The organism is Aeromonas sp. QDB03, from assembly GCF_027707985.1.
GTDB classification, from domain to species: domain Bacteria; phylum Pseudomonadota; class Gammaproteobacteria; order Enterobacterales; family Aeromonadaceae; genus Aeromonas; species Aeromonas hydrophila.
In genome coordinates this window covers 55,961-112,897 of sequence record NZ_JAPCJG010000002.1, presented here as the reverse complement: position 1 = coordinate 112,897, position 56,937 = coordinate 55,961, and the positions used below count along the sequence as shown (strand labels likewise).

General features: G+C 62.0%; 54 protein-coding genes (2 of these 54 only partly in view). 35 read left to right on the top strand and 19 right to left on the bottom strand.

Annotated elements, in window-relative coordinates:
* The 5 genes from gcvP to PG900_RS05265 form a co-directional block, all read left to right on the top strand.
* Nucleotides 1-1,341 carry the end of an aminomethyl-transferring glycine dehydrogenase gene (gene gcvP, locus PG900_RS05285; RefSeq protein WP_270801394.1) on the top strand. The gene continues 1,536 nt to the left of window position 1, outside the view, so the window shows 1,341 of its 2,877 coding nt (coding positions 1,537-2,877); its start codon lies beyond the left edge, outside the window; it ends in the stop codon at nt 1,339-1,341.
* Nucleotides 1,342-1,499: 158 nt separating this feature from the next.
* Complete coding sequence (locus PG900_RS05280; protein WP_017410234.1) at nt 1,500-1,850, top strand: ArsR/SmtB family transcription factor; 351 nt, start codon at nt 1,500-1,502, stop codon at nt 1,848-1,850.
* Between the two features lie 45 nt (nt 1,851-1,895).
* The gene (gene arsB / locus PG900_RS05275) at nt 1,896-2,972 is read left to right on the top strand and encodes an ACR3 family arsenite efflux transporter (protein WP_270801397.1); all 1,077 of its coding nucleotides are present in this window, start codon (nt 1,896-1,898) and stop codon (nt 2,970-2,972) included.
* Complete coding sequence (gene arsC, locus PG900_RS05270; RefSeq protein ID WP_270801400.1) at nt 2,969-3,400, top strand: glutaredoxin-dependent arsenate reductase; 432 nt, start codon at nt 2,969-2,971, stop codon at nt 3,398-3,400. The genes arsB and arsC overlap by 4 nt, the downstream gene beginning before the upstream one ends.
* A gap of 139 nt (nt 3,401-3,539) precedes the next feature.
* Nucleotides 3,540-4,289, top strand: coding sequence for a class I SAM-dependent methyltransferase (locus tag PG900_RS05265; protein ID WP_270801402.1), 750 nt, complete (start codon nt 3,540-3,542; stop codon nt 4,287-4,289).
* A 110-nt stretch (nt 4,290-4,399) separates the two neighbouring features.
* Here PG900_RS05265 and PG900_RS05260 read toward each other — a convergent pair whose 3' ends face one another.
* Entirely contained in the window at nt 4,400-4,645 is a 246-nt protein-coding gene (locus PG900_RS05260) for a hypothetical protein (protein ID WP_029301252.1), read from the bottom strand.
* A 166-nt stretch (nt 4,646-4,811) separates the two neighbouring features.
* On the opposite strand from PG900_RS05260, the gene PG900_RS05255 reads away from it, so the two are divergent.
* Complete coding sequence (locus PG900_RS05255) at nt 4,812-6,104, top strand: MFS transporter (protein WP_106552268.1); 1,293 nt, start codon at nt 4,812-4,814, stop codon at nt 6,102-6,104.
* A gap of 66 nt (nt 6,105-6,170) precedes the next feature.
* On the opposite strand, the gene ahpF is transcribed toward PG900_RS05255, so the two are convergent.
* From ahpF to PG900_RS05240, 3 genes are all read right to left on the bottom strand, one after another.
* Complete coding sequence (gene ahpF / locus PG900_RS05250) at nt 6,171-7,751, bottom strand: alkyl hydroperoxide reductase subunit F (RefSeq protein WP_270831032.1); 1,581 nt, start codon at nt 7,749-7,751, stop codon at nt 6,171-6,173.
* 93 nt (nt 7,752-7,844) lie between these two features.
* Nucleotides 7,845-8,411 (bottom strand): alkyl hydroperoxide reductase subunit C, encoded by a 567-nt coding sequence (ahpC, locus tag PG900_RS05245; protein ID WP_011705621.1) that lies wholly within the window; start codon nt 8,409-8,411, stop codon nt 7,845-7,847.
* A 658-nt stretch (nt 8,412-9,069) separates the two neighbouring features.
* Nucleotides 9,070-9,516 (bottom strand): CBS domain-containing protein, encoded by a 447-nt coding sequence (locus PG900_RS05240; RefSeq protein ID WP_270831031.1) that lies wholly within the window; start codon nt 9,514-9,516, stop codon nt 9,070-9,072.
* 212 nt (nt 9,517-9,728) lie between these two features.
* On the opposite strand from PG900_RS05240, the gene queA reads away from it, so the two are divergent.
* The 7 genes from queA to nlpI all read left to right on the top strand — a co-directional run bounded on the left by queA (nt 9,729) and on the right by nlpI (nt 16,724).
* Complete coding sequence (gene queA, locus PG900_RS05235) at nt 9,729-10,796, top strand: tRNA preQ1(34) S-adenosylmethionine ribosyltransferase-isomerase QueA (RefSeq protein WP_024944089.1); 1,068 nt, start codon at nt 9,729-9,731, stop codon at nt 10,794-10,796.
* Nucleotides 10,797-10,866: 70 nt separating this feature from the next.
* On the top strand, nt 10,867-12,003 hold the full coding sequence (gene tgt / locus PG900_RS05230) for a tRNA guanosine(34) transglycosylase Tgt (RefSeq protein WP_016350389.1): 1,137 nt from the start codon (nt 10,867-10,869) through the stop codon (nt 12,001-12,003).
* Nucleotides 12,004-12,053: 50 nt separating this feature from the next.
* Nucleotides 12,054-12,389, top strand: a complete 336-nt coding sequence (gene yajC / locus PG900_RS05225) for a preprotein translocase subunit YajC (RefSeq protein ID WP_011705624.1) — start codon at nt 12,054-12,056, stop codon at nt 12,387-12,389.
* Between the two features lie 18 nt (nt 12,390-12,407).
* Entirely contained in the window at nt 12,408-14,261 is a 1,854-nt protein-coding gene (gene secD, locus PG900_RS05220; protein ID WP_270831030.1) for a protein translocase subunit SecD, read from the top strand.
* 9 nt (nt 14,262-14,270) lie between these two features.
* Nucleotides 14,271-15,218 carry a protein translocase subunit SecF gene (gene secF / locus PG900_RS05215; RefSeq protein WP_011705626.1) on the top strand — a complete coding sequence of 316 codons (948 nt, stop codon included), beginning with the start codon at nt 14,271-14,273 and terminating at the stop codon, nt 15,216-15,218.
* 99 nt (nt 15,219-15,317) lie between these two features.
* The gene (locus PG900_RS05210; protein WP_259232231.1) at nt 15,318-15,686 is read left to right on the top strand and encodes a rhodanese-like domain-containing protein; all 369 of its coding nucleotides are present in this window, start codon (nt 15,318-15,320) and stop codon (nt 15,684-15,686) included.
* Between the two features lie 90 nt (nt 15,687-15,776).
* Entirely contained in the window at nt 15,777-16,724 is a 948-nt protein-coding gene (gene nlpI, locus PG900_RS05205) for a lipoprotein NlpI (protein ID WP_280940144.1), read from the top strand.
* Between the two features lie 117 nt (nt 16,725-16,841).
* Here the strand turns inward: nlpI and PG900_RS05200 are convergent, their stop codons facing one another.
* Nucleotides 16,842-17,714 (bottom strand): U32 family peptidase, encoded by an 873-nt coding sequence (locus tag PG900_RS05200; RefSeq protein WP_270831029.1) that lies wholly within the window; start codon nt 17,712-17,714, stop codon nt 16,842-16,844.
* 12 nt (nt 17,715-17,726) lie between these two features.
* Nucleotides 17,727-18,722 (bottom strand): ubiquinone anaerobic biosynthesis protein UbiU, encoded by a 996-nt coding sequence (gene ubiU / locus PG900_RS05195; RefSeq protein ID WP_017410222.1) that lies wholly within the window; start codon nt 18,720-18,722, stop codon nt 17,727-17,729.
* 190 nt (nt 18,723-18,912) lie between these two features.
* On the opposite strand from ubiU, the gene ubiT reads away from it, so the two are divergent.
* Nucleotides 18,913-19,452 (top strand): ubiquinone anaerobic biosynthesis accessory factor UbiT, encoded by a 540-nt coding sequence (gene ubiT / locus PG900_RS05190; RefSeq protein ID WP_011705631.1) that lies wholly within the window; start codon nt 18,913-18,915, stop codon nt 19,450-19,452.
* On the opposite strand, the gene PG900_RS05185 is transcribed toward ubiT, so the two are convergent.
* Complete coding sequence (locus tag PG900_RS05185) at nt 19,399-19,815, bottom strand: hypothetical protein (protein ID WP_045790120.1); 417 nt, start codon at nt 19,813-19,815, stop codon at nt 19,399-19,401. The two genes, ubiT and PG900_RS05185, sit on opposite strands and share 54 nt — an antisense overlap.
* 179 nt (nt 19,816-19,994) lie before the next feature.
* Here PG900_RS05185 and trmJ point away from each other — a divergent pair, with 179 nt between their 5' ends.
* The 20 genes from trmJ (at nt 19,995) to PG900_RS05085 (ending at nt 39,042) form a co-directional block, all read left to right on the top strand.
* On the top strand, nt 19,995-20,720 hold the full coding sequence (gene trmJ, locus PG900_RS05180) for a tRNA (cytosine(32)/uridine(32)-2'-O)-methyltransferase TrmJ (protein WP_270801423.1): 726 nt from the start codon (nt 19,995-19,997) through the stop codon (nt 20,718-20,720).
* A 93-nt stretch (nt 20,721-20,813) separates the two neighbouring features.
* Entirely contained in the window at nt 20,814-21,317 is a 504-nt protein-coding gene (gene iscR, locus PG900_RS05175; RefSeq protein WP_011705634.1) for a Fe-S cluster assembly transcriptional regulator IscR, read from the top strand.
* A gap of 57 nt (nt 21,318-21,374) precedes the next feature.
* The gene (locus PG900_RS05170) at nt 21,375-22,589 is read left to right on the top strand and encodes an IscS subfamily cysteine desulfurase (RefSeq protein WP_270801426.1); all 1,215 of its coding nucleotides are present in this window, start codon (nt 21,375-21,377) and stop codon (nt 22,587-22,589) included.
* 41 nt (nt 22,590-22,630) lie between these two features.
* On the top strand, nt 22,631-23,014 hold the full coding sequence (gene iscU, locus PG900_RS05165; RefSeq protein WP_005299770.1) for a Fe-S cluster assembly scaffold IscU: 384 nt from the start codon (nt 22,631-22,633) through the stop codon (nt 23,012-23,014).
* Between the two features lie 15 nt (nt 23,015-23,029).
* Nucleotides 23,030-23,353, top strand: a complete 324-nt coding sequence (iscA, locus tag PG900_RS05160) for an iron-sulfur cluster assembly protein IscA (RefSeq protein WP_270801429.1) — start codon at nt 23,030-23,032, stop codon at nt 23,351-23,353.
* A 122-nt stretch (nt 23,354-23,475) separates the two neighbouring features.
* Nucleotides 23,476-23,994 (top strand): co-chaperone HscB, encoded by a 519-nt coding sequence (gene hscB / locus PG900_RS05155; RefSeq protein WP_016350399.1) that lies wholly within the window; start codon nt 23,476-23,478, stop codon nt 23,992-23,994.
* A gap of 28 nt (nt 23,995-24,022) precedes the next feature.
* Nucleotides 24,023-25,870: a Fe-S protein assembly chaperone HscA gene (gene hscA / locus PG900_RS05150; protein WP_270801435.1), complete on the top strand. Its 1,848-nt coding sequence runs from the start codon at nt 24,023-24,025 to the stop codon at nt 25,868-25,870.
* 1 nt (nt 25,871) lies between these two features.
* Complete coding sequence (fdx, locus tag PG900_RS05145; RefSeq protein ID WP_005299781.1) at nt 25,872-26,210, top strand: ISC system 2Fe-2S type ferredoxin; 339 nt, start codon at nt 25,872-25,874, stop codon at nt 26,208-26,210.
* Nucleotides 26,211-26,367: 157 nt separating this feature from the next.
* Nucleotides 26,368-27,669 (top strand): aminopeptidase PepB, encoded by a 1,302-nt coding sequence (gene pepB, locus PG900_RS05140; protein WP_270801437.1) that lies wholly within the window; start codon nt 26,368-26,370, stop codon nt 27,667-27,669.
* A gap of 103 nt (nt 27,670-27,772) precedes the next feature.
* Nucleotides 27,773-29,056 carry an aminopeptidase PepB gene (pepB, locus tag PG900_RS05135; RefSeq protein ID WP_270831028.1) on the top strand — a complete coding sequence of 428 codons (1,284 nt, stop codon included), beginning with the start codon at nt 27,773-27,775 and terminating at the stop codon, nt 29,054-29,056.
* A gap of 269 nt (nt 29,057-29,325) precedes the next feature.
* A complete protein-coding gene (gene ndk / locus PG900_RS05130; protein ID WP_011705641.1) occupies nt 29,326-29,754 on the top strand; it encodes a nucleoside-diphosphate kinase in 429 nt (142 codons plus the stop codon).
* Between the two features lie 168 nt (nt 29,755-29,922).
* Nucleotides 29,923-31,026 (top strand): bifunctional tRNA (adenosine(37)-C2)-methyltransferase TrmG/ribosomal RNA large subunit methyltransferase RlmN, encoded by a 1,104-nt coding sequence (locus tag PG900_RS05125; protein ID WP_011705642.1) that lies wholly within the window; start codon nt 29,923-29,925, stop codon nt 31,024-31,026.
* A 12-nt stretch (nt 31,027-31,038) separates the two neighbouring features.
* A complete protein-coding gene (gene tapF / locus PG900_RS05120) occupies nt 31,039-31,830 on the top strand; it encodes a PilW family type IVa pilus biogenesis/stability lipoprotein TapF (protein ID WP_011705643.1) in 792 nt (263 codons plus the stop codon).
* Entirely contained in the window at nt 31,820-32,758 is a 939-nt protein-coding gene (locus PG900_RS05115) for a RodZ domain-containing protein (protein ID WP_270831027.1), read from the top strand. Before tapF ends, PG900_RS05115 begins: the two co-directional genes overlap by 11 nt.
* A 10-nt stretch (nt 32,759-32,768) precedes the next feature.
* The gene (gene ispG, locus PG900_RS05110) at nt 32,769-33,884 is read left to right on the top strand and encodes a flavodoxin-dependent (E)-4-hydroxy-3-methylbut-2-enyl-diphosphate synthase (RefSeq protein ID WP_016350405.1); all 1,116 of its coding nucleotides are present in this window, start codon (nt 32,769-32,771) and stop codon (nt 33,882-33,884) included.
* A gap of 138 nt (nt 33,885-34,022) precedes the next feature.
* Complete coding sequence (gene hisS / locus PG900_RS05105) at nt 34,023-35,300, top strand: histidine--tRNA ligase (RefSeq protein ID WP_270826994.1); 1,278 nt, start codon at nt 34,023-34,025, stop codon at nt 35,298-35,300.
* A 3-nt stretch (nt 35,301-35,303) separates the two neighbouring features.
* The gene (locus PG900_RS05100) at nt 35,304-35,954 is read left to right on the top strand and encodes a YfgM family protein (protein WP_016350407.1); all 651 of its coding nucleotides are present in this window, start codon (nt 35,304-35,306) and stop codon (nt 35,952-35,954) included.
* A complete protein-coding gene (gene bamB / locus PG900_RS05095; RefSeq protein ID WP_024944077.1) occupies nt 35,947-37,131 on the top strand; it encodes an outer membrane protein assembly factor BamB in 1,185 nt (394 codons plus the stop codon). Before PG900_RS05100 ends, bamB begins: the two co-directional genes overlap by 8 nt.
* Nucleotides 37,132-37,205: 74 nt before the next feature.
* Entirely contained in the window at nt 37,206-38,705 is a 1,500-nt protein-coding gene (der, locus tag PG900_RS05090) for a ribosome biogenesis GTPase Der (protein ID WP_011705649.1), read from the top strand.
* Between the two features lie 103 nt (nt 38,706-38,808).
* Complete coding sequence (locus PG900_RS05085; protein ID WP_270801450.1) at nt 38,809-39,042, top strand: zinc ribbon domain-containing protein; 234 nt, start codon at nt 38,809-38,811, stop codon at nt 39,040-39,042.
* A gap of 358 nt (nt 39,043-39,400) precedes the next feature.
* Here PG900_RS05085 and mltF read toward each other — a convergent pair whose 3' ends face one another.
* Nucleotides 39,401-40,891, bottom strand: coding sequence for a membrane-bound lytic murein transglycosylase MltF (gene mltF / locus PG900_RS05080; RefSeq protein ID WP_011705651.1), 1,491 nt, complete (start codon nt 40,889-40,891; stop codon nt 39,401-39,403).
* Between the two features lie 149 nt (nt 40,892-41,040).
* Here mltF and purL point away from each other — a divergent pair, with 149 nt between their 5' ends.
* Nucleotides 41,041-44,946, top strand: coding sequence for a phosphoribosylformylglycinamidine synthase (gene purL, locus PG900_RS05075; protein ID WP_270831026.1), 3,906 nt, complete (start codon nt 41,041-41,043; stop codon nt 44,944-44,946).
* 60 nt (nt 44,947-45,006) lie between these two features.
* On the opposite strand, the gene PG900_RS05070 is transcribed toward purL, so the two are convergent.
* The 11 genes from PG900_RS05070 to nuoG all read right to left on the bottom strand — a co-directional run.
* Nucleotides 45,007-46,533 (bottom strand): HD domain-containing phosphohydrolase, encoded by a 1,527-nt coding sequence (locus tag PG900_RS05070; RefSeq protein WP_270801456.1) that lies wholly within the window; start codon nt 46,531-46,533, stop codon nt 45,007-45,009.
* A 1-nt stretch (nt 46,534) separates the two neighbouring features.
* Entirely contained in the window at nt 46,535-47,983 is a 1,449-nt protein-coding gene (locus tag PG900_RS05065) for an HD domain-containing phosphohydrolase (RefSeq protein ID WP_270831025.1), read from the bottom strand.
* Entirely contained in the window at nt 47,980-49,110 is a 1,131-nt protein-coding gene (locus PG900_RS05060) for an FIST signal transduction protein (RefSeq protein ID WP_270801462.1), read from the bottom strand. The genes PG900_RS05065 and PG900_RS05060 overlap by 4 nt, the downstream gene beginning before the upstream one ends.
* A gap of 189 nt (nt 49,111-49,299) precedes the next feature.
* Nucleotides 49,300-50,763 carry an NADH-quinone oxidoreductase subunit NuoN gene (gene nuoN, locus PG900_RS05055; RefSeq protein WP_270801465.1) on the bottom strand — a complete coding sequence of 488 codons (1,464 nt, stop codon included), beginning with the start codon at nt 50,761-50,763 and terminating at the stop codon, nt 49,300-49,302.
* A gap of 61 nt (nt 50,764-50,824) precedes the next feature.
* Nucleotides 50,825-52,345 (bottom strand): NADH-quinone oxidoreductase subunit M, encoded by a 1,521-nt coding sequence (gene nuoM / locus PG900_RS05050; RefSeq protein ID WP_016350413.1) that lies wholly within the window; start codon nt 52,343-52,345, stop codon nt 50,825-50,827.
* Between the two features lie 78 nt (nt 52,346-52,423).
* Complete coding sequence (nuoL, locus tag PG900_RS05045; protein WP_270801468.1) at nt 52,424-54,271, bottom strand: NADH-quinone oxidoreductase subunit L; 1,848 nt, start codon at nt 54,269-54,271, stop codon at nt 52,424-52,426.
* Nucleotides 54,268-54,576: an NADH-quinone oxidoreductase subunit NuoK gene (gene nuoK / locus PG900_RS05040; RefSeq protein ID WP_005299823.1), complete on the bottom strand. Its 309-nt coding sequence runs from the start codon at nt 54,574-54,576 to the stop codon at nt 54,268-54,270. Before nuoK ends, nuoL begins: the two co-directional genes overlap by 4 nt.
* Nucleotides 54,576-55,124, bottom strand: coding sequence for an NADH-quinone oxidoreductase subunit J (nuoJ, locus tag PG900_RS05035; RefSeq protein WP_011705659.1), 549 nt, complete (start codon nt 55,122-55,124; stop codon nt 54,576-54,578). The genes nuoK and nuoJ overlap by 1 nt, the downstream gene beginning before the upstream one ends.
* A 10-nt stretch (nt 55,125-55,134) precedes the next feature.
* Nucleotides 55,135-55,677 carry an NADH-quinone oxidoreductase subunit NuoI gene (gene nuoI / locus PG900_RS05030; protein ID WP_011705660.1) on the bottom strand — a complete coding sequence of 181 codons (543 nt, stop codon included), beginning with the start codon at nt 55,675-55,677 and terminating at the stop codon, nt 55,135-55,137.
* A 128-nt stretch (nt 55,678-55,805) separates the two neighbouring features.
* Entirely contained in the window at nt 55,806-56,774 is a 969-nt protein-coding gene (gene nuoH, locus PG900_RS05025) for an NADH-quinone oxidoreductase subunit NuoH (RefSeq protein WP_011705661.1), read from the bottom strand.
* Nucleotides 56,771-56,937, bottom strand: partial view of an NADH-quinone oxidoreductase subunit NuoG gene (gene nuoG / locus PG900_RS05020; RefSeq protein WP_270831024.1) — the 3' end only. It continues 2,563 nt past the right edge of the window; the window shows 167 of its 2,730 coding nt (coding positions 2,564-2,730); its start codon lies beyond the right edge, outside the window; it ends in the stop codon at nt 56,771-56,773. Before nuoG ends, nuoH begins: the two co-directional genes overlap by 4 nt.

Sequence of the window (56,937 nt, the reverse complement as noted above, 5' to 3'; positions counted from 1 at the left end):
CTTAACGCCACCGCCGAGATGATCCCGGTGACCTGGCCCGAGTTTGGTAAGCTGCACCCGTTCGCCCCGCTGGCCCAGGCCAAAGGCTATCAGCTGCTGCTGGCCGACCTTGAAAACTGGCTGGTGAAGGTGACCGGTTACGATGCGGTCTGCATGCAGCCCAACTCCGGTGCCCAGGGCGAATACGCCGGCTTGCTCGCCATCAAGAAGTACCACGAGTCCCGTGGCGAGGGGCATCGCGACATCTGCCTCATTCCGGCGTCCGCGCACGGTACCAACCCGGCTTCCGCCCAGATGGCGGGCCTGCGGGTCATCGTCACTGCCTGTGACAAGTCGGGCAACGTGGACCTGGACGATCTGCGCGCCAAGGCCGCCGAGGCGGGGGATCAGCTCTCCTGTCTGATGGTGACCTATCCCTCCACCCACGGGGTGTACGAGGAGACCATCAAGGAGGTGTGCGACATCGTTCACCAGCACGGTGGCCAGGTCTATCTGGACGGTGCCAATATGAACGCGCAAGTCGGGTTGACTGCGCCGGGCTTTATCGGGGCGGACGTCTCTCACCTCAACCTGCACAAGACCTTCGCCATTCCTCACGGCGGTGGCGGCCCGGGCATGGGCCCCATCGGCGTGAAGAAGCATCTGGCGCCGTTCGTGGCCGGTCACGCCGTGGTCAAGACCGACAAGGAGAGCCGCAACAACGGCGCCGTGTCGGCGGCTCCGTTCGGCTCGGCCAGCATCCTGCCCATCAGCTGGATGTACATCGCCATGCTGGGAGACGAGGGGCTGAAGAAATCCACCCAGGTGGCCATCCTCAACGCCAACTACCTGGCCAAGAAGCTGGGTGAGTCCTTCCCCGTGCTCTACTCCGGGCGCAACGGTCGGGTAGCTCACGAGTGCATCCTGGATATCCGCCCGCTCAAAGAGGCGTCCGGCATCAGCGAGATGGACGTGGCCAAGCGGTTGATGGACTACGGTTTCCACGCACCGACCATGAGCTTCCCGGTAGCGGGCACCCTGATGGTCGAGCCGACCGAGTCGGAATCCAAGCGCGAGCTGGACCGCTTCGTCGAGGCCATGACCGCCATTCGCGCCGAGATTGCCAAGGTGCAGGACGGGCAGTGGAGCCTGACCGACAACCCGCTGGTCCATGCGCCGCACACCCAGGATGACGTGATGGACGCTGAGTGGTCCCGTGGCTACAGCCGCGCCGAGGCGGTATTCCCGTCGGAGGCCGTGCGCGCTGCCAAGCTGTGGCCGTCGGTCAACCGCATCGACGACGTCTACGGCGATCGCAACCTGTTCTGCTCCTGCATCCCGACCGAGGATTACGCCAAGTAAGGGCAGCGTTGCTTCGACCCGAACAGAGAGACCAAGGGCCTTGCATGTGCAAGGCCCTTTTTATTGGCGGGGACGATGGCGCTGAAATGGCGGGGGAGTTTGATCATTTCAATGTTTCTTGTATAGTTGAATTCATGCAAAGATAGACGGAGGTTTGCATGAACAAAGCGATCGCTACCAAGGTGTTTGAGTCCCTCGCATCCGGCATTCGTCTCGATGTGTGGCGCCTGCTGGTCAAGGCAGGTCTGGAAGGCATGGTGGCCGGCCAGCTTGCCAGCGAGCTCGACATCGCCCCGAATACCCTCTCGTTTCACCTCAAGGCCATGTTGCACGCGGGCCTGCTCTCGGTGGAGCAAGAGGGGCGTTTCTTGCGCTATCGCGCCAACATCCCCCTGATGCTGGATCTTATCGGTTACCTCACCGAGGAGTGCTGCGCCGGTCATCCAGAGGCCTGCGGGGTGGCAGGGGGCGAGTCCCTCTGTGCGCCTGCCTGTTGTGATAAAGAGTAAGGGCTCTGTCTGCCCGCCATTCGTTACCCTTCTGGGAGTCTTTTCATGAGTACCAATGCCTGCTGCGATCTGCCCGTCAGCAAAAAAATGCGTTTTCTAGACCGTAATCTGACCCTCTGGATCTTCGTCGCCATGGCCATCGGGGTTGGGATTGGCTATTTGTTTCCCCAGGTCTCCGAGTGGAATGAGGCGATGTCGGTCGGGACTACCAATATCCCTTTGGCCATTGGCCTTATCCTGATGATGTACCCGCCGCTGGCCAAGGTGAATTACGCCACCATGGGAACCATGACCCGGGATCGCCGCGCCATCACCCTCTCATTGGTGATGAACTGGCTGGTGGGCCCCATCTTGATGTTCGTCATCGCGCTGGTGTTTTTGCACGATCAGCCGGGCTATATGGTGGGGCTCATCTTGATAGGCCTGGCGCGCTGCATCGCCATGGTGCTGGTGTGGAACGATCTCGGCGGCGGCAGCAAGGAGTACGGCGCCGGCCTAGTGGCGCTCAACAGTGCATTCCAGATCCTCACCTACAGCCTGATGGCCTGGTTGTTCATTACCGTGCTGCCGCCGCTGTTTGGCCTGCAGGGCTTTGCGGTGGACATCACCATGCTGGATATCGCGCAAAGCGTGCTGATCTATCTGGGCATTCCCTTCCTGGCAGGGTTCTTGAGTCGTCACTATCTGGTCAAGGCGAAAGGGGAGAAGTGGTACACCGAGCGTTTTATTCCGGCAATTTCCCCCATCACGCTGATCGCCCTGCTGCTCACTATCGTGCTGATGTTCAGCCTCAAGGGGGAGATGATCGTCGAACTGCCCATGGATGTGCTGCGGGTCGCTGTACCCTTGGTGGTCTACTTCGTGCTGATGTTCTTCACCAGCTTCCTGGTTGGCAAGAAACTGGGCATCCCCTATGACAAGAATGCCTCCATCGCCTTTACCGCCACTGGCAACAACTTCGAGCTGGCCATCGCCGTCGCCATCGCGGTGTTCGGGCTGAGCTCGGATCAGGCCTTTGCCGGGGTGATCGGCCCGTTGGTGGAGGTGCCCGTACTGATCGCCCTGGTCAATGTCGCCCTGCGCATGAAGCGCTCTTATACCAACCCAGAGAACCCATCATGAATGACGCTCAAATCACCATCTACCACAACCCTGCCTGCGGCACTTCCCGCAATACGCTGGAGCTTATCCGCAACTCAGGCGTTGAGCCGACCGTCATCCACTATCTGGAGACACCGCCCAGTCGCGACACCCTGCTGGCCTTGACTGCCGCCATGGGGATGCCGGTACGCGACTTGCTGCGCCAGAACGTGCCCCCCTATGAGGCGCTGGGACTGGCCGAGAACAAGTTCAGCGACGATGAACTGGTCGATGCCATGCTGGCGCACCCCATTCTGATCAACCGGCCCATCGTGGTGACTCCGCTTGGCACCAAGCTGTGCCGCCCGTCAGAAGTGGTGCTGGATATTCTGCCGAGCCCCCAGCAAGGGGCCTTCAGCAAGGAAGATGGGGAGCAGGTGGTGGATGCACAAGGCAGGCGCATCGGCTGACCCGGCACTCAGGTGCGTGGCGATGATGTTGGATCGCCATGACGGGGCGATTGCCTTGCCGGTTGCGTTCGGGGCAGGATGAGGGGCGGGGCGATTGACTCGGCCCTGATCCCGCACAGATCCAGCACAAGGAGTGGCAATGGACAGTACCCAGCGATTCTCGACCCGGGTCGAGGCCTATGTGAAATATCGGCCAAGTTATCCTGCCGCCATGCTCGATTTTCTGACCAGCGAGTTGGCCATGGGGCCATCTGCCCGGGTGGCCGACATCGGGGCCGGCACCGGCATCCTGACTGCGCTGCTGGCCCCCCGGGTGGCGCGGGTCTGGGCGGTCGAGCCAAACGCGGATATGCGCGGGGCGGCCCGGCACCAGCTGCAGGCAGTGGCCAATATCGAATGGCGGGATGGCAGTGCCGAAGCCACCGGTCTGGCGGACAGGGCGGTGGATCTGGTGACGGTGGCGCAGGCGTTTCACTGGTTTGATCGCGCCGCCTTCAAGCAGGAGTGCCGGCGGCTGCTCAGACCCGGTGGCCGGGTTGCCCTCATCTGGAACGACCGGCTGACCGACACCCCATTTCTCAAGGCTTATGAGGCGGGGCTGCGCACCTATTCGGGGGACTACGAGGAGGTCAATCACCGCAATCTGGGTGAAGTGGATTTTCAGGCCTTCTTCGAGGGGGAGTACCGGCTCGATCGTTTCGCCAACCGCCAGCTGTTCGATCTCGACGGGGTGCTGGGGCGGCTCAACTCCTCTTCCTATGCCCCGGTGGCCGGCTCGCAAGCCCATGCCGAGCTGACGGCGCTGATCGCCCGGGAATTTGCCCGCCATGCGGTCGATGGCGTGATTGCCTTCAACTACGACACCTTGCTCTACAGCGGCCGGGTGTAGCGGCTGGGTGTAGCAGGGGCCCAGATAAACAGCGGGCCCTTGCCACCGGTGGCGAGGGCCCGCAAGGGCATGGCTGATCCTGTTCGCAGCGGTGGGCTGTGGTGCCTGCGCTAACTCTTGTTCAACCCCAGCATGGCCATCGCCTTGGCCAGGGTATCGACGGACTCCTGATGCTTGCCTGCCTTGTGCAGGACTTCCCCCTCGGCGCGCAGCTTCTTCACCTCGGCCAGCTTGTCGGCGCTGAGGGCGGGTTTGGCGGCGAGGGCATCATCGATCTTCTTCATGTCGGCGGGGCAGTGAAAGGCGAGGGCGCTGCCGGTAAAGAGCAGGCTGGCCAAAAGCAGGGCTGGTTTCATGTCGGCTGTCTCCACTGTGATGACCATGATGGGACGCTCCATCATGGGATACCCAGCAAGCATAGCCCGCAGTCCGCGCCCTGGCGGGGCGCTCGGGTTGAAGTGGGCGGGAAGCTGACGGTACCATGGTTGTTTTGCTCACGATTGAGCCAATCAGGGAGACCCCATGACACTCGCAAGGTTCCTCTCACCCCTGACCAGTCTGGTGATCTTCATTCTGGGCCACGGCATGTTCAACACCCTGCTGACAGTGCGCCTGTCTGCCGAGCAGGTATCGGCCCAGGCCATCGGCCTGGTATCGGCCGCCTACTTCGGCGGTCTGGTGCTGGGGGCCTTCGTCAATGCCCGCCTCATCATCCGGGTCGGTCACATCCGGGCCTATGCGGCCTACGCCTCCCTGCTCTGCTTTCTGTTTCTGCTGCACGGCATGGTGGTGGAGCCGCTGAGCTGGGCAGTGCTGCGGCTGGTGGGGGGCTTTGCCACCGGCGGTCTGTTCGTGGTGCTGGAGTCCTGGATGCTGGTCTCCAGCACGCCGGCCAACCGGGGCCGGCTGATGTCCCTCTACATGATCCTGCTCTACGGCTCCCTGGCCATGGGGCAGTTGCTGCTCAAGTGGGTGGATCCCATGGTGCTGACTCCGTTCGCCCTGTGCGCCATGGCGGCGACCCTGTCGGTGATCCCGCTGGCGGTTTCCCGGGTAGCGACCCCGGCCATGGTAGCGCCCCAGTCGGTCGGCGTGCTGGAGCTGGTGCGCCTCACCCCGGCGGGGATGGGCAGTAGCTTTACCTCTGGCCTCATCCTCGGGGCCATCTACGGCCTGCTGCCGCTCTATTTTACCGACAGCGGTTCGTCGCTCTCCAAGGTGGCGGACATGATGGCGCTGGTGATCCTGGGGGGCATGTGCCTGCAGTACCCCATCGGTCGTCTCTCCGATCGCTACGACAGGCGGCTGGTGATCCTGCTGCTCGGCGCCGTGCTGGCGCTGCTGGCCCTGTTGATGGTGCTGCTGCCCGCCGGCTGGCGCGAGCCGCTGATGGGTGGCCTGGTGTTCCTGCTGGGCGGCATGGCGTTCTCTATCTACCCCTTGAGCCTCAGCCACGCCTGCGACGAGCTGCGCCCGGATCAGGTGCTGGGGGCCAATCAGGGGTTGCTGCTCGCCTATAGCTTGGGCGCCATGACCGGGCCGTTGCTGGCGCCTTTTGTCATGGCGCAGTTCGGGCCAGAGGGGCTATTCGTCTACTTCGCTCTCTGTGGCCTGCTGCTGGCGGGGTATCTCGGCTGGCGCAAGCGGCAACGAGCGCCCATTCCGCTGGCCGATCACCAGGTGTTCATCCCGGTGCCGCCCAATACCCCCATGACGGCGGAGCTGGAGCCGAGAACGGATCTGGCTGGGGAGGCGGTACCCGCCAGCTATGCCATACCCGGATCGGAGGAGGGTCAGCAGACGAAGGCCGGCTGAGTCGCGGGTTAGTAGCAACAAAAAAAGCCGACTCACTGAGTCGGCTTTTTGTTTATCTGGTCGCTATCAGGCGGTGACGGCGTCAGCTTTGGTCGCTTCCGGCGCCGGATTGCGAATGAGGTAATCAAACGCCCCCAGTGCGGCGGTCGCCCCGGCGCCCATGGAGATGATGATCTGCTTGAACGGCACCGTGGTAGCGTCCCCTGCGGCGTAGACGCCGGGCAGGGAGGTGGCGCCCTTGGTGTCGATCTCGATCTCGCCAAAGCGGGTCAGGGCCACGTCGCTCCCTTTCAGGAACTCGGTGTTCGGCACCAGACCGATCTGGACGAAGATACCCGCCACCGCCAGATGCTTGATCTCGCCTGTGGTGCGATCTTCGTAATCCATGCCCACCACCTTGCTGCCATCACCGATCACTTCGGTAGTGCGGGCGCTCATGATGATGTCGATGTTGCCCATGGAGCGGGCTTTCTTCTGCAGCACCTCGTCGGCACGCAGGGTGTCGGCAAACTCCACCACGGTGACGTGTTCGACGATACCAGCCAAGTCGATGGCTGCTTCGATGCCGGAGTTACCGCCCCCGATCACCGCGACCCGCTTGCCCTTGAAGAAGGGGCCGTCACAGTGCGGGCAGTAGGCCACGCCCTTGGTGCGGTACTCGAGCTCGCCCGGCACGTTCAGGTCGCGCCAGCGTGCACCGGTCGCCAGGATCACGGCACGGCTCTTCAAGGTGGCACCAGAGGCGAGATCCACATTGACATAGCCATCCTTGCTGATGGCGGCGGCGCGCTGCTCGGTGATCACTTCCACGCCGTACTGCTTGACGTGCTGCTCCAGGCTTGCGGCCAGCTTGGGGCCTTCGGTGTAGGGCACGGAGATGAAGTTCTCGATACCGACGGTGTCCATCACCTGGCCACCGAAACGCTCGGCGACGATGGCGGTGCGAATGCCTTTGCGAGCGGCATAGATGGCGGCGGCTGCGCCAGCCGGGCCACCACCGACGACCAGTACGTCGTAAGGGGCTTTTGCGCTCAGCTCTTCAGCTTTGCGTTCTGCTGCGCCGGTGTCGAGCTTGGCGACGATCTCTTCCAGCGAGATACGGCCCTGGCTGAACGGCTGACCGTTCAGGTAGACATTCGGTACCGCCATGATCTGACGCTCGTTGACCTCGTCCTGGAACAGGGCACCGTCGATCATGGTGTGGGTGATGCCGGGATTCAGGGTCGCCATCAGGTTCAGCGCCTGCACCACATCCGGGCAGTTGTGGCAGGAGAGCGAAATGTAAGTCTCGAAATGGAACTCGCCCTTGAGGTTGCGGATCTGCTCCTGCACGGCCGCATCGGCCTTGGAGGGGTGACCGCCGCTTTGCAGCAGGGCAAGGACCAGGGAGGTGAATTCATGACCCATGGGGATGCCGGCAAAATGAACGCGCGGGGCCTGGCCCTTCGGCGCGACGCTCATGGAAGGCTTGCGAGCGGCAGTGCCATCTGTCATGGCAATCTTGGGGGACATCTCGGCGATCTCGCTGGCCAATGCCAGCAGTTCGGCGGATTTGTCGCTGTCGTTGCCGGACACGCTGATCTCGATGGGATTGACGATGTACTGCAGATAGGTGTTCAGCTGTTGTTTGAGGTTGGTATCCAACATCTTCGAATTCCTTCTTTTGATTGCGGGTCGGCGTTTTGTCAGGCCAGAAAGCAGACCGGCCCTTGAACGGGCCGGTCTTCAGAGCGGGGAGGCTTAGATTTTGCCTACCAGATCCAGGGACGGGGCCAGGGTGGCGTCGCCTTCTTTCCACTTGGCCGGGCACACTTCACCCGGGTGAGCGGCAACGTACTGGGCAGCCTTGACCTTGCGCAGCAGTTCCAGTGCGTCACGGCCGATACCGCCGGCGTTGATTTCAACGATCTGGATGATGCCTTGCGGGTCGATGACGAAGGTACCGCGGTCAGCCAGACCGGCTTCTTCGATCATCACGCCGAAGTTGCGGGTGATGGTGCCGGTCGGGTCGCCGATCATCGGGTACTGGATCTTCTGGATGGTGTCAGAAGTGTCGTGCCAGGCCTTGTGGGTGAAGTGGGTGTCGGTGGAGACGGAGTAGATCTCGACGCCCAGCTTCTGGAATTCGGCGTAGTTGTCGGCCAGGTCGCCCAGCTCGGTCGGGCAGACGAAGGTGAAGTCAGCCGGGTAGAAGAACACCACGGACCACTTGCCTTTCAGGTCAGCGTCAGACACCTGAACGAATTTGCCATTGTGGTAGGCGGTGGCGTTGAACGGCTTGATTTCAGTGTTGATGTAGGTAGACATGTATTTGCTCCTTGGTGATGTACATATGCCCGTCTGGGTTTGAAGAGTCGTGCCGGACGAGGCGTTTAACTTTCGATGGATTCATCATAGGGACTTTTCCTAATCGATCAAAGCCGCAATTTTGAATCACTTAAATCTACTTATTAGATAAACCATGGCTGCTGTACCTAACATGAATATCGCCGGCATGCCGGGATAACTCCTTGTCGAGATTCAACATCTGTGCACGGCTTCGGTTTTTCAAGGGGCAAGTGGCAGTCTGCCAACCGCAGAGAGGTGGGGTCTGCCACCTTGCAATATGCAGGCGCCAGTACGCACTGGGCGAGGGGAGGGGAAACGCGCAGATAAAAAAATCCCGGCGTCGTCGCAAGGACAAGGCCGGGTCATCAAACAAGGAATGGCTATATAAACAAAAGCTTTACAGCAAAGACTAACTACGGGGTGTGCAAACTTGCAGACATATGAGAGGAAGAGGACGGGTGCACAATCCCTCGTCTTCCGCTCGGCAACTATTGCATGACGGTCATGATAGTGTGATGCAGATCACAAAGCAAGGTTGTGGTGTAATTTTTCAATCAAAATGAAAGAGTTTCAGCTTTATTGCCGATCAAGTACGCTGAAAACGCTTTTATTGTAATTTTATTACATGAAATTCAGATCAAAAGTCGCCAGGTGGATCCTGCTCCTCCATCAGTTCCAGCAGGTTGATGGCGACGGCAATGAAGTCCGACTCGGTGACGATGCCGATCAACTTGCGCCCTTTGAGTACCGGCAGGCAGCCGTATCTGTGTCGTTGCAGGTAGAGCGCCGCCTCCTTGATGCCGGCATGGGGATCCACGCTGGCCACCTGGCGGGTCATGATCTCGTCGAGCTGCACGCTGTCGGTGAACTCCGCCTCCCGCTCCGGATTGATCAGCAGCAGTTTGGACTCGCGGGTGGCCAGGATGTCGGAGAGGGTAACCAGGCCCAGCAGATGATGCTGTTCGTCAACGATGGGGATGTGGCGGATCCGCTCCTGCTGCATCAGATCCATCGCCTGTTTGACGCTGTTTTCCGGACCCAGGGTGAAGGGGTGTTCAGTCATGATCTCGGATAGGGTCATCATGGTGGGCCTCCTTGTGTATCTGCTTTCACCCTAGCCCAGCCCCCCTCGGCAAAACATGATCAGGGTCAATACAAAACCTTAAAGGTTTTTTAACTGGCCCTGCTTCACATAATTGCTCGCTATCCCTTGTCTCCCTTGGGTTTTTGGTCTTTTGGGTTGCCTTGGAAGAAGGGGATAACTAGACTAGCCGCCGATTCCCCCCGAGGTGAAAGATGCAAGTATCCGATTTTCATTTTGATCTGCCAGACGAGCTGATTGCCCGCTATCCCATGACGGAACGTACCGCCAGTCGTCTGTTGCAGCTCGATGGTCAAACTGGCGCGCTGCGCCACGGTCAATTTGTGGATGTGCTGGACCAGCTCAACCCCGGCGATCTGCTGGTGTTCAACAACACCCGTGTCATTCCGGCGCGCATGTTTGGCCAGAAGGCCAGCGGCGGCAAGCTGGAGGTGCTGGTGGAGCGGATGCTGGACGAGCACAGCGTGCTGGCTCATGTGCGTTCTTCCAAATCGCCCAAGCCCGGTACCCGGCTCATTCTGGATGGCGGGGCCGACGGCGAGAAAGTCGAAGCCGAGATGCGCGCCCGTCACGATGCCCTGTTCGAGATCCACTTCCTCGACCCCCGCCCCGTGCTGGAGATCCTGGAAGCCATCGGCCACATGCCGCTGCCCCCTTATATCGACCGTCCCGATGAGGATGCCGACAAGGAGCGCTACCAGACCGTCTACAACCAGAAGCCGGGTGCCGTGGCGGCGCCGACTGCCGGCCTGCACTTCGACGAGCCGCTGCTCGAGAAGATCCGTGCCAAGGGGGTGGAAACGGCGTTCGTCACCCTGCACGTCGGGGCGGGCACCTTCCAGCCGGTGCGGGTGGACAAGATTGAAGATCACCACATGCACTCGGAGTATGCCGAGGTGCCGCAGGAGGTGGTGGACGCCATCGCCGCAACGCGCGCCCGCGGTGGCCGGGTGATTGCGGTGGGGACCACCTCGGTACGATCGCTCGAGAGCGCGGCCAAGGTGACCCTGGCGCAGGGCAAGCCGCTGGCGCCGTTCTTCAGCGACACCGACATCTTCATCTTCCCTGGTTACCAGTTCCAGGTGGTCGATGCCATGGTCACCAACTTCCATCTGCCGGAGTCGACCCTGATCATGCTGGTCAGCGCCTTTGCCGGCTACGACAACGTGATGGCGGCCTACCAGGCGGCCGTGGCGGAGCAGTACCGTTTCTTCAGCTACGGGGACGCCATGTTCGTCACCCGTTGCCGGGCGCAGGCATAAGCCGCGCCCTTTATACCGGGCCCTCGGGCCCCCTACTGTCAGACTGTTTCTCTGACGCAACGAGGTAGCAATGAAATTTGAACTGAAAACCACTGACGGCCGTGCCCGTCGCGGCCAGCTGGTATTCGAGCGCGGCACCGTGCAGACCCCGGCCTTTATGCCAGTCGGCACCTACGGCACCGTCAAGGGGATGACCCCGGAAGAGGTGCGTGAGACTGGCGCCCAGATCCTGCTTGGCAACACCTTCCACCTCTGGTTGCGGCCGGGGCAGGAAGTGATGCGCGCCCACGGCGATCTGCATGACTTCATGAACTGGCAGGGCCCGATCCTGACCGACTCGGGTGGTTTCCAGGTGTTCAGCCTGGGGCACATCCGCAAGATCACCGAAGCGGGGGTGCACTTCCGTCACCCCATCAATGGCGAGAAGATCTTCCTCGACCCCGAGAAATCCATGGAGATCCAGTACGATCTGGGTTCCGACATCGTGATGATCTTCGATGAGTGCACGCCGTACCCGGCCACTTACGAAGAGGCGCGCAAGTCCATGGAGATGTCCCTGCGCTGGGGCAAGCGTTCGCGCGACAAGTTCGATGCGCTCGGCAACAAGAACGCCCTGTTCGGCATCATCCAGGGTTCCGTGTACGAAGATCTGCGGGATGTGTCGCTGGAAGGTCTCTTGGAGATCGGCTTCGACGGTTACGCGGTCGGTGGTCTGGCGGTGGGTGAGCCGAAAGAGGACATGCATCGCATCCTCGAGCACGTCTGCCCGAAAATCCCGGCCGACAAGCCGCGCTACCTGATGGGCGTGGGCAAGCCGGAAGATCTGGTGGAAGGGGTGCGCCGCGGCATCGACATGTTCGACTGCGTGATGCCGACCCGCAACGCCCGCAACGGCCACCTGTTCACCACCGACGGGGTGGTCAAGATCCGCAACGCCAAATATCGCGAGGACACCAGCACCCTGGATGCCGACTGCGATTGCTACACCTGCAAGAACTACACCCGCAGTTATTTGTACCATCTGGACAAGTGCAACGAGATCCTCGGTGCCCGTCTGAACACCATTCACAACCTGCGTTATTACCAGCGTGTGATGCAGGGTTTGCGGGACGCGATCGAGCAGGGTAAATTAGACGACTTTGTAACTGAGTTTTACCGTCGGCAAGGGAAGCCCGTGCCTCCGTTAGCTGAAAATGACGTGAAATAACAACGATATATAAGCTAGTTTTCAAATCTACATCAATAAGAGGTTGTTAAATGAGCATTATCTCCAAGGCGTATGCAGAAGGCGCAGTTCCGGGTGCACAGGGTGGTGGCATGGAAATGATCATCATGCTGGCCGTATTCGGCCTCATCTTCTACTTCATGATCTATCGCCCCCAGGCCAAGCGCGCCAAAGATCACCGCAACCTGATGAGCTCCCTCTCTAAGGGTGACGAAGTCCTCACTTCCGGTGGCCTGGTTGGCAAAATCGCCAAAGTATCCGCCGACAGCGAATACCTCGTGCTGGCCCTGAACGATCAGACCCAGGTCACCATCAAACGTGACTTCGTCTCTGCCGTTCTGCCCAAGGGTTCTATCCAGTCCCTCTAATCTCCCGAGGAGCACAGCGTGTTAAATCGCTATCCGCTGTGGAAATACCTGATGGTGGTCGTGGTGATCGCCATCGGTTTTCTATATGCAGCCCCCAATCTTTACGGCGAAGACCCGGCCTTGCAGATCTCTGCCAGCCGGGGGGCCGAAGTCAAGCTGGACACCCTTGACCTGGTGAAAGAGACGCTCGATGCGGCTCAGATCCCGGTCAAGCATGCGGCGTTCGAGCACGGCTTCATCCTGGTTCGTTTCAAAAATACCGAAGAGCAGCTCAAGGCGCGCGACATCGTCGCCAACAAGCTGGGCGACAACTTCATTACCGCTCTCAACCTGGCCCCTTCCACGCCTGCCTGGCTCGAAGCCATCGGCGCCAACCCGCTCAAGCTGGGTCTGGACCTGCGCGGTGGTGTGCACTTCCTGATGGAAGTGGACATGGCCGAGGCGCTGACCAAGCAGCAAGAGCAGATGGTGCAGGATTTCCGCTCCGAGCTGCGTACCCAGAAGATCCGTTATTCCGGCGTGCGCCGGGCCGGTGATCAGGTACAGGTGCTGTTCCGTGACGAGGCCGATCAGGCCAAGGCCATCTCTCACCTGCGTCGTCAGAACCCTGATCTCACCTTCACCACCGAGCAGAAGGGGGACGAGTTTGTCCTGCTGGCCGGTCTGAGTGAAGCCAAGATCAAGGAAGTGAAGAAGTACGCCCTCGAGCAGAACATCACCATCATCCGCAACCGGGTGAACGAGCTGGGCGTGGCCGAGCCGCTGGTACAACAGCAGGGTGCCGAGCGCATCGTGGTGGAACTGCCCGGTATCCAGGACACCGCCCGTGCCAAGGAGATCCTGGGCGCGACCGCGACCCTGGAGTTCCACATGGTCGATGAGACTGCCGACATCCAGGCCGCGGCCGATGGTCGGGTGCCGCCGAGCTCCAAGGTCTACAACGATCGCAACGGACGTCCGGTGGTGCTGCAAAAGCGCATCATCCTGACCGGTGACCACATCGTGGGTGCCCAGTCCGGTTTCGACGAATACAGCCGTCCCCAGGTCAACATCAAGCTTGATGGCCAGGGTGGCAACAAGATGGCCAACTTTACCAAGGACAACGTTGGTAAGGGCATGGCTACCGTGTTCATCGAATACAAGCCGGTCGGTCAGCCGGGTCCGGACGGCAAGCGTAAGTTCCGCAAGCAGGAGGAGGTGATCAACGTCGCCACCATCCAGTCGCGTCTTGGCAGCCAGTTCCGCATCACCGGCATCGACAACGCCAACGAAGCCCACAACCTGGCGCTGCTGCTGCGTGCCGGTGCACTGATCGCCCCGATCCAGATCGTCGAAGAGCGCACCATAGGCCCGAGCCTGGGTCAGCAGAACATTGACAGCGGTATGGAAGCCATCGGCTGGGCCATGCTGGTGATCGTGCTGTTCATGGGGATCTACTACCGTGCGTTCGGCTGGGTGGCCAACATCGCCCTCACCATGAACCTGGTGCTGATTGTCGGTATCATGTCGATGATCCCGGGGGCCACCATGACCCTGCCGGGCATTGCCGGTATCGTCTTGACGCTGGGTATGGCGGTGGATGCCAACGTGCTGATCTACGAGCGTATTCGTGAAGAGATCCGCAACGGTCGTGGGGTACAGCAGGCCATTCATCTGGGCTTTGATCGGGCGTTCTCGACCATCGCCGACTCCAACGTCACCTCGCTCATCACCTGTGTGATCCTGTTCGGTATCGGTACCGGCGCCATCAAGGGCTTCGCCCTGACGCTGGGGATTGGTCTGAGTGCTTCCATGTTTACCGCCATCACGGTCTCCCGCTCCATCATCAACCTGGCCTGGGGTGGACGGCGCCTCGACAAGCTGCCGATCTAAGGAAGAGACATGTTTCAGATTCTACATTTTGAAAAGCCCATTCCCTTCATGCGCTATGCCAGGCCGGGTGTGGTCTTCTCTACCCTGCTGATGGTGATCTCCCTGTTCTTCCTGTTCGATCGGGGCCTGAACTGGGGTCTGGACTTCACCGGTGGTACCACCATCGAGGTGGGCTTCCAGCAGTCGGTGAGCCTGGACAAGGTGCACCAGGTGCTGGACGAGCAGAAGATTGAAGGGGCGACCCTGCAACACTTCGGCTCCAGCCGTGACGTACTGTTCCGCCTGACCCCGAAAGAGGGGGTCAAGGTGGAGCAGCAGGGCAACGAGGTGCTGGCGGCGGCCAAGCTGATCGATCCTGCGGCCGTGCTCAAGCGCGTCGAGTTCGTCGGCCCTTCGGTGGGTGACGAGCTGGCGACCGACGGTGCGCTGGCCATGCTGGCCTCCATCCTCTGTATCCTGATCTACGTGGCGGTGCGCTTCGAATGGCGTCTGGCCATGGGGGGGATTCTCTCCCTGGTGCACGACGTGGTGATCACCCTCGGCGTCTTTGCCTACTTCCAGTACGAGTTCGACCTGACCGTGCTGGCGGCATTGATGACCCTGGTGGGTTACTCCCTGAATGACACCATCGTAGTGTTCGACCGGTTGCGGGAGAACTTTCGCAAGGTGCGCAAGGGGGATACCGAGTACATCCTGGATCTCTCCATGACCGAGACCCTGAGCCGGACCATCATCACCTCGGGGTTGACCTTCGTGGTGGTGCTGGCGCTGCTGCTCAAGGGCGGTCCGCTGATCCACGGTTTCTCGGTGGCCATGGTGATCGGTGTCGCCTTCGGTACCTACTCCTCCATCTATGTGGCGAGCTCGTTCGCCATGTTCTTCGGGGTCAAGCGGGAGCACATGCTGCCGACCCAGGTGGAAAAAGAGGGCGCGGATCAGCAAGAGATCCTGCCGTAAATGACAAGGGCGCCGTGAGGCGCCCTTTCTCTTATCGTCCGGGTGAGTCATTATGACGGTTTCACCAACGGCTGTTGGCCAACAGGCAAGGAGCAAGCCATGCAACACAATCCCCGTTTTCTGGCACTGGTAGAGGCCATTCGTCCTCATGTACAGGAGACCGACGTGCACCAGATCAAACGCTGGCAGGATGAGGGGCGTACCTTTCACCTGGTCGACGTGCGGGAAGAGAGCGAGTGGGCCAAGGGCCATCTGCCGGGGGCGACCTACCTCGGTCGTGGCGTGATCGAGCGGGACATCGAGACCCGTTACCCGGATCCCGACACCGAGCTCTACCTCTATTGTGGTGGGGGATTTCGCTCCATTCTGGTGGCGGAGAACTTGCAGAAGATGGGCTACGGTCGGGTGGTCAGCGTCGATGGTGGCTTTCGGGGCTGGTGTGATGCCGGATACCCTGTCGAATCCTGATTTATTTGAGGGAGAGAGGCTCAGCCACATGACAAAGTGTCGGCTGACCTTTACCATATGCCGGGTCAAGCGTAAGCGTCGGAGTGTTCATTGAACGTCAGGAAAGGGATTGGATACCTCCTTGGTATCCTGTTGCTGCTCCCCATGTGGGGTTGCAGCAGTAGCAGTCAGGTTGAAGCGCCTCAAGTTCCCAAGCCGCAACCCGCTTCACTGGTATTGGCGACCCCCCTGCAGGTCTCTTACCAGAGCGAGTTGGCGTTGGCGCGACTCGGGCAGATGCTCAGCGAGATGGAATTGACCACGGAGCAACGGGCTGAACTGTTTTATGAGCGTGCTGTCGTGTTTGACCGGGTAGGCTTGCGCTCCCTGGCGCGGCTGGATTTCAACCGCGCCTTGCGGGAGAAGCCGGATTTTGCCGAAGCCTACAACTTCATCGGCGTCTACTTGGTGCAGCAGCAGAATTATGACGAAGCCTACGAGGCATTTGATTCCGCCCTCGAGCTGGCTCCCGATTATGACTATGCCTACCTGAACCGTGGCATTGCGCTCTATTACGGTAATCGTCCCGAGCTGGCCGCGGCCGATATGAAGCGCTTCTACGAGGCGCAGCCGGAAGATCCCTACCGGGTGATCTGGCTCTATCTGGCCGAACAGAAGCTCAATGCACCGGCCGCCATGAGCCGGATGCGCGAGCGGCTCAACAAGTACGATGATGATGCCTGGAACTGGGATCTGGTGCGCCTCTATACCGGCGAACTCAATGCCACCCAGTTGATGGGCAACGTGGTGAAAGGGGTGAAGGACAACCGGGAGCTCGCCGAGCGCCTGTGCGAAACCTACTTCTACCTCGGCAAGTTTGAACTGGCCAAGGGCAACCGCAAGGAAGCCATCAGCTACTTCAAGCTGGCGCTCGCCAACAACGTGTATGACTTCATCGAGCACAGATATGCCCTGCTCGAACTGGAGCTGATGGCGCGCAAACCCCTGCCGCCCGGTGCCCAGAGTGCCCAGGGCAAGAGCAGCAAGCAGGCATCCTGAGCTTGCCCTGTTGCCGGTTTGAATGATGTAGAAAAGGCCTCACTGCGAGGCCTTTTTGCTATCTGGGTGTCAGACGTGGCGATGTGATTCACCCCTTCTGATGGGTCTGCCGCCGGCTCACAGGGCCAGCATCATGCCGGGGATCTGGCGCCAGTAACCGTTGCAGTCCCGCTCCTGCTGCAGGGGCAGGGGAGCCTGGCCCTGCTGGTTGGCCTTGAAGCGGTCCAGCATCGTCAGGGTGTCCAACCCCTCGGGGGAGAGGCGCACCACATCCACCAGACCTTCCATCCCGGCCAGGTCGTTGCCCAGGTTGTAGCAGTAACCGGACTGGGTCTGGATGCCGTTGAGGTTGAACACCTTCTGCCCCTCGCGGCTGCTGGCGAGCCGGCCGGTGGGGTAGTCGATGCAGGCCAGTTCGCAGTTGTCCTTGGGCCGGTCGAGGGAGCGGGCGGTGAAGCAGCGCGCCGAGTAGGCGAGTGGCAGGTGGCCGTAGGCGAACACCTCCACCTCGAACTGCTGGCGGGCACTGCCCAGATCCTGATTGAGCTGTACCAGCCAGTCTCGTGACAGCTCCACCGGCATTACCCAGCGCTGCATCCCCTGTGTGAGCAGCATGCGCAGCACGTCGGCGTTGTAGGCGTTGATGGCGGGGCCGCAGACGAACGGCAGCCCGGCTTCGCTGGCAAGCTGGACCGCCCCCAGATCGTTGGCCTCGATCATCAGCTCGCCGTTGTCGACCAGCCGCTTGACCTCCTTGAGCTCGGAGGGGGCGGAGATGAGCGCCAGCGTGGAGAGCACCGCCTGCTTGCCCGAGCCGGCCACCTGACGGGCGAGGGCAATCCAGTCATCCACTTTCAGTTCGCGGCGCTTGCTGCAGACGGTTTCCCCCAGATAGACGATGTCGGCCTGGCTGGTGGCGGCCGCCTGATAGAAGCCCTGGGTGTCGGCCTTGGGCCAGTAGAAGAGCAGGGGGCCGAGAGAGAATTTCATGAACAGGGCTCCTTATTGCCACTGGCGATGATAGGCACCGAGGGTGGTCTGGCTCCCCTCGGAGACGCGGGCGAGCTGGGCATCCCACTCGGCCTTGACCTGATAGGCTTCCGGGTTGGCCTGATAGGCGTCGATGGCGGCGCGCCAGACCCGGGTGACCTGCTCCACATAGGCGGGACTGCGTTGGCGCCCCTCGATCTTGACCGACTGGATCCCGGTCTGGAACAGCTCGGGCAAGAGGCCAAGGGTGTTGAGGCTGGTGGGCTCCTCCAGCGCGTGGTAGGTCTGGCCATCCACCTCGAAGCGGCCCTTGCACAGGGTCGGGTAGCCGGCGTTTTCCCCCGGGCCGTAACGGTCGATCAGCACCTCGTTGAGGCGAGACTCGAGGCCGCTCGGGGTCTCCTCCCAGCGCACGAACTTGGCCGGTGAGCAGGCGCCGACGGTATTGGGGCTCTCACCGGTCATGTAGGAGGAGAGGTAGCAGCGCCCCTCCGCCATGATGCAGAGGCTGCCGAAGGCGAAGACCTCGAGGCCGACGTCGGTCTCGCGGGCCAGCTGCCTCACCTGATGCATGGAGAGGACCCGGGGCAACACCACCCGACCGACGTTGAAGTGCTGCTGGTAGAAGCGGATGGCGGCGGCGTTGGTGGCACTGGCCTGCACCGAGACGTGCAGCTCCAGATCCGGGTAACGGCGGCTGGCATAGTCGAGCACGGCGAGGTCGGCGATGATCAGGGCATCGGCCCCCAGTGCGGCGCCCTTGTCCACCGCCTGCTGCCAGCGGGCATCGGAGCCTGGGTGGGCGAAGGTGTTGATGGCGATATGGAGTTTGCGGCCATGCTGGTGCACATAGTCGACCGCTTTCTCCAGCTTGCTGTCGGTGAAGTTGAGCCCGGCGAAATGGCGGGCGTTGGTGTCATCCTTGAAGCCGATATAGACCGCATCGGCCCCGTTATCCACGGCTGTTTTCAGTGCCGGCAAACTGCCTGCCGGACAGAGTAATTCCATCGGGTACGCTCCGAGAGGGCAAAAAATGCAAAAGTGGCCCGATTGTATTCACCGGCGTCCTTCCACTTTTTGACCTGAGGCAGCTTTGTGTGGCTTTACCCTTCTTGAGGTAAGTGGGCACAAGTTTGATTTCCAACAGGATCATGGCTGCGGCCCTGTGCTTGAATGCGCAAAAAACTGGGAGTTTATCGTGTTTCAACAACTGCAACGTCGCCTGGTCGAACAGGCTCCCCGCATTCTGCGCCACCCTCTCAAACTGGTGCCATTTTCCTTGCAGCAGAACCTGATGGAGCGCCTGCTGGCCAGCGTGTTCAAAGAGGCCATCGCAGATGGCGACTTTGAATTTCTGGCGGGCAAGTGGCTCAAGGTCGAAGTCTCGGATCTGGAGCTCTGCTGGTTCATCAGCGAGCAAGATGGCAAGCTGGTGGTGGCTCGTCATTGCGAGCAGGCCGATGTCTGTTTCAGCGGCACCACCAACGACCTCATCCTGATCGCCGGTCGCAAGGAAGATCCCGACTCTCTCTTCTTCCAGCGCAAGCTGAAGATTGAAGGGAACACCGAGCTGGGGCTGGAGGTGAAAAACCTGATGGACAGCCTGGATCTGGACGGTTTGCCAAGCCTGGTGCGTTATCCCTTGCTGGATCTTGCCACCTTCATCGAGCGGGCGAAGGCGGGATCAGCGCAAGAGGCGCACTCTGCGCCGGCGGGTGGGGTTGCGCCTCAGCTGTGAGACCAGCCCATCGGCATGGTGGCGGTAGTGATTGCGGGCCCACAGGCAGCGACAGGCCCACAGGCAGGGCAGCAGAGCCAGCAGGGCGCCGGCGCTGGGAAGGCGCGAGAGCAGCAGACCCAGCGCCAGCCAGATGAACGGCTGGGCCTCGTAGAGCCACTCTGGCTGAAACCAGCGTTTGGTCGGAAAGATGACCAGATCGGTACGCCGATAGCTGGATCGCATCATCCAGACGGTGGCGCCAGCGACAAACAGCAAGGTGCCCGCCAGCCAGAGCAGCGGGGAGTGGCTGAGCAGGATGATGCCGACCGCCACCAGCAGATAGCAGACCGGCAACCTCTCATAAAGCCAGCGTGGGCACATGTTGCCTCCACTTTTCACCTTCCCATCCTTCAAGTCTAGCCAGTCAGCACACCCGCCTCATACCGCTTTGTTCTGCAAAACGGCGTCATTGTTGTGAATTGGTGCGCCATTTACGGTGCCAAAATAGCGATTGGCTATGTTACAATTGCACGCCATTTTTGACTGAAGATTGACTGGGCATGTTGGATCAGATTCGTATCGTGTTGGTAAACACTTCTCACACCGGCAACATGGGCTCTGCGGCGCGCGCCATGAAGACCATGGGCTTGAGCCAGATGGTGCTGGTTGATCCGCAAGCACAGCCCGATGACAACGCGTATGCGCTGGCCGCCGGTGCCAGCGATCTGCTGGCCAATGCCCGCATCGTGTCGACCCTGGATGAAGCCATTGCGGATTGTGGTTTGGTCATCGGTACCAGTGCCCGCTCCCGTACCCTGAGCTGGCCCATGCTCGACTCTCGCGAAGCGGGCGAGAAGCTGGTAACCGAGGGGATGCAGCATCCGGTGGCGCTGGTATTTGGCCGTGAACGCACCGGCCTGACCAATGACGAGCTGCAAAAGTGCCACTACCACGTGGCCATTCCGGCCAACCCAGAGTACAGCTCCCTCAACCTGGCCATGGCGGTGCAGACCCTCTGCTATGAGGTGCGAATGCACTGGTTGCAGCAGGAACAGGTCGGCGAGACCGACATGGCGGTGGGTTATCCCAGCGCCGAGCAGCTGGAAGGCTTCTATCAGCATCTGGAGCAGACGCTGCTCAAGACCGGCTTCATCGCCGATGATCACCCGGGACAGGTCATGAGCAAGCTGCGCCGCCTGTTCAATCGGGCTCGTCCGGAGGCGGTGGAACTCAATATCCTGCGCGGCATTCTGACCTCGGTACAAAAACCGAGACCGCAGGATTAAACCCGACTGGATTACTCAACCATATACTTGACTGATTTAGTCGGGTATGTGACCATATGCCCATATTGATTGGTTCGCAAAACGGTAAGGCATATGAGACTGACCTCAAAAGGACGTTACGCTGTGACTGCCATGCTCGACGTGGCGTTGCATGCAGAGCAGGGGCCCGTGCCCCTGGCTGATATTTCGGAGCGCCAGGGCATCTCCTTGTCCTATCTGGAGCAGCTGTTTGCCCGCCTGCGCAAGCATGGCCTGGTGAGCAGCGTGCGTGGCCCGGGCGGCGGTTATCGCCTCGGTCTGGCGCCGAATGCCATCTCGGTCGGTCAGGTGATCACCGCGGTCGACGAATCGGTGGATGCCACCAAGTGCCTCGGCAAGGGGGGCTGCCACGGCGGCACCCAGTGCCTCACTCACTCCCTGTGGCGTGACCTGAGCGAGCGGATCTCCAGCTTCCTGGGGGACATCACCCTGGCCGAGCTGGTTGATCAGGCCGATGTGCGCCGGATTGCCGGCAAGCAAGATGAACAAATGAAAACCGTGTTGTCCCTGGTAGATCGGGCAGAACGCGGCGATGTGAGCTTGAAAGTCCAACTATAAACAAACGTGCTTTCCACAGCTGGTCGATGTATGACCCTGGCTGTAACGGAGAAAAACATGAAACTGCCTATTTACCTTGATTATTCGGCAACCTGTCCGGTGGACCCGCGTGTCGCAGAAAAAATGATGCAGTGTCTCACCATGGATGGCCTGTTCGGCAATCCAGCTTCCCGTTCCCACCGCTTTGGCTGGCAAGCCGAAGAGGCGGTCGATCTGGCCCGTAATCAAGTGGCAGAGCTGATCGGTGCCGACCCGCGCGAGATCGTCTTCACCTCCGGTGCGACTGAATCCAACAACCTCGCCATCAAGGGCGTCGCCCATTTCTACGCCGGCAAGGGCAAGCACATCGTTACCTCCAAGACCGAACACAAGGCGGTACTGGATACCTGTCGCCAGCTGGAGCGCGAAGGCTATGAGGTAACCTACCTCGAGCCGATGCCCAATGGCCTGTTCACCCTGGAACAGATCGAAGGCGCCCTGCGTGATGACACCATCCTGGTCAGCATCATGCACGTCAACAACGAGATCGGCGTGGTGCAGAACATCGCCGCCATCGGCGAGTTGTGCCGCTCCCGCAAGATCTTGCTGCACGTGGATGCGGTACAGAGCGTGGGCAAGATCCCGGTCGACGTGGAAGCGCTCAAGGTTGACCTGCTCTCCATGTCCGCCCACAAGGTATACGGCCCGAAAGGCATTGGTGCCCTCTACGTGCGTCGCAAGCCGCGTGTGCGCCTGGAAGCCCAGATGCACGGTGGTGGCCATGAGCGCGGCATGCGTTCCGGCACCCTGCCGACTCACCAGATTGTCGGCATGGGCGAAGCCTTCCGCATCGCCAAGGAAGAGATGATGAGCGAAGGTCAGCGCATCATGGCCTTGCGTCAGCGTCTGTGGGACGGCATCAAGGATATCGAAGAGGTCTACATCAATGGTGACCTGGAACAGCGTGTGCCGGGCAACCTCAACGTCAGCTTCGCCTATGTGGAAGGGGAATCCCTCATCATGGCGCTGAAGGATCTGGCGGTCTCTTCCGGTTCTGCCTGTACCTCGGCCAGCCTGGAGCCCTCCTACGTGCTGCGTGCACTGGGCCTGAACGACGAGCTGGCGCACAGCTCCATCCGTTTCAGCATGGGCCGCTTTACCACCGAGGAAGAGATTGATTACGCAATCAAGCTTATCCGTGACTCCATCGGTCGTCTGCGCGAGATGTCTCCCCTGTGGGAGATGTACAAGGACGGCGTCGATCTGAACACGGTCGAATGGGCTCATCACTGATCCGCGGGATCGGTGTTTAACGGAATTAGCAGGAGTTAGATATGGCTTACAGTGAAAAAGTAATCGACCACTACGAGAACCCCCGTAACGTGGGCGGCTTCGACAAGAACGATCCCAGCATCGCCACCGGCATGGTCGGTGCACCGGCCTGTGGTGACGTGATGAAGCTGCAGCTGAAGATCAGCGACGACGGCATCATCGAAGATGCCAAGTTCAAGACCTACGGTTGTGGTTCCGCCATCGCCTCCAGCTCCCTGGTGACCGAGTGGGTCAAGGGCAAGACCCTGGATGAAGCGGCCGGTATCAAGAACACCGATATCGCCGAAGAGCTGGCGCTGCCACCGGTGAAGATTCACTGCTCCATTCTGGCCGAGGATGCCATCAAGGCCGCCATCGCCGATTACAAGCAGAAGAAAGGTCTCTAAGGTCAGGAGCGCAGTATGGCCATTACCATGACAGATGCCGCAGCGGCACGGGTTTCCTCGTTTCTGACCAACCGGGGCAAGGGCATCGGCCTGCGCCTCGGCGTCAAGACCACCGGCTGCTCGGGTCTTGCCTATGTGCTCGAGTTCGTCGATGAGCTGGCAGATGAAGATCAGGTATTCGAGCAGGGCGGGGTCAAGATCATCGTCGATGCCAAGAGTCTGATCCACCTGGATGGCACCGAACTGGATTTCGTCAAGGAGGGCCTCAACGAGGGCTTCCAGTTCAACAACCCCAACGCCAAGGGCGAGTGTGGTTGCGGCGAAAGCTTCAGTGTCTGAGATGTGTGCAACACATGATCGCTTGTCCGTTGAACTGGTCGGCCACGGCCGGTTCAACCATGCCGCTTCGCCCACCTGAGCGCGAGCGGCATGGGGGCAGCATCAGTGTCTAAGAGGTCTGCATGAATTATTTCGAGCTGTTTGGGCTGGTTGAAGGCTTCGAGCTCGATACCCGTCAGCTGGCAGAGACCTACCGCCAGCTGCAAACCCAGTTTCATCCCGATCGTTTTGCCACCGCCCCCGAGCGGGAGCAGCTGGCTGCGGTGCAACGTGCCGCCCAGATCAACGATGCCTTCACTACCCTCAAGGCGCCCCTGCGCCGAGCCGAGTACCTGCTCTCCCTGCGTGGCACCGAACTTCGTGGCGAGCAACAGACGTTGCAAGATACCGCGTTTCTGATGCAGCAACTGGAGTGGCGCGAGCGGCTGGCCGACCTGAAAGGGGAGACTGACCCTGAGCGTGCCATCAAGGATTTTCGCCAGGAGATCAGGCATGATCACCAGTTGTTGATGCAGCAGCTGACCCAGGCCCTCGCCACAGGTGAGGATCCGCGAGCGGCTGATTGTGTTCGCAAACTCAAGTTTGTCGACAAGCTCCTCGAGGAGCTGGAACGATTCGAAGACTCGCTGTTCGAGTCTTGATCCTTTAACGCTGGAAGTTTGATTACCCATGGCATTACTGCAAATCGCCGAGCCCGGCCAGAGCGCCGCACCTCATCAGCACAAACGTGCCGTTGGCATCGATCTTGGCACCACCAACTCGCTGGTCGCCGCCGTGCGCAGCGGTCAGGCCGATACCCTCTGCGACGAGCAGGGGCGTGATCTGCTGCCCTCCGTCGTGCATTACCAGGCTGACACCATCCGGGTCGGCGTCGATGCCAAGCGCGAGGCCGCCCTCGACCCGCACAACACCATCGTTTCCGCCAAGCGGATGATGGGCAAGGCGCTGGTTGACATCGATACCCGCCAGCAACCCTATCAATTCGTGGCGGCCGACAACGGCATGCCACAGTTACAGACCCGTCAAGGGCTGGTCAACCCGGTTCAGGTCTCGGCCGAGATCCTCAAGAAACTGGCCGAGCGGGGCGCTGCCGCCCTCGGTGGCGATCTCGACGGCGTGGTCATCACAGTGCCCGCCTATTTTGACGACGCCCAGCGCCAGGGCACCAAGGATGCAGCCCGCCTGGCCGGCCTGCACGTGCTGCGCCTGCTCAACGAACCGACCGCCGCTGCCATCGCCTATGGCCTCGACTCCGGCCAGGAAGGGGTGATCGCTGTTTATGACCTGGGCGGCGGTACCTTCGATATCTCCATCCTGCGCCTGCATCGCGGAGTGTTTGAAGTGATGGCCACCGGTGGCGATTCGGCCCTGGGCGGCGATGACTTCGATCACTTGCTGGCAGACTGGTTGAAAGAACAAGCCGGTTTGACTGGCGAGCTGGATGCCCGTCTGCAGCGCGAGCTGCTGGATGTGGCCGCCGCCGTCAAGCACGGTCTGACCGACGCCGACGCCGTTCCCTGCACCTTTGCCGGCTGGCAGGGCTCTGTGACCCGCAGCCAGTTTGACCAGCTGATCCAGCCGCTGGTCAAGCGCACCCTGCTGGCCTGCCGCCGCGCCCTGCGCGATGCGGGGCTCGAGCAGGAGGAGGTGCTGGACGTGGTGATGGTCGGTGGTTCGACCCGGGTGCCGCTGGTGCGCGAGCTGGTGGGCGAGTTCTTCCAGCGTCCCCCCTTGACCAGCATCGACCCCGACAAGGTGGTGGCCATCGGTGCCGCCATCCAGGCCGACATCCTGGTGGGCAACAAGCCTGACGCCGAGATGCTGCTGCTGGACGTCATTCCGCTCTCCCTGGGTCTTGAGACCATGGGCGGCCTCGCCGAGAAGGTGATCCCGCGCAATACCACTATTCCGGTGGCCCGCGCCCAGGAGTTCACCACCTTCAAGGATGGCCAGACCGCGATGGCGATCCACGTGGTGCAGGGCGAGCGCGAGCTGGTGGCCGATTGCCGATCCTTGGCCCGCTTCACCCTGACCGGCATTCCGCCCATGGCGGCCGGTGCCGCCCACATTCGCGTCACCTTCCAGGTGGATGCGGACGGTCTGCTGTCGGTCAGCGCCATGGAGAAATCCTCCGGCGTGCAGGCCGAGATCCAGGTCAAGCCCTCCTACGGACTGGGTGAGGATGACATCCTCAACATGCTGAGCGCCTCCATCGCCAACGCCCAGCAGGACATGGACGCTCGCATGCTGGCGGAGCAGCAGGTCGAGGCCGACCGTGTAGTCGAGAGCCTCAACGCCGCGCTGGCCGCCGATGGCGAGGCTTTATTGAGCCCCGCCGAGCGGGCCGAGCTGGATGCCGCCATCGCCCATCTGCTGACCATGCGCAGCACGGGCACCACCAACCAGATCAAAGAGGCCATCGAGGCGGCGGACGCTGCCAGTGGCGAATTTGCAGCCCGCCGGATGGATGCCTCCATCCGCAAGGTGCTGACCGGACAAAACGTCAACAAGGTGTAATATGCCAAAACTGATTATTCTGCCCCATCCCGAGCTCTGTCCGGACGGCGCGGCCCTCGAAGGTGCGACCGGTGAAACCATTCTGGACATCGCGCTGCGCAACGGCATCGAGATCGAGCACGCCTGCGAGAAGTCCTGCGCCTGCACCACCTGCCACTGCGTGGTGCGGGAAGGCTTCGACTCCCTCGAGCCGAGCGACGAGCTGGAAGACGACATGCTGGACAAGGCGTGGGGGCTGGAGCCGGAATCCCGTCTCAGCTGCCAGGCCAGACTGGCGGACGAGGATCTGGTGGTGGAACTGCCCAAGTACACCCTGAATCTGGCGTCTGAGCGCCACTGATGACCCCTTAATTACACATGAGTGAATTGCGCGTACAGCATCTCGTGGTGCAGTAATGATATGGTGAAGGCCGTGACCCTTGAGGGAGCGGCCTTTTTTGTGCCCGTGATTTCCCTATTCGTTGATGAAAGTGCCAATAAAAAGGAAGCAAGAGAACATGGCTGACATGATGAACGTACGGTTGTCTTCCCAGGCTGCCGCCGCCCACTGGGGCGAGGGTGCCCTGCTCAGTTTCAACGGCGACGAAGCCCATCTCCATCTGGGCAGCGGCCAGGAGAAGGAGGCGCTGCGCGCCATCCAGCGCGGTGCCAGACGCCTCGAGTCGAGCGGCATCAAGCGCGTCAAGCTGGTGGGTGAGGGGTGGAATGGGGAGCGTCGCTACGCCTTTGCCCAGGGCTTCTATGCCGCCAAGGGGGTTCGCGAGCTCGATTTCGGCGAGCAGAGCGATCAGGAGGCCGTCGAGCTGGCTGCCTTGCTCAAAGCGACCCGCTGGGTGCGCGAAGTGACCAACGGCTGCCCGCAGGAGATCTATCCCATGAGCCTGGCGGAATCCGCCCTGCTGCTCATCCGCAGTCTCGCCGGTGACAAGGTGACCGCCCGTATTACCGCCGGGGAGGCGCTGCAGGAGGCCGGTCATATCGGGATCTGGTCGGTGGGCTGCGGCAGCGAGCGCGAGCCGGTGCTGCTGGAGCTCGACTACAACCCGACCGGGGATGCCAATGCCCCCGTGCTGGCGGCGCTGGTGGGCAAGGGGATCACCTTCGATTCTGGCGGCTACTCCATGAAGTCCTCCGACAACATGCTGCCGATGAAGTCCGACATGGGCGGCGCCGCCATGGTGACCGGCGCGCTGGCGCTGGCCATCAGCCGCGGCCTGAACAAGCGGGTCAAACTCATCCTCTGCTGCGCCGAGAACCTGGTCTCCGGCCATGCCTTCAAGCTCGGTGACATCCTTACCTATCGCAACGGCATCTCGGTCGAGATCCAGAACACCGATGCGGAAGGCCGCCTGGTGCTGGCTGACGGCCTGCTGGCCGCGAGCGAAAGCGGGGCTGCCTATATCCTCGACGCCGCTACCCTGACCGGCGCCGCCAAGACCGCGCTGGGTCGCGACTACAACGCCGTGTTTGCCCTCGATGAGGCCGAGCAGGCACGTGCGCTGGCAGCCGCCAAAGCCGAAAACGAGCAGGCCTGGGCGCTGCCGCTGGAGCCCTGGCATGCGGGCCAGCTCACCTCCGCCTTTGCCGAGCTGGGCAACGTGGCGTCCGCCGAAGGCACCGCAGGTGCGACTACGGCGGCAGCTTTCCTGTCGCGCTTCGTGCGTGACGAAGGCAAGGGCTGGGTGCACCTGGATCTGGCAGCCTCCTATCAAAAATCGGGCAATGACCTGTGGGCGACCGGTGCCAAGGGCCACGGTCTGCGCACCATCGCTCGCTGGTTGCAGGAGGTGAGTGAATGAGAGTCTGGCTGAATCAAGCATTTGGTGAAGGCTTTGGACAATCGGCGAAAAGCGCCACGGCCTGCGTATTATCTGACACCCGCTGGCTGCAGGAGGTGAGTGCATGAACATCTGGTTGAGCCGAGAATTTGCCGCTCCCGAGTGGGGCGAGGGGGCGCTGCTCTCCCACCGCGCCGACGGCATGGTGATCCATCTGGTGACCGCCAGCCCCTTGCTGGATATCCAGCAGGCGGCACGGCGTCTGTGCAGTCAGGGGATCCAGCAGGTGGTGTTGGCCGGTCACTGGGAGCGTGAGCAGCAGTGGGCTTTCGCCCAAGGGCTGCAGACCCCCAAGGTGGAGGTCGAGCTGCAGTGGGCTACCTCGTCCGAGGAGGATCGGGAAGAGCTGGAGGCGCGCTGGCTGTGCGGGCGCTGGGTGCGGGAGATGACCAATGCCACGCCGGAACAGCTGGGGCCGCTGGAGCTGGCGGTTGAAGCTGCCGCCTTCATCACCGAGCTGGCGCCGGACCGGATCAGTCATCGCATCCTCAAGGGGGAAGCCTTGCAGCAGGCGGGCTGGGTCGGTCTCTATCAGGTCGGCCGTGGCAGCGAGCGCGAGCCCGTGCTGCTGGAGCTGGACTTCAATCCAGGTCGGGATCCCAAGGCCCCGGTGGCCGCGGCCCTGGTGGGCAAGGGCATCACCTTCGACTCCGGCGGCTACTCCATGAAGACCTCCCAGGGCATGCTGACCATGAAGCACGACATGGGCGGTGCCGCCATCGTCACCGGCGCCCTGGCGCTGGCCATTCTGCGCGGCCTCGACAAGCGGGTGAAGCTCATCCTCTGCTGCGCCGAGAACCTGGTCTCGGGTCATGCCTACAAGCTGGGCGACATCCTCACCTACAAGAACGGCACCACGGTGGAGATCGTCAACACCGACGCCGAGGGGCGGCTGGTGCTGGCCGACGGCCTGCAGCTGGCCGGGGATTCCGGTGCGCCGCTGGTCATCGACGCCGCGACCCTCACCGGGGCGGCGGTGATGGCGCTGGGGGGGCGTTACAATGCCCTGTTCGGACTGGACAAGGGGCTGGTGAGCCGCGCCATGGGCTATGCGGATGCCGAACAGGAACCCGCCTGGCCGCTGCCGCTGGAACCCTGGCATCGCCAGCAGTGCCCGTCCCACTATGCCGACACCGCCAACAGCCGGCCCGTGCCGGGCGGCGGTCCGGGGGGGGCCTCCAACGCGGCGGGCTTCCTCTCCCGCTTCGTTGCCAATGAGGGGCAGGGCTGGCTGCACGTCGATCTTGCCGCCTGTTTCAGTGAGAACGGCGACAACCTGTGGGCGCCGGGGGCCAACGCCCTGGGGATGCGCACCATCGCCCACACCCTGCTGGCGGAGGTCCGCTGACCGGCAACGACAAGGGCACCTGCGGGTGCCCTTTCGACAGGGGGAGGCTGAGCAATAGCCTGGGTTTCAGGGAGTTAACATGACTATCGTGCACAAGCGCACATTTTTTCCTGCCAGCCTGGGCCAAGATGAGTGGTGATGTTGTTTTAGGGAAGAATTTGTTTAATAAAAAGTTGCTTTTCTGTGTGTTATTTCGCTTTTTGTTTACGTATAATCGCCGCCGAACATGGATTCTAACAATAAATCTCTGTAGTTAAGGAAAGATCTCAATGGCCATCGAACGTACCTTCTCCATCATCAAGCCGGATGCCGTCAGCAAGAACCTGATCGGTGCCATCTACAACCGTTTCGAGAGCGCTGGCCTGAAAGTCATCGCCGCCAAGATGCTGCACATGAGCAGCGAGCAAGCCGCCGGTTTCTATGCCGAGCACCAGGGCAAGCCTTTCTATGACGGCCTGGTCAGCTTCATGACCTCCGGCCCCGTCATGATCCAGGTGCTGGAAGGCGAAGAGGCCATCCGTCGCCACCGTGAAATCATGGGCGCCACCAACCCGAAAGAGGCCCTGGCCGGCACCCTGCGCGCCTGCTTCGCCGAGAGCATCGACCGCAACGCCGTGCACGGCTCCGATGCACCTGCCTCCGCTGCCCGTGAAATCGCCTACTTCTTCTCCGACGCCGAGATCTGCCCGCGCGGCTGATTTCTGTCGAAAGAACCCCAAGGGAGCCTCGGCTCCCTTTTGTTTTTTGGTCATTCGGTCAATATCCACTTATTCTCCAGGTGGAAAGCCGGACCCATAATTTGTACAATGCCGCCCCCTGACGTAGGTCAGCCGATAATTTATGAAGTGTGTGAGCTGAGGCCCTTGATGAGCGAAACAAAAACCAACCTGCTGGATCTTGATCGGGATGCCATGCGCGCCTTCTTCGTCGAACTGGGCGAGAAGCCGTTTCGGGCAGATCAGGTGATGAAGTGGATCTATCACTTTGGTTGTGATGATTTCGATCAGATGAACAACGTCAACAAGGTGCTGCGCGAGCGCCTCAAGGCGATCGCCGAGATCCGGGCGCCGGAAGTGAGCCGCGAACAGCGCTCCTCCGACGGCACCATCAAGTGGGCGCTGCAGGTCGGCGGCCAGGAAGTGGAGACCGTCTACATTCCGGAAGAGGATCGGGCGACCCTGTGCGTCTCCTCCCAGGTAGGCTGTGCCCTGGAGTGCAAGTTCTGCTCTACCGCCCAGCAAGGCTTCAACCGCAACCTGAAAGTCTCCGAGATCATCGGCCAGGTATGGCGCGCCGCCAAGATCGTCGGCGGCAAGCGTCCCATCACCAACGTGGTGATGATGGGGATGGGCGAGCCGCTGCTCAACCTCGCCAACGTGGTGCCGGCCATGCGCCTGATGATGGACGACTTCGGCTACGGCATCTCCAAGCGCCGGGTGACCATCTCCACCTCCGGCGTGGTACCGGCACTGGACATGCTGGGCGACCAGATTGACGTGGCCCTGGCTATCTCCCTGCACGCGCCCAACGACAAGCTGCGCTCCGAGATCATGCCGATCAACGACAAGTACAACATCGAGGAGTTCCTCGCCGGTGTCCGTCGCTACCTCGGCAAGTCCAACGCCAACGGCGGCCGGGTGACCGTGGAATATGTGCTGCTCGATCATATCAATGACGACATGCAGCACGCCCACGAGCTGGCCAAGGTGCTCAAGGATACCCCGAGCAAGATCAACCTGATCCCGTTCAACCCCTTCCCGGGCAACCCCTACGGCAAGCCGAGCAACAGCCGTATCGACCGTTTTTCCAAGGTATTGATGGAATATGGCTTCACTGTCATTGTCCGCAAGACCCGTGGCGACGACATCGATGCAGCCTGCGGCCAGCTGGTGGGGGAGGTGATCGATCGCACCAAGCGCACCATGAAAAATCGGATGCAACAGGATGGGATTTCCGTCAAAATGGTTTAACTTGCTAAGCCATTGTATAGTCAGGGAATGGATACACGTACATTGATCGTAGTGGCAGCGCTCTGCGCGCTGCCAGGCTGTGTTACCGAGACCACTTACGCTGGCCAGAATTCCACCCAGCGTGAAGTGGGTCCCGATCTCAAGGCGGCAGCCCAGACCCGTCTGGATTTGGGTATTCAATATCTGCAACAGGGCAATGCCGAGCAGGCCAAGTTCAACCTTGACCGTGCGCTGCAGTATGACCCTGCCAACCCTCAGGTTTACGTCGGTTTTGCCTACTTCTACCAGCAGGTGGAAGATTTCAAGGCGGCCGAAGAGAGCTACAAGAAAGCCCTTGCCATGGATCCGTCCAATGCTGACGCGATGAACAACTATGGCGCCTTCCTTTGCAATCGTGGTCGCTTCGACGAGGCGGAAAAGGCCTTCCTGCAGGCCGTCAGCCAGCCCAACTACATCAAGATTGCCGATACCTATGAAAACGCGGCACTTTGCGCCGCGCAAAATCGCAGAAATGATAAAGCAAGCGAGTACTATCGCTTGGCCTTGGGGTATAATCCCCGCAATCCAAGGTTATTGCTGGACATGGCGGAGCTTTCCATGAAAGATGGCAAGCTGCCTGATGTGCAGGCCTATCTCGCCCGTTTTGCCGATGTGTCAGACGAGAACGAGAACAGTCTCTGGTTGAGATTGCGGCTGGCGCAGGCCATGGACAAACCGGCACTACTTCACCAATTCGGGACTGAGCTGGTAAGGCAATATCCCACTTCGCAACAAGCCAAGCGTTACTTAGCCAATGACTACTGAACAGCCACACGATTTTCAAGACGACTCCCAGGCAGTTGGCCCAGGCCAGCTGCTGCGCAACGCCCGTGAACAGCTCGGCTGGACACGAGAACAGGTTGCGTCTCGCATTCACCTTCGTCTGACCCTGATTGCCGCGATCGAATCGGATACGTATGACAAGCATACGTCCCATACCTTCATTCGGGGTTATCTGCGTACTTATGCCAAGCTGGTCGGTATCCCGGAAGAGACCATCCTCGCGGCTTATGACAAGCTGGGGCTGACTCCCCCCGACAACATCGACATGCAGAGCTTCTCTCGTCGCTCCCGTCAGCAGGCCAACGACAGCCGCCTCAAGGTTGTCACCTGGCTGGTGATCCTGGTGCTGATCGCGCTCTCCGTCGCCTGGTGGTGGCAGAGCACGGCCCGTCGCTCCGCCGGTGACGAGGCCCTGGCCGCGACTGAAATGGGCGCAACCAGCAACACCCCGAGCGCCACCGTGCCGCCAGCGGTGGACGTGGCTGACCCTGTGGTTGCTCCGGCAATTTCCGCTGCGGCCGCGACCTCGGTTGACCCCGTGGCGAGCGCCGCCGCGACCACGCTGCCGGTCGATGCCAGCAGCGCCGTGGCGACCACGGCTGTTGCGAGCTCTGCCGCCACTGCCACGCAACCGGCTGCCGACACCGCCGCGAGCGAGCCGGCCAAGGTGCCCCAGCTGAAGATGAGCTTCACCGCCGACTGCTGGCTGGATGTCAAGGATGCCAAGGGCAAGACCCTGTTCAGCGGCCTCAAGAAGGCCAATGACGAACTGGTACTGGAAGGACCCGAGCCGCTCAAATTCATCATTGGTGCGCCCATGGCCGTCAATATCGAATATCAGGGCAAGTCCATCGACATGAGCCGTTACAACAACGGCCGGACTGCTCGCCTCTCACTGCCGCAGGAGTAATCTGTCCGCCATGTCCGCTCACGAATCTCCCATCATTCGTCGTAAATCCAGGCAGATCATGGTCGGTAATGTACCGGTTGGGGGCGATGCCCCCATCACGGTGCAGACCATGACCAACACCAAGACCACGGACGTGGCCGCCACCGTCGAGCAGATCCAGCGGATCGAGCGGGTTGGCGCCGACATCGTGCGGGTCTCGGTGCCCACCATGGAAGCGGCGGAAGCCTTCAAGCTCATCAAGCAGCAGACCCGCATTCCCATCGTCGCCGATATCCACTTCGACTACCGCATCGCCCTGAAAGTGGCCGAATACGGTGCCGATTGCCTGCGCATCAACCCGGGCAACATCGGCAACGAGGAGCGGGTCCGCGCCGTGGTCGACTGCGCCCGTCACTACAACATCCCGATCCGCATCGGCGTCAACGGCGGCTCGCTGGAGAAAGACATTCAGGAGAAGTACGGTGAACCGACCCCGGAGGCGCTGCTCGAGTCAGCCATGCGCCACGTGGACTATCTGGATCGCCTGAACTTCGACAACTTCAAGGTGAGCGTCAAGGCGTCCGACGTCTTCCTGGCAGTCGGCGCCTATCGCCTGCTGGCCAAACAGATTGAACAGCCGCTGCATTTGGGCATCACCGAAGCGGGCGGTTTTCGCGCCGGCGCGGTGAAGTCCGCCATCGGTCTTGGCATGCTGCTGAGCGAAGGCATCGGCGACACCCTGCGGATCTCGCTGGCGGCCGATCCGGTGGAAGAGATCAAGGTGGGTTTCGACATCCTGAAATCCCTGCGCATCCGTTCCCGCGGCATCAACTTCATCGCCTGTCCCTCCTGCTCCCGCCAGGAGTTCGACGTCATCGGCACGGTCAACGCCCTGGAAGAGCGGCTGGAAGACATCATCACCCCGATGGATGTATCCATCATCGGTTGCGTGGTGAATGGTCCTGGCGAGGCGCTGGTCTCGGATCTGGGTCTGGCGGGTGCGGCCAACAAGAGTGCCTTCTACGAGGGTGGTCAGCGGGTGGACCGGCTCGACAACAAGGATCTCATCCCGACCCTGGAGCGCCGCATCCGCGCACGGGCCGCCATGCTGGATCCGGCCAACCAGATCCAGGTGGACGAGGGTTGAGCAACCAAGGGCCACTCAGGGTGGCCCTGTCTTTAGGTTGCTGATTTTACATCCCGCATTGGAATACCCTGATTTTACCTCGGGGTCGAAAATCCCTATAATGCGGCCAAATTTTACCTCTTTTTCTCGAGTATCAACGTGGCAAAACAGATCCAAGCTATTCGCGGTATGAATGATTGCCTGCCGGAGCAGAGCCCGGTATGGCAGAAAGTAGAACAGATCCTGCGCCAGGTCGTGGCCAGCTATGGCTACAGCGAAGTGCGCATGCCGATTGTCGAGCAGACCCATCTGTTCAAGCGCGCCATCGGTGAAGTGACCGACGTGGTCGAAAAAGAGATGTACACCTTTGAAGACCGCAACGGCGACAGCCTGAGTCTGCGCCCGGAAGGCACCGCCAGCTGCGTGCGTGCCGGCATCGAGCACGGTCTGCTTTACAACCAGGAACGCCGGATGTGGTACATGGGCCCCATGTTCCGTCACGAGCGTCCCCAGAAGGGCCGCTATCGCCAGTTCCACCAGTTCGGGGTCGAGTTGTTCGGCATCAACGGGCCGGACATCGATGCCGAGCTCATCATGCTGACCCACCGCCTGTGGCGTCTGTTCGGCATCAGCGAACACGTGACCCTGCAGCTCAACACCCTCGGTCAGAGCAGCGAACGCGCCGCCTACCGCGATGCGCTGGTGGCCTACCTGGAGCAGTACAAGGATCAGCTGGACGAAGAGAGCCAGCGCCGCATGTACAGCAACCCGCTGCGGGTGCTGGACTCCAAGGACGAGAAGGTACAAGCCATTCTGGTGGGTGCCCCGCGCCTGTTCGATCACCTGGGTGAAGAGAGCCTGGCCCACTTCGAGGGGCTCAAGTGCCTGCTCGAATCCGCCGGCATCCAGTACGAAGTGAACGAGCGGCTGGTGCGCGGCCTCGACTACTACAACCTCACCGTGTTCGAGTGGGTCACCAACAGTCTGGGCGCTCAGGGCACCGTCTGTGCCGGTGGTCGCTACGACGGTCTGGTGGAGCAGCTCGGTGGTCAGCCGACGCCGGCTGTGGGTTTCGCCATGGGCATGGAGCGACTGGTGCTGATGCTCGAGACCCTCGAGCTCAACGGCGATATCCGGCCGGCGGTGGATGTCTACCTGGCCATGGTGGGCGAGGGCACTGAACAGGCCGGTTTCCAGCTGGCCGAGCGGCTGCGCGATGCCCTGCCTGACTTGCGCCTGATGAGCCACTGCGGCGGCGGCAACTTCAAGAAACAACTCAAGCGTGCCGACAAGAGCGGCGCGGCCATTGCCCTGATCCTTGGCGAGACCGAGGTGCAAAACGGGGAGATCACCATCAAATATCTGCGTGGCCAGGCCGAGCAACAGACCGTCACGGTCGACGCCGCCATTGCCCTGCTGGCAGCCAAAGGAGAGTAAGCTGTGGAAGTTTATACCACCGAAGAACAACAGGTTGAGGTCATCAAGAGCTGGTGGAAAGAGAACGGAACCTCGGTGATCGCAGGAACTGTTATCGGTCTGGTTGGACTCTTTGGCTGGCGCTACTACAACGAGCATCAGCAGACCAGCCAGGAGACCGCCTCCCAGGCTTACAACGAGATGGCCGCCCAGCTGGCCAAGGGTGATGCCGCCGGCTTCGAGCAGGCGCAAAGCTTCATCAGCGCCCACAAGGGTGACTCCTATGCCGAACTGGCTGCCTTGCAGCTGGCCGCCGCCGCCGTCAAGGCCGGCAAGCTGGATCTGGCTGCCGAGCAGCTGACCCAGGTGGCCACCAGCGGTGACGAGAGCATCCGTCCCATCGCTGCCCTGCGTCTGGCCCGGGTTCTGAACGATCAGGGCAAGGCTGACGAGGCGCTGGCCCAGCTTGGCAAGATCAACAACGATGCCTTCAAGGCCCAGGTCGCGGAAGTGCGCGGCGACGTGCTGCTCAAGCAGGGCAAGGCCGAAGAGGCGCGCGATGCCTATCAGGCGGCGGCCGATGCCGGCGGCCTGCAGGGCAGCGCCGAGCTCAAGCTGAAAATGGACGATCTGGCGTTGCCAGCGGTGACCACGGGTGAGGCTCCGGATGCGTAATCTGTTCAAGATGGTGGTGTTGGGGGCTGCGGTCTCCTTCGCCCTGCAGGGGTGCTCCCTGTTCAGTTCGGAAGAGGATCTCAACCCGATGGCGCCGTTGCCCAAGGTCGAGTCCGCTTTCACGGCCGATACCAGCTGGTCCTCCTCGGTGGGTGACGGCATCGGCGACTTCTACTCCCAGCTCAAGCCGGTGGTGGAAGAGGAGCGCATCTATGCCGCCGCTCGCGATGGCGACGTGACCGCCTTTGACCGCGAAAGCGGCAAGGAGCTGTGGAGCGTGGATCTGGCTGACTTGCCGATCAACGCCGACAAGCGCAGCGCCCGTCTCTCCGGTGGCCTGGTATCCCGTTACGGCAAGCTGTTCCTGGGTTCCGAGAACGGGGTGGTCTACGCCCTGAACCAGGAGAACGGCGAAGTGCTGTGGCAGACTTCGGTGCCGGGTGAAGTGGTGGCGAGCCCTGCCGTCGAAGATGGTCGGGTGGTGGTGCTGACCACCTCGGGTCGTCTGGTGGCGCTCGATACCGATGAAGGCAAGCTGCAGTGGACCCTGGCGGAAGAACAGCCGCCGTTGACCCTGCGCAGCGCCGGCGCCCCCATCATCACCAACGGTGCCGTGCTGTACGGCCGCGCCGATGGCAAGGTGGGCATCGCCCTGCTCAGCAATGGTCAGCCGGTGCGCCAGTCCAAGGTCGCCGACCCGCGCGGTGCCACCGAACTGGATCGGATGGTCGACGTGGACGCCACCCCGCTGATCGCCGGCGATGAGCTCTATGCCATCGCCTATAATGGCCAGCTGATGGCGCGCAAGCTGATGACCGGTGACGAGGTATGGAAGCGCAAGTATTCCGGCTACCGCGACATGGCGGTGACCGGCAATGCCATCGTGCTGACCGACAGCCGCAGCCACCTGTTTGCGGTCGACCGTCGCAATGGTCTCGAGCTGTGGTCCAATACCCAGCTGGAAAACCGCACCGTGACCGCCCCCGTCATCCTGGGTGACTATGTGGTGGTCGGCGATGTGGAAGGTTACCTGTATTGGCTGGATCGTACCGACGGTACCATCAAGGCCATGCAGCAGCTCGACAGCAGTGGTCTGTACGCCGCCCCTCTGGTGGATGGTGACACCCTGTATGTGCAGAGCCGTGGCGGCAAGTTGTACGCTATCAAGCGTCCCTGATCGCCCGTCAATCTGAATATCCGGCTCCTGGTCTTCGGACCCGGAGCCTTTGTCGTCTTGAGAATGAGGCTTTTATGACTCCTGTAGTAGCCCTGGTGGGCCGCCCCAACGTGGGGAAATCCACCCTGTTTAACCGCCTGACCCGTACCCGGGATGCCCTGGTGGCTGACTTCCCCGGTCTGACCCGGGACCGCAAGTACGGCCAGGCGAAGTTGGGCGAGCTGGAATTTATCGTGGTGGATACCGGCGGTATCGATGGCACCGAAGAGGGGATCGAGCTGAAGATGGCCGAACAGTCCCTGCTGGCCATCGAAGAGGCCGACGTGGTGCTGTTCATGGTGGATGCCCGTGCCGGTTTGACCGCGGCGGATCAGGCCATCGCCGAGCACCTGCGCAAGACCCACAAGAAGGTGTTTCTGGTGGCCAACAAGACCGACGGCATCGACGGTGATTCCGCCGTGTCCGAGTTCTACGGTCTGGCCCTGGGCGAGGTCTACCAGATGGCGGCCGCCCACGGTCGTGGCGTACTGAGCCTGCTGGAGCTGGCGCTGGCCCCCCATCTGGAGACCCTGGTCGACGCCGCCACACAAGAAACCGCGCAGGATGAGGAAGAAGAGGACTTCGACGAAGAAGCCCTGCTGCGCATGGTGGCTGCCGGTGAACTGGACACCAAGGAAGACACCAAGGAGACGCCGTTCGCTGACCTGCCCATCAAGTTTGCCATCGTCGGTCGCCCCAACGTCGGCAAATCCACCCTGACCAACCGCATGCTGGGTGAAGATCGAGTCATCGTCTATGACATGCCGGGGACTACCCGCGACTCCGTCTACATCCCGATGGAGCGTGACGAGCAGAAGTACGTCATCATCGACACCGCCGGCGTGCGTCGTCGCGGCAAGGTGCACGAGACGGTGGAGAAGTTCTCCGTCATCAAGACCCTCAAGGCGATTGAAGATGCCAACGTCTGCCTGCTGGTGATCGACGCCCAGGAGACCATCACCGATCAGGACTTGAGCATCCTCGGTTTCGTGCTCAACACCGGCCGCTCCGTGGTACTGGTGGTGAACAAGTGGGATGGTCTGGATCAGAAGGTGAAAGAGGACGTCAAGAACGAGCTCGATCGTCGTCTGGGCTTCATCGACTTCGCCCGCGTGCACTTCATCTCCGCCCTGCACGGCAGCGGGGTTGGCCACCTGTTCGAATCCATTCAGGAGGCCTACCAGTCTGCCACCCGCCGTACCAGCACCGCCATGCTGACCCGCATCATGCAGATGGCGCAGGAAGACCACCAGCCGCCGATGGTGAACGGTCGTCGGGTCAAGCTCAAATATGCCCACGCCGGTGGCTACAACCCGCCGCGCATCGTGATCCACGGCAACCAGCTCAATGACTTGCCGGATTCCTACAAGCGCTACCTCATCAACTACTTCCGCAAGTCGCTGAAGATCATGGGGACGCCGGTCCGGGTCGAGTTCCAGGAGTCGGCCAACCCGTTCGAGGGCAAGAAAAATACCCTGACCCTGAGCCAGGAGCGTCAACGCAAGCGCCTGCTCAAGGCCAAAGCCAAGAAATAAGGCCCAGCGGCTGCCCTCACCGGCAGCCGTTTTTTCTGGGGCCAGGGGAGGGGAATGTGCAGTGGGTGGGCCCACTGCACATTCACTTTGCAAGGAGCCAACCATGAGCCACCTTCACTGCCCTGCCTGTCAGGGCGAGCTGGACAGTCGCAGCCGCGAGACCACCTGTAACCAGTGCCAGGCCCGTTTCCAGATCCGGGCCCTCTGCCCGACCTGCCGGCAGGAGCTGGAGCGGCTCAAGGCCTGCGGCGCGGTGGATTACTTCTGCAATCACTGCAACAGCCTGGTATCGAAGCGGGCAGTGGTCTTTGAGGTGAGCCCGCTGGCGGGGAATTGAGGCGATAAAAAACCCGGCGATTGCCGGGTTTATGCTGTGTGTTCTGCTATCAGCAAGGTGAAGGAGCGGTTTCGCCGCCATATCTTGCGTTTGATGTCATTGAGCTTGAGTTTGCGTCTGGGGCTCCAGCCGCACTTTGCTTTTCTGACCAGTGTCGTTCTTCTGCGAGCTCGCATCTTGGTCTCCTCCCATTGGGTGGCCATCCCGGCCTTGGGTGATGATGGGAGCCTATCTGAAAGTGCTGTCATCCCGAGTGCAAGTGGATGAAATAGCGCGATAAAAACAATTTCGGATAGGCTCCGGTATGGTCGGATGGTAACAGAGAAACCACCCGAAAAACAAACCTGTCAACAAGGGATCAGCGCAGGGTGATCTGCTTGACCACTTCGGCGATGACGGTGGGGCGCTCGGCACTGGGCGGCTCGCTGCTGTCGTCATCGTCCAGCTCTTCACGGCGGTGGGCTTTCTGCTGCTCGTTGTCGAGCCAGAGCAGGCTCTGGTAGTACTGGCGCACGTTGTTGACGTAGTTGCGCGCCTCGCCGCCACGGGCATAGCCGTAGCGTACCTTGCGATGCCAGCGCGACTGCTGCAGCAGCGGCAGCACCTCTTTCACATCGCTCCAGGCATCGGGATTCTTGCCGAGCTCCTTGGTCAGGCGGCGGGCATCCATCATGTGGCCGTAACCGATGTTGTAGGCGGTAAGGGCAAACCACACCTTCTCGTCATCGGGCACCGAGGCGGGCACCTTCTCCATCATCTGCTCCAGATAACGGGCGCCGCCCTTGATGCTCTCCTCCGGGTGCAGCCGGTTGTTGACCCCCATCGCCTTGGCGGTGGGCTCGGTCAGCATCATCATGCCGCGCACCCCGGTGTAGGAGCGCGCCTCCGGATCCCAGTGGGATTCCTGATAGCTGATGGCGGCCAGCAGGCGCCAGTCCACCACGTTGGCGTGGGTCTTGAACAGATCCTGATACTTGGGCAGCAGGCTCTTGGCCCGCTGCAGGAAGGTGCGGGTGTCGACGAAGTCGAAATTCTGCACGTGACCGAAGTACTTCTCGTCGAGCTTGGCGATGGCGCCGTCCATGAAGCGCTGGCCGAAGAAGTCGATGATGCTGGCGTAGAGGCTGTCGTCCGGCAGCTTGGTCATGGCCCAGGCCACGGTCTGGTTCTTGGCCAGGGTCATCCCCTCGGTGAGCTCGGGGTAGTAGCGCTGGGTGCGGGCCAGCACGGTATCCTGCACCACCGTGTAGTCAATCTTGCCGTCGGCCACCTGCTTGAGCAGCTCCTCCACGTCGGCATCCCGATTGGTGCTCCACTTCAGGTTGGGGTACTGCTTGGCGAGCTCCTTGAGCAGATCTTCGCCGGTGGAACCGGCCGGCACCACTATGTTGCCCTTGAGATCGCCGATGTCCTTGGGCTTGGGAGAGCCGTTGCGATAGACCAGCTTGGGGGAGACCTGGTAGAAGCCGGGGCCGAAGCGAAACAGCTGGCGCCGCTCCGGGGTGACCACGATGGCGGCGGCAGCCAGATCCAGCTTGCCCTTTCTCAGCAGTTCCACCAGCTCGGCGGTGGAGTAGACCGGCACTATGGTCAGCTTGACCCCCAGCCAGTCGGCATAACTCTGCGCCAGCTCGTAATCGAACCCCTGGGCGGTGTCGTCACGCTGGTAATAAGAGGTGGGGCCGTAGATGGTGCCAACCCGGATCTCGCCTCGCTGGCGGATCTGCTCCAGCTGGCTGGAGGGGGTGTAGAAGTCGCAACCGACCAGGGTCAGCAGCAACGTCAGCCCGATAAACAGTCGAAAAATGCAGCGCAAGTAGGTGAGTACCCTTGTTGAAAAAATCGGCATTTGTCAAAAAAGAGGCACCTTTATACCAGAGAGTGTGCACCGAGTCACACTGGGAAAAACAAGAAAAACGTTTGTCCGGCATGGGCCTGATCCCTATAATACGCGCGTCTCAATTCCCCCCCACTTCAACACTTGGTGAGAAAGGTCATATGGATATCTTGCGTGGTGCCCCCGCACTGTCTGAGTTTCGTGTCCAAAAACTGCTGCAACGCTTCGCGCAGATGAAACAGGAGAGAGGAGTAGAGATAGAGGATGTCTATGCCGAATACGTGCACTTTGCCGAGCTCTCGAGCCCGTTGTCGCCCCCGGAGCGAGCGACCTTGGGCCAGCTCCTGCGCTACGGCCCGACCATCCCCGAACACACCCCCAGCGGTCAGCTGTTTCTCGTTACCCCCCGCCCCGGCACTATCTCCCCCTGGTCTTCCAAAGCAACCGACATCGCCCACAACTGCGGCCTGAATCAGGTCAAGCGGCTCGAACGTGGTATTGCCTATTACGTGCAGGCTAAGGGTGAGCTGAGCGCCGCCCAGCGTGCCGACGTGGCCGCCGTGCTGCACGATCGCATGATGGAGACGGTGTTTGGCGAGATGAACGAGGCCGCCGCCCTGTTTGCCCATCACGAGCCGCGCCCCTTCACCCAGGTGGATGTGCTGGGCGGTGGTCGCGCCGCGCTGGCCGAGGCCAACGTGGCGCTCGGTCTGGCACTGGCCGACGACGAGATTGACTACCTGGTGGAGAACTTCCAGCGTCTGGGCCGCAACCCCAACGACATCGAGCTCTACATGTTTGCCCAGGCGAACTCCGAGCACTGCCGCCACAAGATCTTCAACGCCGACTGGACCATCGACGGTGAGCAGCAGCCCAAGTCGCTGTTCAAAATGATCAAGAACACCTTCGAGCAGACGCCGGATCATGTCCTGTCTGCCTATAAAGACAACGCCGCGGTGATGGAAGGGAGCCAGGGTGGCCGCTTCTTCCCGAGCCCCGCCAGCGGCGAGTATCACTATCATCAGGAACGCGTCGACATCCTGATGAAGGTGGAGACCCACAACCACCCGACTGCCATCTCCCCGTTCCCGGGCGCCGCCACCGGCTCCGGCGGCGAAATTCGCGATGAGGGTGCCACCGGTCGCGGTGCCAAGCCCAAGGCGGGTCTGGTGGGCTTCTCGGTCTCCAACCTGCGCATCCCCGGCTTCGAGCAGCCCTGGGAGCAGGATTTCGGCAAGCCGAGCCGCATCGTCAGTGCGTTTGACATCATGCAGGAGGGGCCACTCGGCGGCGCCGCCTTCAACAACGAGTTCGGCCGTCCGGCCATTCTCGGCTACTTCCGTACCTTCGAAGAGCAGGTGCCGAGCCACAACGGCGTCGAGGTGCGCGGCTACCACAAGCCCATCATGCTGGCGGGCGGTATCGGTAACATCCGCAGCGAGCACGTCCAGAAAGGGGAGATCCCGGTGGGGGCTGCCCTCATCGTGCTGGGCGGCCCGGCCATGAACATCGGTCTGGGTGGCGGCGCCGCATCAAGCATGGCCTCCGGCCAGTCGGCAGAAGATCTCGACTTTGCCTCGGTGCAGCGCGACAACCCCGAGATGGAGCGCCGTTGCCAGGAGGTGATCGATCGCTGCTGGCAGCTGGGTGACGACAACCCCATCGTCTTCATCCACGACGTGGGTGCCGGTGGCCTCTCCAACGCCATGCCGGAGCTGGTGAGCGACGGCGATCGCGGCGGTCGTTTCGACTTGCGCGCCATCCCGAACGACGAGCCGGGCATGAGCCCGCTCGAGATCTGGTGCAACGAATCCCAGGAGCGCTACGTACTGGCGGTGGCCAAGGAGAAGCTGCCGCTGTTCAAGGCGCTGTGCGAGCGCGAGCGCGCCCCCTATGCCGTCATCGGCAGCGCCACCGAAGAGAAGCATCTCACTCTCTCGGATGAGCACTTTGACAACCACCCCATCGATCTGCCGCTGGACGTGCTGCTGGGCAAGACTCCCAAGATGCACCGCGAGGTTGCAAGCCTGCCGGCGCAGGGCAAGCCGCTGATGCTCGATGGCATCACCTTGGGTGAAGCTGCTGAGCGGGTGCTGCGTCTGCCCACCGTGGCGGAGAAGTCCTTCCTCATCACCATCGGCGATCGCAGCGTAACGGGCCTCGTCAACCGCGACCAGATGGTCGGCCCCTGGCAGATCCCGGTGGCTGACTGCGCCGTCACCGCAGCCACCTACGACAGCTACCATGGCGAAGCCATGTCCATGGGCGAGCGCACCCCGGTGGCGCTGCTCTCCCACGCCGCCTCCGCTCGCATGGCGGTGGCGGAAGCGCTCACCAACCTGGCGCCGGCCCACATCGGCTCGCTCAAGCGGGTCAAGCTCTCCGCCAACTGGATGGCCGCTGCCGGTCACCCGGGCGAAGATGCCGGCCTCTATGAGGCGGTCAAGGCGGTGGGCGAGGAGCTCTGCCCGGCCCTTGGCATCACCATCCCGGTGGGCAAGGACTCCATGTCCATGAAGACCCGCTGGCAGCAGGATGGCAAGGAGCACAGCGTCACCTCGCCGCTCTCCCTGCTCATCTCGGCCTTTGCCCGGGTGGAGGACGTGCGCAATACCGTCACGCCACAGCTGCGAACCGATCTCGGTGAGACTGACCTTATCCTCATCGACCTTGGCAACGGCAAGCAGCGCCTCGGTGCCTCCGCCCTGGCCCAGGTCTATCGCCAGCTGGGTGACAAGGCGCCGGATCTGGACAACCCGGTCCAGCTCAAGGGCTTCTTCAACGCCATCCAGGCGCTGGTGAGCGATCGCAAACTCGTCGCCTACCACGACCGCTCCGACGGCGGCCTGTTTGTCACCCTGGTGGAGATGGCCTTCGCTGGCCACTGCGGCCTCGACCTGCAGCTGGATCGCATCGGTGGCGAGCTGCTGCCGGCCCTGTTCAACGAGGAGCTGGGCGCCGTCATCCAGGTGCGTCGTGAAGATAAAGAAGCGGTGATGACCCTGCTGGCCGGTCACGGTCTGGCGGCTTGCTCCCACGTGCTCGGCACGGTGCGCGAGGGGGATCTCATCACCCTGCAGCGGGCCGGTCAGGAGGTCTACCGCGCCAGCCGTACCGCCCTGCGTACCATCTGGGGCGAGACCAGCTGGCAGATGCAGCGCCTGCGCGACAACCCGGAGTGCGCGGATCAGGAGCATGCCGCCCGTCAGGACGCAGCCGATCCGGGCCTGCAGGCCAAGCTCTGCTTCAACCCGGCCGAGGATGTGACTGCTCCTTACATTGCCCGCGGGGTCTCCCCCCGTCTGGCGGTGCTGCGCGAGCAGGGGGTCAACTCCCACGTGGAGATGGCGGCGGCGTTTGACCGCGCCGGCTTTGCGGCGGTGGACGTGCACATGAGCGACATCCTCGAGGGGCGCATCAAGCTGGATGCGTTCCAGAGCTTGGTAGCCTGTGGCGGCTTCTCCTACGGCGATGTGCTGGGGGCGGGCGAAGGCTGGGCCAAGTCCATCCTGTTCAACGATGGTGCTCGCGAGCAGTTCCAGCGCTTCTTCGAGCGCGGCGACACCCTCTCCCTGGGTGTGTGCAACGGTTGCCAGATGATGTCCAACCTGCGCGAGCTGATCCCGGGTGCCGATCTGTGGCCACGCTTCGTGCGCAACCGCTCCGAGCGCTTCGAGGCCCGCTTCAGCCTGGTGGAAGTGCAGGACTCCCCGTCGGCCTTCTTCGCCGGCATGGCAGGCTCGGTGATGCCTATCGCCGTCTCCCACGGGGAAGGGCGAGTGGAGGTGCGCGATGCCGCTCACCTGGCTGCGCTGCAACAGAGCGGACTGGTGGGGCTGCGTTTCGTCGACAACCGCGGTCAGGTGACCGAGCAGTACCCGGCCAACCCGAACGGCGCTCCGGCGGGTATCACTGCCGTCACCACCACAGATGGCCGTGCCACCATCATGATGCCGCACCCGGAGCGGGTGTTCCGCACCGTGGCCAACTCCTGGCACCCGGACAACTGGGGCGAGGATGGCGCCTGGATGCGGATGTTCCGCAACGCCCGGGTACGTCTGGGTTAAGCGCGCATCGCAAACAAAAAACCGGCCCCTGTGGCCGGTTTTTTTATGGCGGCTTGCCCGTTAGAACTGGCCGTGACCCAGCTCATGGGGGGTGAAATCCCCGCGATCGAGGATGCGCAGGCAGGCATCCACTACCGCTGCATCCAGCTTGCTGCCACGCAGTTCGATGATGTGGGCCCTGGCCTGGGGAATGCCGAGGGCGGCGCGGTAGGGACGATCGGAGGACATGGACTCCACGATGTCGGCCACCGTGAGGATGCGGGCCTCCAGCAGGATCTGCTCGCCCTTGAGCCCCGCCGGGTAGCCGGAGCCGTCGATGAACTCGTGGTGCTGGTGGATCATCTGGGCGACGGGCCAGGGCAGGGCGATGTCCTTGAGCACCTGATAGCCAGCGCCCGGATGCTCCTTGACCAGGTTGAACTCCTGCGGGGTCAGCCGGCCCGGTTTGGTGAGGATATCGAGTGGCACCTGGATCTTGCCGATGTCGTGCACCATGGCCCCCAGATAGAGCCCCCGCAGCCGCTTCTCGTCCAGCTTCAGCTCGCGGCCGATGGCCAGCGCCAGGGTGGCGACATGCTTCTGGTGGCCGGCGGTGTAAGGATCGCGCTGCTCCAGCACGGCGGCAATGGCACCGAGGGCATCTTCCAGCGCCAGCTCCAGCTGGCGGGCGTGCAGCACCTTGTCGCGCTGGGCTGTGAGATAGGCCTGCTGGGTCGCGCGGGCCTGCAGGCCGTAGGCAAGGTAGTCCGCCAGCTGGCTGAAGAGGTGCACCTCTTCGTCGGTGAACGGGCGGGCCTGTTCACTGTGAATGAGCAGGCCGCCATGCCCGCCGGCGTGCCACTGCAGCGGCAGCAGCAGACGGGCGCGCAGGGTGGCCGAGTGGTGTACCAGCGCGCTGGCCAGGGCTTCGTTGCACGGCGTCCCGGTGCCGATGGCCTGATGCAGGGCGGGATCCCGGGTTAGCCAGTCGTCGCTGGCAAACCAGACCGCGTTGCCCGCCTGCGCCAGCACCTGCAGCGTGTGCTGGTCACTGTTTTCCTGCAGCACGGTGACCAGGGGAAAGCGGCCGTCGAAGGTGATGGCGTCGCAGATCTCCTGCAACAGGGTCTGCTCATCATCCTGCTTGAGCATGGCGTGGTGGGCGCGGCCGATGGCCTCCAGGGTCCAGGTGTATTGTTGCAACCGCTCCTGCTGCTGTTTCTTCTCGGTGATGTCGTCGAAGAAGACACCGACCCCGACCACCTGGCCCAGCTCGTCGTGCAGAGGAAACTTGGTGGTGCTGAGCCAGCGGGCCTCGCCCCCCTTCAGATAGGGCTCTTCATGGCGCTGGGTGGTGCCGCTGGCCATGACCTTCAGATCGTCATCCCGGTAGCGCTTGGCCAGTTCGGCCGGGAAGAAGTCGGCATCGCACTTGCCGACCAGTTCGGCCGGGGTGAGGGCGAGATCGTCTGCCAGCAGCCGGTTGCAGGCGATGAAGACGGAGCGGGTGTCTTTGAGCAGCACCCGGTAGGGCAGCTGATCCATCACCTGGCCAAGCAGGGCGGCCGTGGGCAGCGGGGGAAAGGGCGATGCGGGTCTTGAGCTCATTTCATCCTGCCTCGGTCAAAGGGGGGGCAAAGCGATAGCCCGCCTGCCACACGGCGAAGCAGGCGCTGACCACCTGCTCGTCATAGTGGACGCCGGCATAGCGGGTCAGTTCGGCAAAGGCATCGGTGAGGGACATGGCTCGCCGGAACGGGCGGTGGGCCGTCATGGCGGCGAGCGAATCGGCCACCCGGATGATGCGCGCTTCCAGCGAGATGGCATCCCCCTGCAGCCCCTGCGGATAACCGCTGCCGTCCAGGTTCTCATGGTGCTGCTGCACGATGGCGGTGATGGGCCAGGGGAAGTCTATTTGCTGCAGGATTTCACAGCCCGCCTGCGGGTGCTGCTTGATGAGCTCGAACTCCACCTCCCTCAATGCGCGGGGGCGGGTGAGGATTTCCGCCGGGATCTGCAACAGGCCTATGTTGTGCACCATGGCGGCGAGGCCCAGCCCGTCGAGGCGTTCTTGGGAAAGTTGCAGATGCTGGCCGATGGCCAGTGCGAGATCGTGCACACGCTGCTCGTGGCCCGCGGTGCCGGGATACTTGTGGGCGATGGCGGAGGAGAGTGCCGCTATGGTCTGGAACAGCAGGGTGCGTTGTTGCTGCTCGCTCTCCTTGATATGGGTGATGTCGACCAGGGCGCCGATGATGCCGGCCACCTCACCTTGATGGTCGTAGAAGAGATCCTTGAAGTTGAGCACCTGATAGCGGTGGCCGCTGCGATCAAACAGGGTGTGCTCGAAATATTGCGGCTGCCTGCTGCGCAGCACCTCCAGGTCGCGCTGGGTGTATTCGTCGGCCATCTCGGGGGGGAGGATCTCGTCCACCCGCTTGCCCTGCAGCTCGGCCTTGCTGATGCCGGTGATCTGGGTAAAGGTCGGGTTGCAGCTGATGAAGCGTCCCTCGACATCCTTGTAGAACACCGGGATGGGGATTGCCTTGAGCAGGGATTCGTTGAAGCGCTGCATGTCGACCAGCTCCGCCTGCTGGCGCAGGGCCAGCAGCTCGCTGTCCCGGCACAGCTGGATGGCGCGGGCCAGGTTGCCGAGGATGGGGCTGAACAGGTGACAGATCTGCTCCCCCTGCAGCTCCGCATTGGGGGAGAGCAGCAGCATCAGGTAGCCCCCCTCGATCCGCAGCCGATAGGCAAACGGGTAGGGGCGCGAGCCTGGCAGCGGCAGCGCTGCCCGCAGGATGCACTGCTCCCCGTCGCTGACCCAGTGGGGCAGCGCGAGCGGCTCTCCCTGATGGCGAAGCAGCTGCTCATCGCCGATCGCCTTGATGATCTTGTACTCCCCCTGCGGCAACTGCTGCAGCACCAGCCCGACCGGGCAGGCGCAGTGAAACAGAAAGCGCTGCAGCACCTTGGTCAGCAGGGCATCCAGCGTGACCTCGCGGCCGATGCAGAGGGCGAGATCGCAGACGATGGCCATGGCGTGGTCGTTGTTCATCGCAATCCCTCCCCATTGCAGAGAATGGCGCCGTTGTGAAACAGCGGATAGTCCCCCGGCCGCAGGCTGCCAATCTCGCCAAGGGAGAGGGCGCCGACCAGCTGGTGGGCGCCGCTGTGGCTGAAGAGGGTCTCCAGCTCCAAGGTGCTTTGTTCGCCGAAGTGCTGCTGGCGGCCGGCGCAGTAGTAGATCTCGAGGCGCTCCGGCGCCCCGTGCCGGCTCAGCTTTTCGGCCAGCTCGATGGCGTGGGCGGTCGGGCTGTGCGGCGCCTTGAGCAGGGTGAGGATGCTGTGATCCGGCACTTCCCCGACGCAGAGCAGCGCCCCCTCGTCGGTGACGGCGACCGGGATGCGCACGATGACGTCGCCGTTGGCCCGCAGCAGCCCAAGCGGCAGGTGGACGCCGTACTGGTAGAACTGCTCCGGAGTCAGGCGCTGCTGGAACTGTTGCTGGACCAGGGACTGGTAGCGGCTGAAGGCGGGCTGCCAATCGATGAAGGAGATCTTGTTGCCCTCGCTGCTGGTAGCCAGCATGGGCTGGGCGGTGAGCTGATAGCCGTGCTCGAGCAGGGGGTAGCTGCGATGGGGCAGCAGGGTGCAGCAGACCGCCTGTTCCAGCAACCTGTGGTTGTCGAACAGGCAGGGCATGGGGCGAAACTGGCCACTGCCGGCATTGACGCCGGCATAGTGGACCCTGTCCGCGAGATGCAGATAGATCCCCTCGAGGAGGGAGGCGATGTTGGGGATCATGGCATCGAAGGTCAGAAAGAGGGTCGGTATGCCTTCGGCTGACGGCCACTGTGCAAGACGAGGGGCCAGCGCGTCGCAGAGGATACGGGCCTGCTCATCGACGCTGGCGACGGGATCGAGCGGGATGAGCAGCGGGACGTGGGAGGCCGGGCGCGGCAGCAGCCAGGCGCCGCGCTCATGAAAGCCGTGACGGCTGAGGAGGCGCGGAAAGAGGGCGCCGCTTAGTTGTATTTCGAGGTGGCTACATTGCTGCTGCAGGTCGGCTACGTGCTCTGCATCCTGCTCGGCCAGCAAGACGTCGAGCCGCTGGCCACGATAGGGGCGCAGTACCTCGGCCAGTGGCTGCGTATCGAATGAATGAAACGCGGGCTGCATCATCGCTCGGAACTCCTTTCCTGCCAATCATCAATATATCAGCAAGGGGGGCGCGGTGGATACCCGGTCGTGTCCGGCAAGTAGCCATAAGCCGTTATAAAGGCAGATAAATTTGAGACAGCTGGTCAGGCATCCCGCTTTGAGCAGATAAAAAAACCGGCCACTTGGGCCGGTTTTTGAAGTGGAGTGAAATCAGTGCAGCACCACGTTCTGGAAGCCCTGCACCAGGCTGATGACCGGCTGGGGATAGAGACCCAGCGCCACCACCAGCGCGGCGGAGAGCAGCACCACCAGACCACCGGAGGTGATGGCCCAGTCCCCCTTGGCGTCGCGCAGCTGCATGCCTGGCTCGCGCAGGTAGAGGGTGACCATGACCCGCAGGTAGTAGTAGAGACCCAGCGCACTGCCGAGCACGATGGCGCCGGAGAGCCACCACAGCTTCGCATCGACGGTCACCCCGATCAGGTAGAACTTGCCGATGAAGCCGAGCGTCATGGGGATACCGGCCAGCGAGAGCATCATCACGGTCAGCACGGCGGTCAGGTAGGGACGACGCCAGAACAGGCCGCGGTAGCTGTGCAGGGAGTCCGCATCCTTGCCGCGATAGGGGCTGGACATCATGCTGATGACGCCGAAGGCCCCCAGGCTGGTGAACAGATACATCAGCAGATAGACGCCGGCCGCTTCCACCGGCATCTGGCCGAGACGGCTCGCCACGATCACCGCCAGCAGGTAACCGAAGTGGGAGATGGAGGAGTAGCCCATCATCCGCTTGATGTTGGTCTGCAGCAGAGCCAGCAGGTTGCCGATGACGATGGAGACCACCGCCATGGCGGCCAGCAGCCAGTGGAGCATGGGATCCGCGGCGGCAGGCACCGCCAGATAGAAGCGCAGCAGCACGCAGAACACCGCGATCTTGCTGACGGTGGCTAGGAAGGTGGCTACCGGGGCCGGCGCCCCTTCGTACACGTCCGGGGTCCAGAGGTGGAACGGCGCCAGAGAGAGCTTGAAGGCAAAGCCAACCAGCATCAGACCCAGACCGCCCATCAGCAATGGGTGGTGGGCCGGGGTGGTGGCCAGGGTCAGCCCCAGATCGCTGAAGCTCAGGCTGCCGGCCTGGGCATAGAGCAGCGCCATGCCGAACAGCAGGAAGGCGGTGGCGGCGGCGGAGAGCACCATATACTTGATGCTGGCCTCCAGCGAGTGGCGCTCGCGATAGGCGTAGCCCACCAGACCGAACATCGGCAGGGTCAGCATCTCGATCCCGATGAACAGGGAGGCGAGGTGACGGGAGCCGGCCAGCACCAGGCCACCGGCGGTGGCGATCAGCAGCAGCAGGTAGAACTCTTCCCGGTTGTCCGGATAGCCCTTGAGCCAGGAGCGGCCGAAGGTACAGGTCGCCAGGGCGCCGATGAGCACCAGCCCCATGTAGAAGACGGCGTAGCCATCGATCTGCAGCAGCGGGGTGACCCCCTGATCTCCTTGCGCCATCACGATGGGCAGGGAGAAGAGCGCCAGGTTGAGGCCGGCAATGGTGACCACGAAGGCGGTGTCATCGCACCGTTTCCAGGCGATGGCCAGCATCAGGGCCACCATGGCCCCGGTTGTCAGCAACAGGGGCAGCAGGGCCAGCAGTTGCGAAGCGGTGAAGGTCATTGCAGTGCTCCTGTAAGGGACAAGGAAGGCAACAGGGCCAGCGGTTTAACAGCGGTCACTTTCATTGCAATGCTCCTGCGAAGGGCAGGGCGTACCAGTGCAGCACGCTCAGCAGGCTGTTGCCCGCGGTGTCGAGCACAGGTTGGGGATAGACACCGAGCAGCACCAAAAGACCGGCAATGGTCATCATCATCACCAGCTCGCGGCTGTCGAGCCCCTTGAGGACGCTCTCGTCCTTGGGGGTACCGAAGCAGGCGCGCTGCAGCATGATGAGGGAGTAGACCGAGGCCAGCACCAGCCCGAAGGTGGCGATGATGGTGAGCACGGGGGCAACCTGGAAGCTGCCGATGAGGATCAGGAACTCGCCGACGAAGTTGCCGGTGCCCGGCATCCCCAGAGAGGCGACCGAGAAGAACAGCATCACGCCGGGCAGGTAGCGCAGACGGCCCCACAGCCCGCCCATCAGGCGCAGGTCCCGGGTGTGCAGCCGCTCGTAGAGCTGACCGCACAGGATGAAGAGGCCGGCGGCGGAGAGGCCGTGGGCGATCATCTGTACCACGGCGCCCTGCAGGGCCAGCTCGCTGCCAGAGTAGATGGCGATCATCACGAAGCCCATGTGGGAGATGCTGGTGTAGGCCACCAGCCGCTTGATGTCGGTCTGGGCGAATGCCACGATGGCGCCGTAGACGATGCCGATGAGACCCAGCACCATGGCGTAGGGGGCAAATTCGGCGGACGCCTCGGGGAACAGCGGCAGGGCGAAGCGCAGCAGACCGTAGGCGGCGGTTTTTAGCAGGATCCCCGCCAAGTCCACGGAACCCGCGGTCGGTGCCTGGCTGTGGGCATCCGGCAGCCAGCCGTGCAGCGGCACCAGCGGCATCTTGACCGCGAAGGCGATGAAGAAGCCCAGCATCAGCAGCCACTGCACACCCTTGCTCATCGGGGTATTCAGCAAGTCCTGATAGTCAAAGGTGAACACGCCGGTGGCGGCATGGTGAGTCAGCACCAGGCCCAGGATGGCGACCAGCATGATGAGGCCGCTGACCTGGGTGTAGATGAAGAACTTGGTGGCGGCGTTGATCCGGGATTTGCCGTCGGTGACCGAGTGGCCCCACAGCGCAATCAGGAAGTACATCGGTACCAGCATCATCTCCCAGAAGAAGAAGAACAGGAACAGGTCCAGCGCCATGAAGACGCCGAGCACGCCACCCAAAATCCACAGCAGGTTGAGGTGGAAGAAGCCGATGCGCTGCACGATTTCCTTCCAGGAACAGAGGATGGCCAGCACGCCGATGAAGCAGGTAAGGATCACCATCAACAGCGACAAGCCATCCACCGCCAGGTGCAATGAGATGCCGAAGCGGGGGATCCAGGGCAGTTGCAGTTCGGCGGCCCAGACGGGCACGCCGCCCTGGGCTGCCAGGGTGAAGTCACCGCTCCACCAGATGGCGCAGGAGAGCAGCAGGCAGGCGCTCATCGACAGCAGGGCGACCCAGCGTACGAAGTACTCGCCGAATCGCTCGGTCTGCCAACAGAGCAGACCGCCGATGAAGGGTATTAACAAGATCCAGAGTAAGGTCACGATATCAGCTCTCGTCTATGTTCTAGTCACTGTGCAGGCCCGTGGGCTTGCTGCGAGTTCAGGGGCTGCATCACGGGATCAGCCGAGCAGCAGCAGGGCCAGGATCAGGGCGGCACCCATCCCCATGGAGGCTGCATACCAGCGCAACTTGCCGGAAACGGTCCAGGCCAACAGCTGGTGGCCACTCTGTGCCAGCCAGGCCGGCAGGTTCATCATCCAGTCCAGCGGATCCTTGCCGAGCAGTCGGGTCGCCAGCAGATACGGCTTGACCCACAGCTGATCGTAAAGCCAGTCAAAGCCCCAGGCATTGAACCAGAGAGTGCTGAGCAACTTGCCCGGCGCGCTGTTGGCCACGCTGCTGGCCAGACGACGCTGGCCCAGGAACAGGAAGGCAGCCAGAGCGATGCCGGCGATGGCAATGATGGCGGAGGTGATCTCCAGCCCATGGCGCCCCTCTTCGATGTGATCCCCCGGCCCTGCCGGCAGCACGCCCGCCAGCGGCGGCACGATCAAGGCACCGATGCCGGTGGAGAGCACCAGCAGGACCAGCAGCGGCAGCTGATGGGCCAGCCCGTGACCGGCGTGAGCCTGGGTTTGCTCCTTGCCGTGGAAGGCGATGAAGATCAGGCGGAAGGTGTAGAGGGAGGTGAGGAAGGCACCGCCCAGACCGGCCCACAGCAGGGCGCTCTGGCCGCTGGCCTGCACCTGCCACAAGATGGCGTCTTTACTGTAGAAACCGGCGGTCACCAGCGGCAGCGCGGCCAGGGCCGAGCCCCCCACCAGGAAGCAGGCATAGACCAGCGGCAGGCTCTTGCGCAGGCCCCCCATCTTGAAGATGTTCTGCTCGTGGTGGGTCGCGACGATCACGGCACCGGCGGAGAGGAACAGCAGCGCCTTGAAGAAGGCGTGGGTCATCAGGTGGAAGATGGCCCCTTCCCAGGCGCCAACGCCGAGGGCCAGGAACATGTAGCCGATCTGGCTCATGGTGGAGTAAGCCAGGATCCGCTTGATGTCGGTTTGCACCAGGGCCGCAAAGCCTGCCAGCACCAGGGTGATGGCACCGACCAGCGCCACCAGATGCAGGATCTCGGGGGCCAGCAGGAACAGGCCGTGGGTACGGGCGATGAGATAGACACCGGCGGTCACCATGGTGGCCGCGTGGATCAGCGCCGAGACCGGGGTCGGGCCCGCCATCGCATCCGCCAGCCAGGTTTGCAGCGGCAGCTGGGCCGATTTGCCGACGGCGCCGCCAAGCAGCATCAGACAGGCAAACGACAGGGCAGGGGAGCCCTCGGCAAACATCAGCGGTGCGCGTACCAGCAACTCGTGAATGTTGAGGGTACCGAGCTCCCGGTAGAGGACAAACAGACCGATGGCGAGGAACACGTCGCCGACCCGGGTCACCACGAACGCCTTGAGGGCGGCGGCGCCGTTGGCCGGGTTGCGGTAGTAGAAGCCGATCAGCAGGTAGCTGCACAGCCCCACGCCTTCCCAGCCGAGGTAGACGAACAGCAGGTCATCGGCCAGCACCAGAAACACCATGCTGGCGATGAACAGGTTGGTGTAGGTGAAGAAGCGCGAATAGCCCTCTTCCCCGCGCATGTACCAGGAGGCGAACAGGTGGATGAAGAAACCCACCCCGGTGACCACGCCGAGCATGGTCAGCGACAGACCGTCCAGCGCCAGGCGGAAGGTCGGGGTGAAGTTACCCACCGTTATCCACTGCCACAGGGTCTGGGTATAGACGCCGCCCGTTGGCATGGTATTGAGGAAATCGATGCCGACCCACAGGGTAGTGAGGGCCGACAGCCCTATGCTGCCGACGCCGATGAGCGCAGCAGTGCGCTCGCCGAAACGACCGATGGAGAAGGCCAGCACCAGCCATCCCAGCAGCGGAAACAGAAAAGTCAGGTATAGGAGGCTCATCCGCGCATCTCGCTCACAGTGTCCACGTTGAGGGTGTGGTAACGACGATAGAGCAGCAGTAACAGGGCGAGGCCGATACTGGCCTCCGCTGCCGCCAGAGAAATCACCAGTATGTACATGATCTGGCCATCAGCCTGGGCCCAGCGGCTGCCAGCCACCACGAATGCCAGTGCCGACGCGTTCATCATGATCTCGATACTCATGAGGATAAACAGCAAGTTGCGACGTATCAGCAGGCCGCACAGGCCGATACAGAACAGCACGGCAGCCAGCAGCAGGCCGTGTTCCATCGGGATTCCGTTCATCATTGACCTCCTTCTTGAGACGGATGTGCCGAGGCTTTTGGCACGGAGAGCACTTCCCCGCTCTTGTCTTCACGGCCCAGGTGATAGGCGGTGACCAGGCCCGCCAGCAGCAGGATGGAGGCAAGCTCCACCGCCAGCACGTAAGGACCGAACAGGGCGATGCCGACCGCTTTGGCACTGACGTCGGTCAGACCGAGTTCACCGCCGGTGACCCCGAGAATGCCGTAGGCCAGAAAACCCAGCAGAATGAGCGAAAGCAGGCCGGGGCCCACCCAGGTGGTGGGGGTGAGCCAGTTCTTTTCCTGATCCTGGGCCGAGCCCAGGTTCAGCATCATCACCACGAACACGAACAGCACCATGATGGCGCCCGCATAGACGATCACTTGCAGGGCTCCCGCGAAGGAGGCGCCCAGGCAGAAGAAGATCATGGCCACGGCGATGAGGGAGATAATGAGATTGAGCAGCGCGTGCATCGGATTGCTGGTGCTGATCACCCGCAGCGTGCTGTAAATGGCGACCAGGGCCGCGGCATAGAATGCCAGTTCCATGATTGACTCCTCAGGGCAGCAGGCTCTTGACATCGATGGGTTTGGCTTCGTTCTCGGCATCCCCTTTCGGCTTGCCGTCGATGGCCATCCCGCTCATGCGGTAGAAGTTGTAATCCGGATACTTGCCGGGTCCGCTTATCAGCAGATCTTCCTTCTCGTACACCAGATCCTGGCGGCGGTACTCGCCCATCTCGAAATCCGGCGTCAGCTGGATAGCGGTGGTGGGGCAGGCCTCTTCGCACAGGCCGCAGAAGATGCAGCGGGAGAAGTTGATGCGAAAGAACTCCGGGTACCAGCGACCATCTTCCCGCTCGGATTTCTGCAGCGAGATGCAGCCGACCGGGCAGGCCACAGCACACAGGTTGCAGGCCACGCAGCGTTCGTCGCCGTCCGGATCGCGAGTCAGCACGATGCGGCCGCGATAGCGGGGCGCCGCATAGACGGCCTGTTCCGGATAGTTGAGGGTCTCGCGGGGGCTCCAGGCATGGGAGAACACCATCCCCAGGCTGCGCAATTGGGTGCCGACACCCTTGATGATGTTAATAATTTTCATAGTCGTGCCTCACTGCACATTCATCAGCACCACAGCCCGCACCGGCTGCATCCCGAGCGGGATGCAGGGCGGCGGGCAAGCAGACGTTCCAGCCAAACGGCATCACAATTTTTCTGTCCATTACGGCCTCACTGCGCATTCATCAGCACCACGGCGCCGGTGACCAGCATGTTGAGCAGGGTCAGCGGCAGGCAGACTTTCCAGCCAAACGACATCACTTGGTCAAAGCGCGGGCGGGGCAGGGAGGCCCGCAGCAGGATGAAGAACACCATGAAACAGGCGGTCTTCAGGGCAAACCAGATGAAGGGCGGCAGCCAGGGGCCGTGCCAGCCACCGAAGAACAGGGTCACGATGAGCGAAGAGATCAGCACGATGCCGATGTACTCGCCCACGAAGAACAGACCCCATTTCATGCCCGCATACTCGATGTGATAACCGTCGGCGAGCTCCTGCTCGGCTTCCGGCTGGTCAAACGGATGGCGGTGGGTGACGGCGACACCGGCAAACAGGAAGGTGATGAAGCCCAGGATCTGGGGGATCACGTTCCACAGTCCTGCCTGGGCTTCCACGATATCCCGCAGGTTGAAGCTGCCGGTCTGGATGACGATACCCATCAGCGACAGGCCCAAGAACACCTCGTAGGAGAGGGTCTGAGCCGAAGCGCGCAGGCTGCCGAGCAATGAGTACTTGTTGTTGCTCGACCAGCCGGCGAACAGCACGGCGTAGACCGCCAGCCCCGCGATAGCCAGGATGTAGAGCAGCCCCACGTTGAGGTCCGCCACGCCCCAGGTGGGGGTGATCGGCACCACCGCAAACGCCAGAATGAAGGCGGTAAAGGCGATGATGGGGGCCAGCACGAAGATCCGGCGATCGGCGAACGGCGGGATCCAGTCCTCTTTGAAGAACATCTTGATCATGTCGGCCGCCAGCTGCAGTAAGCCGAAGGGGCCTACCCGGTTGGGGCCGTAACGATCCTGCCACAACGCCAGCAGTCGGCGCTCGATGAAGCTCATGAAGGCGCCGGCCCCCACGATCCCCACCAGCACGATCAATGCCTTGCCGATTTCCAGCAACAGATCGATCAGAGAGTCACTCATGCGATGGCCTCCTGCAGGTTAGCGAGATATTGCTGGTGCAGGGCGGTCGGCAGACCGTTGACACCAAGCGGCAGGCCCACCAGACCTATGCTCAGATGCTCGCTCAGACGCAGGGTCAGTCGCCAGTGGTGGCCACCCCAGGAGAAGGCAACCTGGCTGCCGG

Excerpts from the sequence above, each read along its gene's own strand:
- PG900_RS05280 (WP_017410234.1), top strand. The coding sequence starts at position 1,500 with ATGAACAAAGCGATCGCTACCAAGGTGTTTGAGTCCCTCGCATCCGGC.
- arsB (WP_270801397.1), top strand. The coding sequence starts at position 1,896 with ATGAGTACCAATGCCTGCTGCGATCTGCCCGTCAGCAAAAAAATGCGT.
- arsC (WP_270801400.1), top strand. The coding sequence starts at position 2,969 with ATGAATGACGCTCAAATCACCATCTACCACAACCCTGCCTGCGGCACT.
- PG900_RS05265 (WP_270801402.1), top strand. The coding sequence starts at position 3,540 with ATGGACAGTACCCAGCGATTCTCGACCCGGGTCGAGGCCTATGTGAAA.
- PG900_RS05260 (WP_029301252.1), bottom strand. The coding sequence starts at position 4,645 with ATGAAACCAGCCCTGCTTTTGGCCAGCCTGCTCTTTACCGGCAGCGCC.
- PG900_RS05255 (WP_106552268.1), top strand. The coding sequence starts at position 4,812 with ATGACACTCGCAAGGTTCCTCTCACCCCTGACCAGTCTGGTGATCTTC.
- ahpF (WP_270831032.1), bottom strand. The coding sequence starts at position 7,751 with ATGTTGGATACCAACCTCAAACAACAGCTGAACACCTATCTGCAGTAC.
- ahpC (WP_011705621.1), bottom strand. The coding sequence starts at position 8,411 with ATGTCTACCTACATCAACACTGAAATCAAGCCGTTCAACGCCACCGCC.
- PG900_RS05240 (WP_270831031.1), bottom strand. The coding sequence starts at position 9,516 with ATGATGACCCTATCCGAGATCATGACTGAACACCCCTTCACCCTGGGT.
- queA (WP_024944089.1), top strand. The coding sequence starts at position 9,729 with ATGCAAGTATCCGATTTTCATTTTGATCTGCCAGACGAGCTGATTGCC.
- tgt (WP_016350389.1), top strand. The coding sequence starts at position 10,867 with ATGAAATTTGAACTGAAAACCACTGACGGCCGTGCCCGTCGCGGCCAG.
- yajC (WP_011705624.1), top strand. The coding sequence starts at position 12,054 with ATGAGCATTATCTCCAAGGCGTATGCAGAAGGCGCAGTTCCGGGTGCA.
- secF (WP_011705626.1), top strand. The coding sequence starts at position 14,271 with ATGTTTCAGATTCTACATTTTGAAAAGCCCATTCCCTTCATGCGCTAT.
- PG900_RS05210 (WP_259232231.1), top strand. The coding sequence starts at position 15,318 with ATGCAACACAATCCCCGTTTTCTGGCACTGGTAGAGGCCATTCGTCCT.
- PG900_RS05200 (WP_270831029.1), bottom strand. The coding sequence starts at position 17,714 with ATGAAATTCTCTCTCGGCCCCCTGCTCTTCTACTGGCCCAAGGCCGAC.
- ubiU (WP_017410222.1), bottom strand. The coding sequence starts at position 18,722 with ATGGAATTACTCTGTCCGGCAGGCAGTTTGCCGGCACTGAAAACAGCC.
- PG900_RS05185 (WP_045790120.1), bottom strand. The coding sequence starts at position 19,815 with ATGTGCCCACGCTGGCTTTATGAGAGGTTGCCGGTCTGCTATCTGCTG.
- trmJ (WP_270801423.1), top strand. The coding sequence starts at position 19,995 with ATGTTGGATCAGATTCGTATCGTGTTGGTAAACACTTCTCACACCGGC.
- iscR (WP_011705634.1), top strand. The coding sequence starts at position 20,814 with ATGAGACTGACCTCAAAAGGACGTTACGCTGTGACTGCCATGCTCGAC.
- PG900_RS05170 (WP_270801426.1), top strand. The coding sequence starts at position 21,375 with ATGAAACTGCCTATTTACCTTGATTATTCGGCAACCTGTCCGGTGGAC.
- iscU (WP_005299770.1), top strand. The coding sequence starts at position 22,631 with ATGGCTTACAGTGAAAAAGTAATCGACCACTACGAGAACCCCCGTAAC.
- iscA (WP_270801429.1), top strand. The coding sequence starts at position 23,030 with ATGGCCATTACCATGACAGATGCCGCAGCGGCACGGGTTTCCTCGTTT.
- hscB (WP_016350399.1), top strand. The coding sequence starts at position 23,476 with ATGAATTATTTCGAGCTGTTTGGGCTGGTTGAAGGCTTCGAGCTCGAT.
- hscA (WP_270801435.1), top strand. The coding sequence starts at position 24,023 with ATGGCATTACTGCAAATCGCCGAGCCCGGCCAGAGCGCCGCACCTCAT.
- fdx (WP_005299781.1), top strand. The coding sequence starts at position 25,872 with ATGCCAAAACTGATTATTCTGCCCCATCCCGAGCTCTGTCCGGACGGC.
- pepB (WP_270801437.1), top strand. The coding sequence starts at position 26,368 with ATGGCTGACATGATGAACGTACGGTTGTCTTCCCAGGCTGCCGCCGCC.
- pepB (WP_270831028.1), top strand. The coding sequence starts at position 27,773 with ATGAACATCTGGTTGAGCCGAGAATTTGCCGCTCCCGAGTGGGGCGAG.
- ndk (WP_011705641.1), top strand. The coding sequence starts at position 29,326 with ATGGCCATCGAACGTACCTTCTCCATCATCAAGCCGGATGCCGTCAGC.
- PG900_RS05125 (WP_011705642.1), top strand. The coding sequence starts at position 29,923 with ATGAGCGAAACAAAAACCAACCTGCTGGATCTTGATCGGGATGCCATG.
- PG900_RS05115 (WP_270831027.1), top strand. The coding sequence starts at position 31,820 with ATGACTACTGAACAGCCACACGATTTTCAAGACGACTCCCAGGCAGTT.
- ispG (WP_016350405.1), top strand. The coding sequence starts at position 32,769 with ATGTCCGCTCACGAATCTCCCATCATTCGTCGTAAATCCAGGCAGATC.
- bamB (WP_024944077.1), top strand. The coding sequence starts at position 35,947 with ATGCGTAATCTGTTCAAGATGGTGGTGTTGGGGGCTGCGGTCTCCTTC.
- der (WP_011705649.1), top strand. The coding sequence starts at position 37,206 with ATGACTCCTGTAGTAGCCCTGGTGGGCCGCCCCAACGTGGGGAAATCC.
- PG900_RS05085 (WP_270801450.1), top strand. The coding sequence starts at position 38,809 with ATGAGCCACCTTCACTGCCCTGCCTGTCAGGGCGAGCTGGACAGTCGC.
- mltF (WP_011705651.1), bottom strand. The coding sequence starts at position 40,891 with ATGCCGATTTTTTCAACAAGGGTACTCACCTACTTGCGCTGCATTTTT.
- purL (WP_270831026.1), top strand. The coding sequence starts at position 41,041 with ATGGATATCTTGCGTGGTGCCCCCGCACTGTCTGAGTTTCGTGTCCAA.
- PG900_RS05070 (WP_270801456.1), bottom strand. The coding sequence starts at position 46,533 with ATGAGCTCAAGACCCGCATCGCCCTTTCCCCCGCTGCCCACGGCCGCC.
- PG900_RS05065 (WP_270831025.1), bottom strand. The coding sequence starts at position 47,983 with ATGAACAACGACCACGCCATGGCCATCGTCTGCGATCTCGCCCTCTGC.
- PG900_RS05060 (WP_270801462.1), bottom strand. The coding sequence starts at position 49,110 with ATGATGCAGCCCGCGTTTCATTCATTCGATACGCAGCCACTGGCCGAG.
- nuoN (WP_270801465.1), bottom strand. The coding sequence starts at position 50,763 with ATGACCTTCACCGCTTCGCAACTGCTGGCCCTGCTGCCCCTGTTGCTG.
- nuoL (WP_270801468.1), bottom strand. The coding sequence starts at position 54,271 with ATGAGCCTCCTATACCTGACTTTTCTGTTTCCGCTGCTGGGATGGCTG.
- nuoK (WP_005299823.1), bottom strand. The coding sequence starts at position 54,576 with ATGAACGGAATCCCGATGGAACACGGCCTGCTGCTGGCTGCCGTGCTG.
- nuoJ (WP_011705659.1), bottom strand. The coding sequence starts at position 55,124 with ATGGAACTGGCATTCTATGCCGCGGCCCTGGTCGCCATTTACAGCACG.
- nuoI (WP_011705660.1), bottom strand. The coding sequence starts at position 55,677 with ATGAAAATTATTAACATCATCAAGGGTGTCGGCACCCAATTGCGCAGC.
- nuoH (WP_011705661.1), bottom strand. The coding sequence starts at position 56,774 with ATGAGTGACTCTCTGATCGATCTGTTGCTGGAAATCGGCAAGGCATTG.